Raw genomic sequence first — 55329 nt, 5'->3', positions numbered from 1 at the left:
ACCCCCCTGCCCGCCGATTCGGCCTCGCCCAGGTGAGCCGGGTCGCCGGTGGTCTCCTCGGGGAGGGCGGCGGACGAGGCCAGGCCGTCCAGCCCGGCGACGATCAGGGAGCCGATCGCGAGGTAGGGGTTGGCGGCCAGGTCGACGGGTTTGATCTCCAGGTTGGCGGCCCGGTCGCGCAGGCCCGCGGTCCCGGTGACGACGCGGAGCGCGGTCTCCCGGGTCTCACGCCCCCAGGCGGTGAACACCCCCGCCCACTGGGAGGGCCTGAGCCTGAGGTAACTGGCGGGGCTCGGCGCGGTGACGGCCGTGAGGGCGGGCAGGTGGGCGAGGATGCCGGCCGTGAACGACTCGGCCTCTGCCGTCATGCCGTACCGTCCCGGGCCGCCGGAGTGCAGGTTGGTCCCGTCGCGCCAGGCGGACAGGTGGACATGCCCGCCGTTCCCGACGCCCCGGCCCACGACGGCCGGGGCGAAGGACACCCGCAGGCCGTGCCGCCCCGCCACCGCGCGGACGGTCTGGCGGACCAGCACGCTGCGGTCGGCCGCAGCCACCGGATCGAGGGCCCCCACCGAGATTTCGAACTGGCCGGGCGCGTACTCGGGATGGACCTGCTCGACCTCGATGCCCTGGGCCGCGCAGGCCGCCAGCAGCTCGGCGGTGTAGTCACCGAGCTCGACCTGCCGGGTCGCCCCGTACGCAGGTCCGGTCGTCGCGGGCACGAACCCGTCGCCCGGGGCGTCGCCTTGGCCGACCGTCCACTCGACCTCGATGGCCGCCTCGAAGGTGAGGCCGTGCCGCTCGGCCGCCTCGGTGACGATCCGGCGCAGGAGCGTACGGGTGCAGCCGGGATGCCGGTCGCCGTCCTGGGTGATCCGGTCCACCGGCGCCCAGGCCCAGCCGGGCTGCCCCGCCAGGACGACGAGCCGGTCCAGATCCGGGTACAGGCGCAGATCGCCGTCGGGGGAGCCCAGGACGTCGGTGGCGACGACGGAGTCGTCGGCCAGGAACGTGTCGAACACCGGTGACATGCCGACGCCCCAGGCCGCCGCGGAGGGGAGCCGGGCCGTGGGGACGGTCTTCACCCGCGCGATGCCCGCGGTGTCGACGTAGGCCAGCACCACACCGTGCACACCCCGGCCGGCGAGCTCGCCGCTCAGCGCGGTGGCCCGCTCGACGTCGCCGGGACGGCCGCCGGGCACCGGATCTGCCAGGGTGGTCATGCGTCCTCCCGCGGTTGTCCGGACTTCTGCGACGAGGCCGGCGCCGTCAGGGCTTCACGGCCACCGCGCCGTACTGCGGTACCAGAACGGCAGATCCGGGCTCGGCGCGCCACTGGCCGCACGACACCATGCCCGGTTCGAGGAGCTGAAGGCCCTCGAAGAACGCGGCGATGTCCGCGCCGCTGCGGGCCGTGATCGGTGGAGTGGCGTTCTCGTTCCAGAATTGCATGGCGGGGATCTGGCCCGCGCCGCCCAGGTCCTCGTCGAAGGTCGGGTGGGTGAGGACCAGGAAGCTGCCGGAGGGCACCGCGGCCATCACCCGGCGCACGATGTCCCGGGCCTTGTCGACGTCCAGGACGAAATTGAGGATGCCCAGCATCATCACGGCGACGGGCTCCGTGAAGTCGAGGGTCTGCGCGGCTCGTTCGACGATGGCGTCCGGGTCGTGCACGTCGGCGTCGATGTAGGCGGTCGCGCCGTCGTGGGTGCCGGTGAGCAGGGTGCGGGCGTGCACCAGCACGATCGGGTCGTTGTCGACGTAGACGATGCGCGAGTCGGGCGCGAGCCGCTGGGCGATCTCGTGGGTGTTGTCCGCCGTCGGCAGTCCCGTGCCGATGTCGAGGAACTGCCGCACTCCCCGCTCGCCGGCGAGGAACGACACCGCCCGGCCGAGGAAGTCGCGGTCCGCCCGGGCGATGTCCCGGATGATCGGGAACATGCCGGCGACGTGTTCGCCGACCTGCTGGTCGACCTCGTAGTTGTCCTTGCCGCCGATCCAGTAGTTCCACACGCGCGCGTTGTGCGCCACCCCGGTGTTCAGTCTCGCCGACCCTCCCGAAGGGGTGTGGACATCACTCACGACTCGTCCTCTCCTCGCACGCACGACCCAAGCCGGTCATCGCCGTCATTGTGCCGCTCCGATGATCAGCTGTCCCGGGAATCGGCGGAGCGGGAACGGCGGTCGCGCCGGAAAGGAGCTTCCCGGCGTGCCGAACGGCGTAGCGGGGGCCGACTGGGGGCGCGGGGCGTGGGGCATGGGGCGTGGGGCTCTTCAGCCGGAGGTCACACCGGGTATGTGCTTCGCGACCTGGTTGACCGGTCCGATGAGAAGCCAGAGCGCGGCCGCACCAGCAAGCAGACCTGTCCAGGGGGCGTGCACACGTGAACCAGGCGGATTCCCGGACCGGCTCGGCGGTGCTTTCGGGGCGGGCCGTGCCGAGGTCGCCCGCGGCGGTCCGCTCGCCCCCGGATGCGCCGATCGGGCGCACCGCCCGTGCCCTGCACCCGCCGGGCTCGTTCGCAATGCATGAAGAAGATCATTTCGGCCGCCGCGCTCACCGCCGCCGCCCTCACCCTGGTCACCCCGGCCGCCCACGCCGCGCCCGTCTCCACCCAGCAGAAGCCGGTGGGCTCGGCCACTCGCGCCGACGGTCCCATCGCACCCGGCCTCAGCGAGCTCGTGGCGGTGGCGGCAGGCATCCTGAGGAACTACGGAATCACGCGCTGATACCCGCGAGCCGTCCGCTGAAGATCGCCTGGCTCCGTCGACGCCCCGTTGCCCGCACGCGGCACCGGGGCGCAGCAACCTCTCCGGGAGAGACAGCCCTCACGTGGGGCTCGCGGCGGGCGACTTCCCGGCCAGGACGTCCTCCAGCCGCTGGGTGCCCTGCTGCACCGCCTGCTTCACGGAGTCGTCCTCGCCCCCGTCGAGCCCGCCCGCCGTCACGGTGATCGCGTCGTCGGCGACCCGTACGGCGGCGACGTCCAGGGTCAGGGTGGCGTCGTCGCCGCCGGCCGAACCCCGCACCGTCACGCGCAGCCCCTGCCGGGCCTCGCCCACCTTGGGCACCGAGGTCTCGATGACCTGGACGGTGCGCTTGTCCTTGCCGTCGGTCACGGTGAACTGGTCGCACTTCTCCGGCAGGGTCGCCATCCAGTTCAGGGACTCCTGCGGATCGGTCCGGTCGTAGGAGGCGACCTGGTACAGCAGGCGGGAGTCGCCCTGCACGAAGCCGCGCAGCTCGGACGCGCCCGACGGCCTGCCCAGCAGATCGTCGTCGAACAGGGAGTCCATGAGCCGCTGGCAGTCGGACGCCTGGGCCTTGCCCGACACGAAGTCCGACACGTCGACCGTGCCGATGAGGAGGCTGTCGTGCCAGTTCTCCGCTTCCGTGTCCTTGACCTGCGTCCAGTCGTCCTCGAGGTCAGCCTCGGTGATCAGCGCGGTGCGCGCGGCGTCCGTGGAGAGGGTGGCGGTGGGGGAGGGGGTCTGCCGCATCCCGGCGACCTGGGACGCGGTGACGCCGGAGACCCGCGAGCCGTCGGCGCCGCCGTCGTCCGAGCAGGCGGCGGTGGAGAGCAGCGTGGCCGCCGCCAGCGAGGAGGAGAGGACGCGGACGAGCCTGGACGGACGACGGGCCATCGGGAGTGCCTCCTGAGAACGTGACGCGTGCCCTCAGCGCACCACCGCCACCGGCGGCCCACCACCGGCGTCGGACCGTTCGGGTGAGCGCCTCCGGAGGACCGGGGCGCGCCGGGGCTCTGGTGTCAGGGCCCGCGCGCGCTGTTCAATGAAGCTGCACACCTGCACGTCCTCCAGCAGAGGAGCCGCCCGTGCCCCCCGCCGTCGTGCCGCCCGTCGGCGCGCGCATCCGGCAGGCGCGCCTGGAGCGCGGGACGAGCCTGCGCGCGCTGGCCCGGGAGATCGGGGTGTCGGCGAGTCTCGTCTCGCAGATCGAGACCGGCAAGAGCCAGCCGTCCGTCAGCACGCTGTACGCGATCACCACGGCGTTGGGGATCTCGGTGGAGTCGCTCTTCGACGCCCGGGAGAGTGCGCAGACGATGATCCGCCGGAGTCTCCGGGAGGGGGCCGGGGAGGGCGTCGGGTCCGTGCCGCCCACCGCGTCTCGCGTCGCCGCGTCCTCTGCCACGTCTGCCACCGCGTCTCCCGCCACTGCGGCTCCCGTCACCGCGCCGCCGGCCGTGCCGCTCGCCCTCGCCGCGTTCGCCGCCGGGCCCGGGCGGCGGATCGGGCCGCTGGTCGCCGCGGGAGGGCGCGAGAGGCTGGAGCTGGACTCGGGGGTGGTGTGGGAGCGGCTCGGGAGGGTGCCGGGCGCGGAGACGGACTTCCTGCTGGTGACGTACCGGCCCGGTGGCTCCTCCTCCGGCTCGGGAGCGCTGATGCGGCACCCCGGCACCGAGTACGGCTATCTGACCTCCGGCGAGCTGATCCTCACCCTCGCCTTCGCGGAGTACACCCTGCGGCCGGGCGATTCCGTCTGCTTCGAGTCGACGACCCCCCACCGTTACCGCAACGATGGTGAGGTACCGGCGGTGGGCGTCTGGTTCGTGTCCGGCGATGTTCAGTGACGCTTGACACCCATCGCGCACGGGCGTTCACTCCGAAGTGGGGGTGGTCGCCATGGCGATCCGCACATACGGCCCCAACGCCGTCGACTGGGAAGAGCGCATCGACCTGGACCGGCTGCGCCGACAGCGGCTGGCCCGGCTGCACGAATCCCTGAACCACTCGGAGCTCGGCGCGGTGCTCAGCTTCGACTTCGCCAACATCCGCTACATGACGGCGACGCACATCGGCACCTGGGCGATGGACAAGCTGATCCGCTTCGCCCTGCTGGTCCGCGACGGCGAACCGGTCGTCTGGGACTTCGGCTCCGCGGCCCGCCACCACCAGCTGTACAACCCGTGGCTCGACCACAGCGACGGCGGGGGCGGGCCGCCCACCGGTGCCCGGGCCGGCATCTCCACCCTGCGCGGCGCCTTCCACCCGGACGCCGGGATCGCCGAGGACGTGGCGGCCAAGATCGCCGCGGAGCTGCGCGGGCACGGGCTCGCGGGTGAACCCCTCGGCGTCGACGTCGCCGAGATGCCGGTCCTCGCCGCGCTGCGCGCCGAGGGCATCGACGTCGTCGACGGGCAGCAGGTGTTCCTGGAGGCCCGCCGCATCAAGACCGGCGACGAGATCGCCCTGCTCACCCAGGCCTGCGCCATGGTCGACGCGGCCTACGAGGAGCTGTACGGGTACCTGCGCCCGGGGGTGCGCGAGAACGAGTGTGTCGGCGTGGTCAGCAAGGTGCTGTACGACCTCGGCAGCGAGTACGTCGAAGGGGTCAACGCGATCTCGGGCGAGCGCTGTTCACCGCATCCGCACGTCTACAGCGACCGCCTGGTCCGCCCCGGCGACCCCGCCTTCTTCGACATCCTGCACAGCCACCTCGGCTACCGCACCTGCTACTACCGCACGTTCGCCGTGGGCAGCGCATCGCGGGCGCAGCGGGACGCGTACGTACGCTGCCGGGCGTACATGGACGAGGCGATCGCCCTGGTCCGGCCGGGCGCCACCACCGCCGACATCGTGCGGGTCTGGCCGCGCGCCGAGGAGTTCGGCTTCGCCGACGAGACCGCCGCCTTCGCCCTGCAGTACGGCCACGGCGTCGGCCTGTCGATCTGGGAGAAGCCGATCTTCAGCCGTCTGGTCTCCCTCGACCACCCCGAAGTCCTGCAAGAGGGCATGGTGTTCGCCCTGGAGACGTACTGGCCGGCCGCCGACGGCTGGTCCGCCGCCCGGATCGAGGAGGAGCTGGTCGTCACCGCCGAGGGTTGCGAGGTCATCACCAAGTTCCCCGCGGAGGAACTGCTGGTGGCCGGCCGCAAGTACTGGACGGCGGGCGGGGAACTGAACACCCGGCGCGAGGCGCAGTCCCACCTCAACACGGGGCACCGCGTGCGGGCGGACACCGGGGAGCGCTCACCGGCGGTCACCCGGGAGGGTTCACGGGCGGACACCGGGCACGGCTCGCCCCAGGACACCGGGGAGCGCGCACACGCGGACACCGGGCACGGCTCGCGCGCCGACGCCGGGCACCGCGCACACGCGGACACCGGGCATCCCCCACCCGCGGACACCGGGGAGCGCTCACACGCGCACACCGCTCAGCGTCGGCGGACGAGCCACGGAGACCGCTGATGGACGCCACCGCGCTCCTCGACCGGTACGAGCGGATGAACGTCGTCCGCCGGACGGAGAAGGCCGCCCACGACCTGTTCCTGCAGGGGCTGGTGAAGGGCACCACACACCTCGCCGCCGGGCAGGAGGCGATCGCCGTGGGCGCGAGCGCCGCCCTGCGCCCGGACGACTACGTGTTCGCCACCTACCGGGGCCACCACCACGCCCTCGCCCGGGGCGCCACCCCCGAGGAGTGCCTCGCCGAGCTGATGAGCCGGGCGACCGGGCTCTGCCGCGCCAAGGGCGGCTCCATGCACCTGACCAAGGCGGCCACCGGCATGCTCGGCTCGTACGCCATCGTCGGCGCCCATCTTCCGATGGCCGTGGGCGCCGCCTGGTCCGCCCGGCTGCGCGGCACCGACCAGCTCGCGGTCGCCTTCTTCGGCGACGGCGCGACCAACATCGGCGCCTTCCACGAGTCGCTCAACCTCGCCGCCGTGTGGAAGCTGCCGGTGCTGTTCGTGTGCGAGAACAACCTCTACATGGAGTACACGCCGATCGCCGACGTCACGGCCGTGCCCCGCCCCGCGGCCGACCGGGCCCCCGCCCACGGCATCCCGGGCGAGGTCATCGACGGCAACGACGTCGTGGCGGTCGAGGAGGCGGTGGGGCGGCTCGCACGGCGCGCCCGGGCTGGGGACGGGCCCGCCGTGCTGGAGGCCGAGACCTACCGCCACTTCGGGCACAGCCGCGCCGATCCGGCGGCCTACCGTCCGGCCGAAGAGGTCGAACGCTGGCTGAAGCACGACCCGCTGGACCTCGCACGGGGGCGCCTGGCCGAGCTCGGGGTGAGTGCGGAGACGGTCGCCGGGGCCGACGGGCGGGCCCGGGCCGTGGTGGAGCGGGCCGTGGAGGCCGCCAAGGCCGCCCCGCCGCCCGATCCGCGTGAGGCGCTGACGGACGTGTGGGCGGACGGAGGTGCCGCATGGCGGACGTGATCACCTACCGGGACGCGGTCGCCGAGGGCATCGCCCGCGAGATGCGGCGGGACGCGTCGGTGGTGTGCCTCGGGGAGGACATCGGCGCCGCGGGAGGCGTGTTCAAGACGACCACGGGGCTGCTGGAGGAGTTCGGACCTGAGCGCGTCTGGGACACGCCCATCTCCGAACAGGCGATCGTCGGGGCGGCGATGGGCGCCGCCATGACCGGGATGCGGCCCGTCGCGGAGATCATGTTCTCCGACTTCCTGGCCTGCTGCTGGGACTACCTCGCCAACGAGATCCCCAAGGTGCGCTACATGACCGGCGGCCAGGTGACCGTGCCCCTCGTCGTGCGCACCGCCAACGGCGGCGGACTCGGCTTCGGCGCGCAGCACTCCCAGGCGACCGAGAACTGGGCCCTGACCGTCCCCGGGCTCAAGGTCGCGGCACCGGTGACACCCGCCGACGTCGTCGGCATGCTGGCGGCGGCGATCCGCAGCGACGACCCGGTGGTCTTCTTCGAACACAAGGGGCTGCTGGCGACCAAGGGCCCACCGCCGCCGCCCGGGCACGTCGTCGAGCTGGGCCGGGCCGCGGTCGTCCGCGAGGGCGGCGACATCACGCTCGTCGCGCTCGCCTCCATGGTCCCCCTGGCCCTGAAGGCCGCCGACGTCCTGGCAGGGGAGGACATCGAGGCCGAAGTGGTGGACCTGCGCTGCCTCGTCCCGCTCGACGCCGCGACCCTCCTCACGTCGCTGCGCAAGACCTCACGGCTCGTCACCGTCGAGGAGAACCCCTACCAGGGCGGCTGGGGCGCCACCGTCGTCTCGGTCGTCGCCGACGAGGGATTCGGCCTGCTGGACGCGCCGGTGCGGCGGGTGGCGGGGGAGTGCGTCCCGCTGCCGTTCGCGGACGCACTGGAGGAGCAGGTCATCCCCACCGTCGACAAGATCGTCACGGAGGTGCGCCGGCTCGCCGCGTACTGAGCCGCCCACCCGCACCGAACACCCCATGGGAGGAAGCGCGATGACCACCAGGACACTGCTGCGCTCCGGTCACGTGATCTCGATGGACCCGGGCATCGGGGACCTGCCCCAGGGGGACGTCCTCGTCGAGGACGGCAGGATCGCGGCCGTCCAACCCGAGATCAGCGCCGACGCCGAAGTCCTCGACATGAGCGGCCACATCGTGATCCCCGGCTTCGTCGACACCCACCGCCACACCTGGGAGGCCCCCATCCGGGGCGTCGCCCCCGACGCCACCCTCGACGACTACTTCGTCGACATCCTCGACACCTTCGCCCCCCTGTACACCCCGCAGGACGTGTACGCCGGCAATCTCGCGGGCGCGCTGGAGTGCCTCAACGCCGGGATCACCACCCTCGTCGACTGGTCGCACATCAACAACACCCCCGAGCACCCGGACGCGGCGGTCCAGGGCCTGAGGGAATCCGGTATCCGGGCGCAGTACGCGTACGGCAGTGCCAACACCTCCCTCGCGGATTACTGGTTCGAGAGCAGGATCCCGATCCCCGCGGACGACGTACGGCGGATCCGGTCGACGCACTTCGCCTCCGACGGCGGCCTGCTGACCATGGGCCTGGCCACCCGCGGCCCCGGCTTCTGCCTCGACGAGGTCGTCACCGCCGAGTGGGCCATGGCGCGCGAGCTGGGCCTGCCGATCACCGTGCACGTGGCCATGGGGCGCCTCGCCGGCCGCTTCGGCATGGTGAAGCAGCTCCACCGCCTGGGGCTGCTCGGTCCGGACACCACCTACGTCCACAGCTGCCACCTCAGCGGGGAGGAGTGGCAGATGGTCGCCGACAGCGGTGGCATGATCTCGGTCGCGCCGCAGGTGGAGCTGCAGATGGGGCACGGCTGGCCACCCGTGATGCAGGCCGTCGAGTACGGCCTGCGGCCCGCGCTCAGCATCGACGTCGTCACCACCGTGCCCGGCGACATGTTCACCCAGATCCGCGCGGCCTTCGCGGCCGAACGCGCCCGCGTCAACGCCGACTGCTGGCAGGCCAACATGCCCGTGCCCGACACCATTCTGTCAGCACGTCAGATGCTGGAGATCGCCACCGTGAACGGCGCCCACGTCGCCGGTCTGGAGGACCGCACCGGTTCCCTGACGCCCGGCAAGTGCGCCGACGTGGTCGCGATCGACGCCACCGCTCCCAACGTCGCCCCGGTGCACGACGCGGTGGCCGCGGTGACCCTGTGCGCCGACGTCTCCAACGTGGACACCGTCCTCGTCGACGGCGTGATCCACAAGCGCGACGGCCGGCTCCTCGGCGACACCGCCCGCGCCCTGCGGCTCGTCGACGAGTCCCGCGACCGGCTCCTCGCGGCGAAGGAGGCCAAGGGGGCGAAGGCTCCGGCATGACCAGTCACCTGGTGCGCCACGCCGCCGACCTGCCCGAGCCGCCGTTCGACGGCCACGGGTACCGGCGCCGGGCGCTGGTCGGCGAGGACGACGGCAGCGTCCACACCGGCTTCGGGCTGTGCGAACTGCTCCCGGGCGGCCGGGTGCCCGCCCATGTGCACGCGTACGAGGAGAGCTTCCACCTCCTCGACGGGGCCGTGGTCCTCGACCTGCCCGAGGGTTCGTACCGGCTGGAGAAAGGCGACTACGGCCTGCTGCCGACCGGCGTCCCGCACGCCTGGCGCGGAGCCGGCGACAGCGGCGGCCACTGGGCGGACATGCTGGCCCCGGTGCCGCGCGCCCGCTACGGGCACGACACCCAGGCCGTGCCGGACCTGCCCGCGCGCGAGCCGGTCCGGGTGGACGTACGCGACCCGCGCACCCGCGGCTTCGGCCGGTTCGAGCCGGACCAGATGGATCCCGGCAGGCAGTCCCAGGAGCTGCTGGCCGTCACGGCCAGCATGCGGACCGCGCTGCTGGTCTACAGCGGGATCACGGTGAAGATGATGATCGACGGCGAGCTGGGCGCGGTCGCCTCGACCATGTTCATGGTGCAGTACGCGTCCGACGGGGTCATCGGCACCCACGACCACCCCTTCGAGGAGACGTATCTGATCCTGGAGGGCGTCGCGGAGGCCACCCTCGACGGGGAGCGGTACCGGCTGGGGCCCGGCGACGTGGCCTGGGCGGGCGCCGGATGCGTGCACGGGTTCGTCAACGCCGGGCACGACCCGCTGCGCTGGCTGGAGACACAGGCGCCGCAACCGCCGTCACGGCACTCGTACCGATTCACGCGGGACTGGGACTACCTGCGCGCGGCACTGGAGGAGAAGTCATGAGCAGTGTGCTCGTCGTCGGCGGCACGTCCGGGATCGGGCTGGAGTTCGCCCGGTCGCGCGCCGGAAACGGAGACGACGTGGTTCTCACCGGCCGCGACACCCAGCGGGCCGAAGCGATCGCCAAGGAGGCCGGCGCCCGGGGGCTCGCCCTCGACCTGGCACGGCCGCTGGAGATCGCGGCGGCCCTGGCCGGTATGGGGCGCGTCGACCATCTGGTGATCGCGGGCGTCTCCCGGGACGACAACAAGGTGACCGACTACGACATCGACGCCGCCCTGCGCCTGGTCACCCTCAAACTCGTCGGGTACACGGAGGTCGTGCACTCGCTGCGCGGCCGTCTGCACGACGACAGCGCCATCGTGCTCTTCGGCGGCCAGGCCAAGGAACGCCCCTACCCGGGCGCGACCACGGTGGCGACGGTCAACGCGGGCGTGCGGGGCCTGATGAACTCCCTGGCCGTCGAGCTCGCCCCCGTCAGGGTCAACGCCGTGCATCCCGGTGTCGTGGGCGACAGCCCGTACTGGCAGGCCAAACCCGAGAAGGTGCTCGCCGCCCTGCGCACGGAGACTCCCACGGGGCGGCTCGCCGCGATGGCGGACGTGGTGGACGCGGTGGACTTCCTGCTGCGCAACCGGTCGGTCAACGCCGTCGAACTGACGGTGGACGGGGGCTGGTTGCTGGGGTGAGCCGGTCGCGAGGGTCCCGTCAGCCGGCGCGGCGCAGGGCGTCCTGCGCCACCTCCTTGTCCACCGCCGCCCGTACCAGCGCGGCGGCGAGGACGGCCGGGTCGGTGTCGCCGGCCAGTGCGGTGAGGCGCTCCGGATCCCCGGGCAGGTTCAGCCGCTCGGCACCCTGGAGGGCCTTGGCGTCCAGGTAGGGGGCCGCCTCCGGCCAGACGCCCTGTGCCTCGCGCAGAAAGATGTCGGCGCCGGCGGGCCCGATTCCGGGGAACTCCTGGAGGAGCCGGCGCAGTTCGGGGACTTTGCCGTCCGCCTCCCGGCGCAGCCGCCGCAGGTCGCCGCCCCACCGCTCGGTCAGCAGCTCGGCGGCGTGACCGAGCTGGGTGGACGTCCGTTCGTCGTAGCGCCGGTAACCGCCCCGGCCCAGCGCGTCGACCCGTTCCTGCTAGGAGGCCCGCGCCATACGCCGCGGATCGCGCAGCCCCGCCTCGTGCAGCGCACGGGCGGTGGCCAGCGCGATCGAACCGCGGATGCGGGCACTGAGCAGATGGGACAGCACCAGCAGCCGGTACAGCGGCTGGGGCGTGTCCTTCAGCCCGATGCCCGCCTCCTCGGCGTACGTCCGGCCGTGCGCGCCGACGAGTTCCCGCACGACGCGCTCCGGGCGGTCCACGGACTACCCCTTCAGCGGGTCGTGCCCGACGGTCATCAGCCGGTGCCGGCGACGGGTGTCCTCGGCCGTCACCTCGGGCACGGGCTCGTTCTCGAGGTCCACCTCGTCGGTGACCTTGTCCACGACCTTCCGCATCACGCGCAGGTCGTCCTCGGTCAGGTCGGTGCGCCGCTTCTGGAGGATGGCCAGGACGTGCTGCCCGGTGGCCGGGCCCGCCCGGTCCGGCAGCGGCTCGGTGTCCTCGTCGGCGTCGCGGACCCGCAGCCACGCCGCGAGTTCCTGCGAGGTCATGTTCACCACGCGGTGGAAGTCCTCCCACAGCGCGTCGAGTTCGAGGGCGTCGGTCATCGCCTGCCCCTTTCCGTACGTGGGTGCTCCGTGCCGGTCCGCCCGCGCGTCAGCGGGGGAAGTTCTCGGCGTCGAACATCCACCGCTGCTTCTCCAGCTCCGCGGTGACGCCGATCAGCAGGTCCTGCGTGACCGGGTCCGCCTTCTCGGTCGCGTCGATGCGCTCACGCAGCCGGGCGACCGCGTCCTGCAGTGCGTCCACCATCACCTGCACGGCGTCCGAGTCGCGCACCCAGCCCTCCTGCGGGGCGGGCAGCGTGAAGGTCTTGGCGACGGTCTCCGGCCGGCCGTCCGGCGGGACGCCCAGCGCCGCCGACCGCTCGGCGACCGTGTCGGCGAAGTCCCTGGCCGATGTGACCACCTCGTCGAGCTGGAGGTGGATGGACCGGAACCGCGGTCCGACGACGTTCCAGTGCGCCTGCTTCCCGACCAGCGAGAGCCCGAGCAGATCCACCAAGGTGTCCTGGAGTGCCTCGCAGGCGACCTTTCGGGCGTCGTCGGGCAGGGTGCTCCTCACAGTCGTCATAGGGCGCTTCTCCTTCTCGCGTCGTTCCTGGTCGTCCGGAGCAGTGCGTCGCGCTCCTCCTCACCGGTGCCGCCCCACACGCCCGCGGCCTGGCCGCTGCTCAGCGCGAAGTGCAGGCACTGGTCGCTCACGGGGCAGCGCGCGCAGACCCGCTTGGCGGCGCTCACGTCGCGCAGGGCGGGGCCGGCGGTGCCGACGGGAAAGAACAGCTCGGGGTCCTCGCCCACGCAGGCGGCGCTCCGCAACCACTCCATGAACGCGCGGGTGCCCCCGGCACAACGGTGCAAACGCGACGCGTGAGCATCGTCCGGCCTGCGGTACGGCTGCGGGGAGCAGCGGAAGGCGCATCATCTTCACAGGCGGCGGACCGACGGGCTATAGTCCGAAACTAGCAGTGCTAATTAATGCGTGTTGATGCGCGGCGTGAGGAGCCTTTCGTGCGTCCCGTCCACTTCGCGGCCGCCCGCCGCACCCCCATCGGCAAGCTCAGGGGATCCCTCTCCTCCGTCCGTCCCGACGACCTCGCCGCGACCGTGGTCCGCGCCCTGGTCACCGGCGTGCCCGCGCTGGACCCGGCACGGATCGACGACGTCTACTGGGGCGCCGCCAACCAGGCGGGCGAGGACAACCGCAACGTCGCCCGCATGGCCGCGCTGCTCGCCGGTCTCCCCGACTCCGTGCCCGGCGCCACCGTCAACCGGCTCTGCGCGTCGGGCCTGGAGGCCGTGACCACGGCCGCCAGGACCATCGCCGCCGGCGAGGCCGACGTCGTGATCGCGGGCGGCTCCGAGTCGATGAGCCGCGCCCCCTTCGTCCTGCCCCGCCCCGACGAGGCCCTGCCGCACCGCATGGAAACCGCCGACACCCGCCTCGGCTGGCGCCTGGTCAACCCCGCCATGCGCGAGCTGCACGGCCTGCTGGCCATGGGCGAGACGGCCGAGGAGGTCGCCACGCGGTACGGCATCGCGCGCGAGCGCCAGGACGACTTCGCCCTGCGCAGCCACCAGCGTGCCGCCCTGGCCCGCAAGAACGGCCACTTCGACGACGAACTCCTCCCCGTGGAGCGCCCCGACGGGGTGGTCGTCGACACCGACGAGTGCGTCCGCGAGGACACCTCGGCCGAGAAGCTGTCCCGGCTCAAGCCGGTCTTCCGTGACGGCGGCACGGTCACCGCGGGCAACGCCTCGCCGATGAACGACGGCGCCGCCGGCCTCCTCCTCGTCAGCGAGGACGCCCTGAACGACCTGGGGCTTCAGTCCCTCGGCCGCTACGTCGCCGGAGCCTCCGCCGGTGTCCACCCCGACGTCATGGGCATCGGCCCCGTCCCCGCCACCCGCAAGGTGCTCGCCCGCGCCGGCTGGAGCGTCGGCGACCTCGAGGAGGCCGAGTTCAACGAGGCCTTCGCCGCTCAGGCCCTGGCCTGCGTCGACCAGCTCGGCATCGACCCGGAGCTGGTCAACCCGAGCGGCGGAGCGATCGCGCTGGGCCACCCGCTGGGCTGCTCCGGAGCACGCATCCTGACGACGCTGCTGCACCGGATGCGGCGCACGGGAGCGGGGCGGGGCCTGGCCACGATGTGTGTCGGGGTGGGCCAGGGCAGCGCGGTTCTCGTCGAGCGGCCCTGACACTCCCGGCGGCGCCCACCAGGCGAGACAGCGCTTACGAGCACCTGTTCGTTGCACATAGCATCAGTGTTCGCATGAACACCATGACGCTCTGGCACATCACCGGCTGGGAGTTCGCCGCCCTCGCCTTCGCGGCCCTGCTCGTCGGTTTCTCGAAGACCGCCGTGAGCGGGGCCAACACGGTCAGCCTCGCCGTCTTCGCGGCCGTGCTGCCCGCCCGCGCCTCCACCGGCGTGCTGCTGCCCCTCCTGATCGCCGGCGATCTCCTGGCCGTCGCCACCTACCGGCGGCACGCCCACTGGCCCACGCTGTGGCGGCTGTTCCCCGCGGTGGCCGCCGGCGTGGTCGTCGGCACGGTGTTCCTCCTGTGGGCCGACGACGCGATCGTACGGACCTCGATCGGCGCGATCCTGCTGCTGATGGCGGCGGTGACGGTATGGCGCCGACGCACCGCCGACAGGGAGGAACGACCGGAGTCGGTCACCACCCGGACGGGCCGGCTCAAGGCCCGCTCCTACGGTGTCCTGGGCGGCTTCACCACCATGGTGGCCAACGCGGGCGGGCCGGTGATGTCGATGTACCTGCTCTCCGCGGGCTTCCGCAAACTCGGCTTCCTCGGCACCTCGGCCTTCTTCTTCCTGATCGTCAACGTCTCCAAGCTGCCCTTCAGCGCCGGCCTCGGCCTGATCGACGGCCGCTCGCTCCTGCTCGACCTGGCGCTCGTGGCGTTCGTCGTGCCCGGGGCGCTGTTCGGCAAGTGGGCCGTGCACCGCATCAACCAGCGGCTGTTCGAGCAGCTCGTCATCGCGGCGACGATCGTGGGCGGTCTGCAGCTGTTGCTGCGCTGACTCCCGCGAGCTACCGCCGCGCCGACTCCCGCAGCAGCGCCGGAACATCCGCGAAGGAGTCGATCACGTGGTCGGGCGTGCCGTCGGCGGCCCGCAGGGTCTCCTCCTGGAACTTCCCGGTCCGCACGAGCACACCGGTGACCCCGGCCCGCTGCGCCGCCAGCACGTCGGACTCGACGTCGTCGCCGACCATCACCGCCTCGTCCGCCCCGACGCCCAGCCGGGCGAGCGCCGCATCGAAGAACGCCCGCGCCGGCTTGCCGGTGATCTCGGCCTCCACCCGCGCCGCCCGCTCCAGCCCGGCCAGGAACGCCCCGGAGTCCAGCCGCAGCCCCTCGGCGGTACGCCAGTACAGGTTGCGGTGCATCGCGACCAGCCGCGCCCCGCGCTGCAGATGCCCGAAGGCCCGGTCGAGCGCCGCGTAGCCGAACTCGGGGCCGGCACCGCCGACCAGCACGACATCCGGCACGCTGCCGGTGTCGCCGGCCTCGACGACGGTGACACCGTCCAGGTCCTCCGCGATGTCGCCGCTGTTCAGCAGCGCACACCGGGCACCGGGACAGTGCTCGGACAGGTACGCGGCGGTCGCGGCGGGCGCCGTGAGGATGTCCCCGGCGGACACCGGGAACCCCGCCTCCGCCAGCGTCCCCGCGATCGAGGCCCGGGTCCGGGAGGTGGTGTTGGTGACCAGCAGGACGCCGAGCCCGGCCTCCCGGATCTCCCGCAGCGCCTCGACGGCCCCGGGCAACGGCCGCCACGAGACGGTGAGCACCCCGTCGATGTCCACGAGCACCGCACGCACGGACTTCATGCCAGGACGATAACGACCGGGGGCCCTGCTCGCCGGTCGGCACCCACGTCGCCCCGCGAGGAACCGGACCTCGTACGCTCGACGTCGTGTCCCCCCACGTCCTGATCCTCGGCGGAACGACCGAGGCCCGTGCCCTGGCCGCGGCGCTGTCCAGCCGCCCCGGCGTCCGTGTCACGACCTCCCTCGCGGGGCGCGTCGCCCAGCCGGGCGCACTCGACGGGGAGGTGCGCGTGGGGGGCTTCGGCGGGGCCCGGGGACTGGCCGGATGGCTGCGGGAGGAGGGCGTGGACGCGCTCGTCGACGCCACGCACCCCTTCGCCGAGTCGATCACCGCCAACGCCGCCCGCGCCGCCACCGAGACCGGCGTCACCGCCGTGGTGCTCCGCCGCCCCGGATGGCGACCCGGCCCCGGGGACCACTGGCACCCGGTCCCCACCCTGGACGCCGCCGCGGACCTGCTCCCGCGCCTCGGCCGCCGGGTGTTCCTCACCACCGGGCGCCTCGGGCTGGCCTCCTTCGCGCATCTGACGCGCCTCCACTTCGTCGCGCGGTCGGTGGACCCCCCCGAGCCGCCGCTGCCCCCCGACACCCACGTCCTGCTCGCACGCGGCCCCTTCACGGTTCCCGGCGAGACGGCCCTGCTGCGCGAGCACCGCATCGACGTCCTGGTGACCAAGGACAGCGGGGGAGCGGCCACGGCGGCCAAACTGACGGCCGCCCGGGACCTCGGGCTGCCGGTCGTGGTCGTACGGCGGCCGCCGCTGCCGGACGGCGTGACGGCCGTACCCGATGTGGAGGGCGTACTGGCCCGGTTGGGGCTCGGGCAGGACCCGCGTGGGCTGCGTGCGCAGGCCGGATCGTCTCCACGAGTGACCGGTGACGGGCCCGCCTGTCCCGTCAGTCGCGGGGATGCCGGCGCAGCAGGTACGTGTCCATAATCCAGCCCTTGCGCTCACGGGCCTCGGCCCGCAACCGCTCGATGCGGGGCGCCGCCTCGGCGATCGGGCCGGAGACGAGGATCTCGTCCGGCGTGCCGATGTAGGCGCCCCAGTAGATGTCGACGTCCTCCTGCGCGTACCGCCGGAAGGTCTGGTGGGCGTCGAGCATGACCACCACGTCGTCCACGCCCTCCGGGAAGCCCTCCGCCAGTCGGCGGCCGGTGGTGATCTGCACCGGCCGGGCGACGCGGTTGAGGCCCGTGCGGTGCCGGGCGACGAGTGCCGAGACGCTGCTGATGCCGGGCACGACGTCGTACTCGAACGCCACGGCGCCCCGCTCCAGCACCTCCTCCAGGATTCCCAGCGTGCTGTCGTACAGCGACGGGTCCCCCCACACCAGGAACGCGCCGGTCTGCTCCTCGCCGAGCTCCCGGGTGATCAGCCGCTCGTAGATGTCGGCGCGGGCGCTGCGCCAGTCCCCGACGGCGGGGGAGTAGGCGGCGCCGCCGGCGCTCCGGTCCCGCTCCGGATCACGCGCCTCGACGACGCGGTACGTTCCCTCGGGCACGTGCGCGTCGAGCATGTCCCGGCGGAGCCCGGTGAGATCCGCCTTCACCTCGCCCTTCTCCAGGATGAAGAACACGTCCGTGCTCCGCAGCGCCCTGACCGCCTGGAGGGTGAGCTGGTCGGGGTCGCCCGCGCCGATACCGATGACATGAATCTTTCGCACGCCCCGAGTCTGCCGCACGGGTTCGACGGCCCGATCACGGGCCCGGGTTCAGCTCTCCCCGTGGTCGGGCCGGCTCCCGGCCGCCCCAGCGCGCAGCCGTGGCGCCCGCGCCCCCGCGTCCACCGCCCGGCCGTCCCGCTCGACCTCCCCGGCCAGCTCCCGTGCCCACGCGGCCACGCCGGCGACGTCGATCCCGTGCGGCAGGGCCTGTCCGGCCTCGGACGCCCAGGCCTCGGCCGCTCCCGCCCCGCGGCGCAGGAGCCGGGCCCCGCCGGTCAGGTTCCCCCGGGCGGCGTGCGTGAGCCCGACGGCGAGCTGGGCGAGCCCGCGCCACAGCTCGCGCTCCTGGCCGGGCCCGGACTTCCACGCGTCCTCGAAGACCTCGTGCGCGTGGAACGGCTTTCCCTCGTCCAGCAGCCGCTGCGCCTCCTCGACGGTCTCCTCGGGGGTGCGGACGACGCCCTCGGGCTGCCGGGCCACACCGTCCGCGCCGTACGGCAGCGGCCGCCCGAGTCCGTCCCGGGGCCGGGCGTTGCGCGCCCGCCCCTCACCGTCGCGGTCCCTCGTGTCGCCCGGCCGGCCCGAGCCGGTCTCTCCTGTGCTGCCCATGGACCGATTGTCCCGCCCGGCCCGTTTTCGGCGCGGCCCGGGGTGTGGGGTAAGGTGCTGTTCGCGCGATCACGCGGCTCACCGCGGGTGGCGCGCACCGGGACGTGGCGCAGCTTGGTAGCGCACTTGACTGGGGGTCAAGGGGTCGCAGGTTCAAATCCTGTCGTCCCGACGGTGCGAAGGGTCCCGCAGGCCGATGCCTGCGGGACCTTTTCGTTGTGCGCACAAGTGGTGCGTGGCCCCTTGCCTTCAAGAGCACTCCAAGCTGAAGACTCCCCTGTGTGCCCGAGACCCGGAGCACCGGAGGGAGCGACACCCGTGAAATACCGCACGATCGGCACGGACCCCACGACCCGCCGCGAGGTGAGTGTCCTCGCGCTCGGCGCGATGCTGTTCGGCTCGGTGACGGACGAGGCGACGTCCTTCGCCGTACTCGACCGCTACGTCGAAGCCGGCGGGAATTTCATCGACACGTCCGACAACTACGCCTTCTGGACGGACGGCGGTCAGGGCGGCCAGAGCGAGGAACTCCTCGGCCGCTGGCGGCGCAGCCGCGGCATAGCCGGCGAGATCGTCATAGCGACCAAGCTCGGCGCCCGCCCCCTGGCCCCCGGCACCGGCTACGTCGACAACCCCGAAGGCCTCTCCGCGAAGGTGATCCGCGAGTCCGCCGAACGCAGCCGCGAGCAGCTCGGCGTCGCCAAGGTCGACCTGCTGTACGCGCACATCGAGGACCACACCGTCGACCCGCGGGAGACCGTCGAGGCCTTCGGCGCCCTGGTCGCCGAAGGCACCGTCGGACTGCTCGGCGTGAGCAACCACGCCGTGTGGCGTGTGGAGCGCGCCCGGTCCCTCGCCGCCGCGGCCGGACTCCCCGGCTACGAGGTCCTCCAGTACGCCCACACCCACCTGCGCCCCCGCGCCGACGTCCCGGGCGGCCTGTTCCCGGACGGCAGCCTCGGCTACGCCGGCCCCGACCTGCTCGGCTACCTCAGGGCCGAGCCCGGCCTGACCCTGGTCGCGTACTCGCCGCTGCTCGGGGGCGCGTACACCCGCCCCGACCGCATGCCCGCCGAGTTCGACCACCCCGGCACCCCGGCCCGGCTCGCGGTGCTGCGGGACGTGGCCCGCGAGACGGGTGCGACCGTCAACCAGGTCGTGCTGGCCTGGCAGATCGGCGGCGACCTGCCCGTCGTGCCGCTCGCCGGGGTCTCCTCGGTCGCCCAGCTCGAGGAGAACCTGGCCGCCGTGGACCTGGAGCTGACCCCCGAGCAGCGCGCCCGGCTGGACGCCGTGCACTGACACCGTGGGACCGTGGAGGGGAACGGCATCCGGACCTCCGGAAGGAGCACCGGCCATGACCACCCACCCGGCCCACCCCGCCGCCCGCTCGATCAGGACCACCCCGGAAGGCCTCATGTGGGAGCCCAGTGAGCGCTGGGTGCGCGGCCGCAAGGGCGACATCACCGTCGTCGACAGCCGGCACCCGGTGCTCGTCTGGGAGCCCCGCCTGCCCGTGCCGCAGTACGCCTTCCCCGAGGAGGACGTCCGCACCGATCTGCTCCGCCCGGCCGCGAACCCGCCCGTCGGCGCCCACACCGGCTCCCGGGTCTTCTACGACCTCGACGCCGACGGCGAGGTGCGCGAGAACGCGGCCTGGACGTTCCCCGTCGACGACCTGGCCGGCCACATCGCCTTCGAATGGTTCCTGCGCAAGGACACCGGCCTCGACCACTGGTACGAGGAGGACGAGGAGATCTTCGTCCACCCCCGTGACCCGCACAAACGCGTCGACGCGCTGCCGAGCAGCCGGCACGTGCGGGTCGAGATCGACGGGCAGGTCGTCGCGGACAGCCACGCCCCGGTCCTGCTCTTCGAGACGTCCCTGCCCACCCGGTACTACCTCCCCCGCGAGGACGTCCGCCTCGACCTGTTCGACGGCACCGACCACCACACCGCATGCCCCTACAAGGGCACCGCCTCCTACTGGTCCTGGCGCGGGGAGGCCGACGTGCCGCCGAACCTCGTGTGGACCTATCCCGAGCCGCTGCCCGCCGTGGCGGCGATCCGGGGGCGCGTCGCCTTCTTCAACGAGGTCGTCGACATCACGCTGGACGGCGAGCGACTGGAGCGGCCCGACACGCCGTTCAGCCGGATGCTGCGGCAGCGGAGCCGCCCGTGAAGCCGTCGGGCGGGCGGGCCGCCGTTCACGGCCGCACCAGCAACTGGAAGTCGAACGAATAGTGCGAGGCCCGGTAGACGTGCGCTCCGTACTCGACCGGGCGCCCGGTGTCGTCGTACGCCGTGCGCTGCATGGTGAGCAGCGCCGCCCCCTCCTCCTCGTCCAGGCGGGACGCCTCGTCCGCCGTGGCCGCGCGGGCGCCGACGGTCTGGCGGGCGCTGTGCAGGGTGATGCCCGCCGAACGCATCACGCGGTACAGGCCGGTCGACTCCAGGCGGGCGCTGTCGAGGGTCAGCAGCGACGCGGGAAGGTGGTTGCGCAGCAGCGCCACCGGCCGTCCGTGGGTGCGGCGCAGCCGGTCCAGGACCGTCACCTCGGCCCCCTCCGGCACACCGAGGGCGGCGGCCACGTCGCAGGCGGCCGGGACGACCTCGTTGCGCACGACCTCCGTGGTCGGCCCCTGCCCGGCCGCCTCCAGGTCGTCGTAGAGGCTGCTCAGTTCCAGTGGGCGCCTGACCTGGCTGTGCACCACCTGCGTGCCGACGCCGCGCCGCCGCACCAGCAGCCCCTTGTCGACGAGGGACTGGATGGCCTGGCGGACGGTGGGACGGGACAGACCCAGGCGGACCGACAGGTCCACCTCGTTGCCCAGGAGGTTCCCCGGGGCGAGGACCCCGCGCTCGATCGCCGCCTCCAGCTGCTGCGCGAGCTGGTGATAGAGCGGTACGGGGCTGCTCCGGTCCAGGGCGAAGTCCAGCGCGCCGAGCGCCGGGGCGGCCGTGGTGCGGGCCCGGTCACCGGACTTCGCCATGGATGAACCGCCTTACGGGTGTCAGGAGTTGCTCGGGAAGCCGAGGTTGATGCCGCCGTCGGAGGGGTCCGGCCAGCGGGTGGTGATGACCTTGCCCTGCGTGTAGAAGGCGATGCCGTCGTTGCCGTAGATGTGCAGGTCGCCGAAGAGGGAGTCCTTCCAGCCGCCGAAGGAGTGGTAGCCGACGGGGACCGGGATCGGCACGTTGACGCCGACCATGCCCGCCTTGACCTCCAGCTGGAAGCGGCGGGCCGCTCCGCCGTCCCGGGTGAAGATCGCGGTGCCGTTGCCCCAGCGCGAGGAGTTGATCAGCCGGATGGCCTCCTCGTACGTCTGCGCACGGACGACCGCCAGCACCGGGCCGAAGATCTCGTCCTTGTACGCGTCCGCCGTCAGCGGCACCCGGTCCAGCAGGGAGACGCCGAGGAAGAAGCCGTTCTCGTGGCCGTCGACCGAGAAGCCCGTGCCGTCCACGACGACCTCGGCACCCTGCTCCGCGGCCGACGCCACGTACGACGCCACCTTGTCGCGGTGCTCGCGGGTGATCAGCGGGCCCATCTCCGAGGCCGGGTCGTCGCCGGGGCCGATCTTCAGGCCCTTCGCCCGCTCGGCGATCTTGCCGACCAGCTCGTCGCCGATGTCACCGACGGCCACGACCACCGACACGGCCATGCAGCGCTCGCCCGCCGAGCCGTACGCCGCGTTGATCGCCTGGTCCGCGGCGAGTTCCAGATCGGCGTCGGGCAGCACCAGCATGTGGTTCTTGGCGCCGCCCAGGGCCTGCACCCGCTTGCCGTGTTCCACGGCCTTCAGCTGGATGTACTTGGCGATCGGGGTCGAGCCGACGAAGGACACCGCCTCGATGTCCGGGTGCTCCAGAATGCGGTCCACTGCCGTCTTGTCGCCCTGCACGATGTTCAGGACGCCCTCCGGCAGACCGGCCTCGGTGGCCAGCTCGGCCAGCCGCAGGGAGGCCGAGGGGTCCTTCTCGGACGGCTTCAGCACGAACGTGTTGCCGCAGGCGATCGCCAGCGGGAACATCCACATCGGCACCATCGCCGGGAAGTTGAACGGCGTGATGCCCGCAACCACGCCCAGCGGCTGGCGGATCGAGGCGACGTCGACCCGGCTGGAGACCTGGGTGGACAGCTCGCCCTTGAGCTGGACGGAGATCCCGCACGCCAGCTCCACGATCTCCATGCCGCGCGCGACCTCGCCGAGCGCGTCGGAGTGCACCTTGCCGTGCTCGGCGGTGATCAGGGCGGCGATCTCGTCGCGGTGGGCGTCCAGCAGCTCGCGGTACTTGAACAGGATCGCCGTGCGCTTGGCCAGGGAGGACTCGCCCCAGCTCGCGAAGGCGGCCTTGGCGGAGGCGACCGCTGCGTCGACCTCCTCGACCGACGCGAAGGCGACCTGCTTCTCCTGGGCGCCGGTCGCCGGGTTGTAGACGGGGCCGAACCGGCCGGAGGTGCCTTCGACGGGCTTGCCGTCGATCCAGTGGGTGAGGGTCTTCATGGTGCGCAAGGGCCTTTCGTGGAGCCTTGGTTCAGGGAGAGTTCAGAGGTGACGGCGACGGTCGGCGACCTGCCGGTCGTAGCGCTCGCGGGCCTCGACGGCGGCCTCGCGGGTGGCGGTCTCGGCCACCGGCACGTCCCACCAGGCCTCGGCCGGGGGAGCGGTGGGCGCCGGGTCGGTCTCGACGTAGACGCACGTCGGCCGGGCGGAGGCGCGGGCCGCGGCGAGCGCCTCGCGCAGCTCACGGACGGTCTTGGCGCGCAGCACGTCCATGCCGAGGCTGGCCGCGTTGGCGGCGAGGTCCACGGGCAGCGGGGCGCCGGTGAAGGTGCCGTCGGCGGCCCGGAAGCGGTAGGCGGTGCCGAACCGTTCGCCGCCCGTCTCCTGCGAGAGACCGCCGATGGAGGCGTAGCCGTGGTTCTGGATCAGGACGATGTTGAGGGGCAGGCCCTCCTGGACGGCGGTGACGATCTCCGTCGGCATCATCAGGTAGGTGCCGTCACCGACCAGGGCCCACACGGGCGCGCCGGGGGCGGCCTGCTGGACGCCGATGCCGGCCGGGATCTCGTAGCCCATGCAGGAGTAGCCGTACTCCAGGTGGTACTGGCGCGGGCTGCGCGAGCGCCACAGCTTGTGCAGGTCGCCGGGGAGCGAGCCGGCCGCGTTGATCACCACGTCGTCGTCGCCGACCGCCGCGTCCAGCGCGCCGAGCACCTGCGTCTGGGTCGGGACCGCGCTGTCGTCGTCAGCGCGGTAGGCGGCCTCGACGACCTCGTCCCAGCGCTCCTTGCCCAAGCGGTACTCGGCCTCGTAGGCCTCGGACACGTGGTGCCCGGCCAGCCCCTCGGCCAGCCGTTCCAGTCCGGAGCGCGCGTCGCACACCAGGGTCCGCGCGGCCAGCTTGTGCGCGTCGAAGCCGGTGATGTTGAGGTTGAGGAACCGCACGTCGGGGTTGCGGAAGAGGGTGCCCGAGGCGGTGGTGAAGTCGGTGTAGCGGGTGCCGACGCCGATCACGAGGTCGGCGGTGCGGGCGAGTGCGTCGCTGACCGCGGTGCCGGTGTGGCCGATGCCGCCGAGGTCGGCCGGGTGGTCGTGGCGCAGCGAGCCCTTGCCGGCCTGGGTGGAGGCGACGGGGATGCCGGTGGCTTCCACGAACGCCTTCAGGGCGTCCTCGGCCTCGCTGTGGTGGACGCCGCCGCCCGCCACGATCAGCGGCCGTTCGGCCGACCGGATCGCCTCGACGGCAGCCGTGAGCTCCACCGGGTCCGGCACGGGACGCCGTACGTGCCAGACGCGCTCGGCGAAGAACTCCTCCGGCCAGTCGTACGCCTCCGCCTGCACGTCCTGGGGCAGGGCGAGGGTGACGGCGCCGGTCTCGGCGGGGTCGGCCAGCACCCGCATCGCCTGGAGCGCCGAGGGGATCAGCGCCTCGGGGCGGGTGATCCGGTCGAAGTACCTCGACACCGGGCGCAGCGTGTCGTTGACCGACACGTCGGCCTCGACCGGGTGCTCCAGCTGCTGCAGCAGCGGGTCGGGGGCGTGCGAGGCGAAGTAGTCACCGGGCAGGAGCAGCACCGGCAGCCGGTTGATCGTCGCCAGGGCGGCGCCGGTGACCAGGTTGGTGGCGCCCGGGCCGATCGAGGTCGTCACCGCCTGCGCGGAGAGGCGGTTGAGCTGCCGGGCGTAGCCGACGGCCGCGTGCACCATGGACTGCTCGTTGCGGCCCTGGTGGTAGGGCATCACATCGGCGTACTCGACCAGCGCCTGGCCGACCCCGGCGACGTTGCCGTGGCCGAAGATGCCCCAGGTCCCGGCGATCAGCCGGCGGCGCACGCCGTCCCGCTCGGTGTACTGGGCGGACAGGAACCGCACCAGGGCCTGGGCGGTGGTCAGTCGGCGGGTGCGGGCGCTCATACGGAGGTCTCCGGGGCGGTGTAGAGGGGGAGGCGGGGGTCGACCGGCCGGCCCGGCCAGGTGTCACGGACCCAGGCGTGGTCGGGGTGGTCGCAGATCAGCCAGGCGCGCTCGGCCTCCGGGCCCGCCATGACGTTGAGGTAGTACATGTGGTGGCCGGGCGTGGCCATCGACGGACCGTGCCAGCCGTCCGGGATGAGGACGACGTCGCCGTCGCGCACCTCCGCCAGCACGTCGGTGTCCCGGCCCGGGCCGGACGGGGAGACACGCTGGTAGCCGAGGCCCGGGATGCCGCCGTGCCCGGCGAACTCGAAGTAGTAGATCTCCTCCAGCACGGACTCCTCGCCGGGCCGGTGCTCGTCGTGCTTGTGCGGCGGGAACGACGACCAGTTGCCGCCCGGGGTGATCACCTCGACCGCGATGAGCTTGTCGCACTCGAAGACCCCGGCCGCGCCGAAGTTGTTGACCTGCCGGGAGCAGTTACCGGTGCCCCGCAGCTCGACGGGCACCTCGGACGCCGGGCCGTAGCGGGCGGGCAGACGGCGGGTGCAGCGCGCGCCGGTCAGCGCGAACCGCCCGCCCGCGGCGGACGTCACGGTCGCGCGGGCGTCGCGCGGCACGTACGCGAAGTCGCTGACGCCACTGAACACATCGGCGCGGCCCTGGAGTTCGAAGGTGTCCTGGCCGAAGTCGTCCGCCGCGGCGACCGTGCAGCCGCCGCTCAGCGGGACGACGATCCACTCGCTGTCGCCGGTGTCGAAGGAGTGCGCGCCGCCCGGCGGCAGCTCCAGCACGCGCAGGCTGGAGTGACTCCAGCCGGCCTTCTCGGGCGTGACGTCGACGGCGTAGGGGCCGCCGAGGGCCTTGCCGGCGGGAAGGTGGTACGTCATTGCATCCTCCGGATCACAGCAGACCGACGGCCGTGTCGACCGCTTCTTCCACGCTGCCCCCGGCCGGGTAGAGCAGCGACCGTCCGACCACCATGCCCTGGACGGTGGGAAGCCGCAGGGCCTTGCGCCAGCGTTCGTAGGCGCCTTCCTGGTCCTCGCCCACCTCGCCGCCGAGCAGGACGACGGGCAGCGTGGAGGTCTCCAGGACCTCGGCCATGTCGTCCGGGTCGTCGGTGACGGGCAGCTTCAGCCAGGTGTAGGCGGAGGTGCCGCCCAGACCCGAGGCGATGGCGATCGACCGGGTGACGGCTTCGGCGGACAGGTCGTTGCGGACCCGGCCGTCTGCCCGCCGCGATATGAACGGCTCCACGAACAACGGCAGCCGCCGGTCCGCCATGGCGTCGATCGCCCGCGCGGTGGACTCCAGCGTGGTCAGCGAACCCGGGTCGTCGTAGTCGATGCGGACCAGGAGCTTGCCCGCGTCGAAGCGGAGCCGGGCGATGTCCTCGGCGCGGTGGCCGGTGAAGCGGTCGTCCATCTCGAAGGACGCTCCGGCCAGGCCGCCGCGGTTCATGGAGCCCATGACAACCTTGTCGTCGAGGACACCGAGGAGCAGGAGGTCCTCCAGGATGTCGGCGGTGGCGAGCACCCCGTCGACGCCGGGCCGCGACAGGGCGGTGCACAGCCGCCCGAGCAGGTCCGCGCGGTTGGCCATGGCCAGGCGCCGGTCCCCGACCCCGAGGGCACCGCGGGCCGGGTGGTCGGCGGCCACGATCATCAGGCGGCCGCTGTCGCCGATCAGCGGGCGCCGCACCCGGCGGGCCGCGGCTTCGGCGACGGCCTCGGGGTTGCGGGCTCTGACCGTGGTCAGGTCGGGGATGCCGATGTTCAAGGAAGGCTCCGTTTCAGTGGCTCGTGCTCGGCGACGGCACCCCGGCGAGGAGGCCGGCGACCTCTGCCTCGGTGGGCATCGCGGAGGAGCAGGCGAGGCGGGAGGCGACGAGGGCGCCGGCGGCGTTGGCGTGGCGCATGGTCCGCTCCAGGTCCCAGCCGGCGAGCAGACCGTGGCAGAGCGAGCCGCCGAAGGCGTCGCCCGCGCCGAGGCCGTTGACCACCTCGACCGGCACCGGCGGCACCTCGGCCCGGGTGCCGTCACGGTGCACGGCCAGGACGCCCTTGGGGCCCTGCTTGACGACGGCCAGCTCCACCCCCGCCTCCAGCAGCGCCTCCGCGCAGGCCTGGGGCTCGCGCACACCGGTGGCGATCTCGCACTCGTCCAGGTTGCCGACCGCGACCGTGGCGTGCCGCAGGGCCTCGCGGTAGTACGGGCGGGCCTCCTCCGGATCGCGCCAGAACATGGGCCGCCAGTCGAGGTCGAAGACAGTGGTCCCGGCCTTGTCGCGGGCCTTGAGGGCGGCGAGCGTGGCGGAGCGGCTCGGCTCCTCGCTCAGGCCGGTGCCGGTGATCCAGAAGATCCGGGCGTCGCGGACGGCGAAGAAGTCCAGTTCGTCGGTGTGGATCTCCAGGTCCGGCGCCTTGGGGCGGCGGTAGAAGTACAGCGGGAAGTCGTCGGGCGGGAAGATCTCGCAGAACGTGACCGGCGTCGGGTACGCCGCGACCGGGGTGACCCAGCGGTCGTCGACGCCGAAGCCCTTGAGTGCCTCGTGCAGATACGTGCCGAAGGGGTCGTCTCCGGTGCGCGTGATCACCGCCGTACGGCGTCCGAGGCGGGCGGCGGCGACCGCCACATTGGCCGCGGAACCTCCCAGGAACTTCCCGAACGTCTCCACTTTCTCCAAGGGGACGCCGGTCTGCAGGGGATAGAGGTCGACCCCGATGCGGCCCATCGTGATCACATCGAAATACTGGGCTGGCTCGGCCATGCGCGACCTCCTCGGGAAGCTGGGGATGCGGGTCCTGGGGCGCCCTGGCACGGTGGGGCGTGGCTCCACGGGACCTGCCGCCCCCCAGGTGTAGGTCCCGGAGGGCGGCCCTGTCAATAGTTTGTACTTACATTCGGACCTGCTCGTGAAATGATGTCTTAACAAAGTATTGACAGCGAGCGCGGCAGGGACTTGTATCCCGTGGCATCACGACAGTCCGCTTGCGGCATCATGATCCGGACTCCGTAAGGCTCCGGGACCACGGACCCCTTCGTGATCCCTTCCTTTCCCCCGCAGTAGCACAGTGAGGTGCCAGGAAAGATGGACCGCTCTTCCCACCCCCGCTCTCGCAGGTTCGCGCCCGTCGTCGCCGTGGCCGCGGCAGCGGCCCTGACCCTCGCCGGCTGCTCCAGCAGTTCCGGAGGCAAGAAGGCCGAGGAAGGTGCCGCCGGCGCCTCGGCCGGCAAGGCGACCACGCCCCGCATGACCGTCGCCCTCGTCACGCACCAGGCGCCCGGCGACACCTTCTGGGACACCGTCCGCAAGGGCGCGCAGGCCGCGGCGGACAAGGACAACATCAAGCTCATCTACTCCGCCGACCCGAACGCGGGCAACCAGGCCAACCTGGTCCAGACGGCGATCGACCAGAAGGTCGACGGCATCGCGGTCACCCTCGCCAAGCCGGACGCCATGAAGGCCGTCATAGGCAAGGCCGAGAAGTCCGGCATACCCGTCGTCGGCCTCAACTCCGGTCTGAGTGACTGGAAGCAGTTCAACATGCTGGAGTTCTTCGGCCAGGACGAGTCCGTCGCGGGCGAGGCCTTCGGCAAGAAGCTCAACGAGGTCGGTGCCAAGCACGCCCTCTGTGTCGTCCAGGAGCAGGGCAACGTCGGTCTGACCCAGCGCTGCGACGGCGTGGAGAAGACGTTCGACGGCAAGCTCGACGTCCAGAACGTCAACGGCACGGACAAGCCGTCGGTGAAGTCGACGCTCACCGCCAAGCTGAAGCAGGACTCCTCCATCGACTACGTCGTCACGCTCGGAGCCCCGTTCGCGCTGACCGCGGTGCAGTCGGTCAGTGACGCCGGCAGCAAGGCGAAGGTCGCGACCTTCGACCTCAACAAGGAACTCATCAAGGCCGTGAAGGACGGCGACATCCAGTTCGCGGTCGACCAGCAGCCCTACCTCCAGGGCTACCTGGCCGTCGACGGCCTGTGGCTCTACAAGAACAACGGCAACTACAGCGGTGGCGGTGAGCAGCCCGTGCTGACCGGCCCGGCCTTCGTCGACAAGTCCAACGTCGACAAGATCGGGGAGTTCGCCGCGAAGGGCACCCGGTGATGAGCATGACCCAGAAGGCTGCGCCGGCGGTGACCACGCCGCCGGCCTCCGGCCCGGGGAACGAGAAGGACGGGCGGACCCAGCAGCGCCCCCTGGCGCTGAGACTGCTCGCCCGGCCCGAGGTGGGCGTCTTCCTCGGCGCTCTGGCCATTCTGGTCTTCTTCCTGATCATGGCGCCGACCTTGCGCCAGGGCAGTTCGATGTCGACGGTCCTCTACCAGTCGTCGACCATCGGGATCATGGTCCTGCCGGTGGCGCTGCTGATGATCGGCGGCGAGTTCGACCTGTCCTCCGGCGTCGCGCCGGTCGCCTCGGCGCTGACGGCGAGCATGACCGCCTTCGAGCTGACCCTGAACGTCTGGGTCGGCGTGATCGTGGCCCTGGTGGTGTCGCTCGCGATCGGCTTCTTCAACGGGTGGCTGCTGGTGAAGACCGGGCTGCCGAGCTTCCTGGTCACCCTGGGCACGTTCATGGGCCTGCAGGGTGTGAACCTGGCGGTGACCAAGCTGGTCACCGGCAACGTCGCCACGGACGACATCAGCGACATGGACGGCTTCGACCAGGCCAAGGCGGTGTTCGCCTCGTCCTTCGACGTCGGCGGAGTCAACGTCAAGATCACTGTCGTGTGGTGGCTGGTCTTCGCGGCGCTGGCCACGTGGGTCCTGCTGCGCACCAAGTACGGCAACTGGATCTTCGCCGTCGGCGGCAACAAGGACAGCGCCCGCGCGGTCGGCGTCCCGGTGAACTTCACCAAGATCTCGCTGTTCGTGCTGGTCGGTTTCGGCGCCTGGTTCGTCGGCATGCACAACCTGTTCCAGTACAACACCGTGCAGTCCGGTGAGGGCGTCGGCAACGAGCTGATCTACATCGCCGCGGCGGTGGTCGGCGGCTGTCTGCTGACCGGCGGTTACGGCACGATCATCGGCCCGGTCTTCGGCGCGTTCATGTTCGGCCTGGTCCAGTTGGGCATCGTCTACGCCACCTGGAACCCCGACTGGTTCAAGACCTTCCTCGGCGTGATGCTCGTAGGCGCCACCCTCGTCAATCTGTGGGTCCGCAAGCAAGCGACCCGGAGGTGATCGGAATGACAAGCAACTCCACCGGCACCCACGGGGCCGCTGTGAAGGACACCCCGCCCGCGGACGAGCGTCCCGTGATCGAGCTGAAGGCAGCGGGCAAGTCCTACGGCAACATCCGTGCCCTGCACGGCGTGAGCATGGAGGTCCACCCCGGCAAGGTGACCTGTGTCCTCGGTGACAACGGCGCCGGCAAATCCACCCTCATCAAGATCATTTCGGGTCTGCACCAGCACACCGAGGGCGAGTTCCTCGTCGACGGCGAACCGGTGCGCTTCTCCACCCCGCGCGAGGCCCTCGACAAGGGCATCGCCACCGTCTATCAGGACCTCGCCGTCGTCCCGCTGATGCCGGTGTGGCGCAACTTCTTCCTCGGCTCCGAGATGACCAAGGGCCCCTGGCCGCTGCGCCGTCTCGACATCGAGCAGATGAAGAAGACCGCGGACGAAGAGCTGCGCAACATGGGCATCGTCCTGGATGACATGGAGCAGCCGATCGGAACGCTCTCCGGCGGCCAGCGCCAGTGCGTCGCCATCGCCCGCGCCGTCTACTTCGGAGCCCGCGTGCTCATCCTGGACGAGCCGACCGCCGCCCTGGGCGTCAAGCAGTCCGGCGTGGTGCTGAAGTACATCGCCGCCGCCCGGGAGAAGGGCCTCGGCGTCATCTTCATCACGCACAACCCGCACCACGCCTACATGGTCGGTGACCACTTCAGCGTGCTGCGCCTGGGCACCATGGAACTGTCCGCCTCCCGCAGTGAGGTCAGCCTCGAAGAGCTGACCAACCACATGGCCGGCGGCACCGAGTTGGCGTCCCTCAAGCACGAGTTGGCTCAGGTCCGCGGCGTCGACGTCGAAGAGCTCCCTGAAGAGGGGGACATCACCGCCCCCGCAGCCACGTCCTCGGAAGGAAAGTCCTGACATGGCCCACGCGCTCGACCGCATCCGGGTCGGCTCCGCCCCCGACTCCTGGGGCGTCTGGTTCCCCGACGATCCTCAGCAGGTGCCCTGGGAACGCTTCCTCGACGAGGTCGCCGAGGCCGGCTACTCCTGGATCGAACTCGGCCCGTACGGCTACCTGCCCACCGACCCGGCCCGGCTCACCGACGAGGTGAGCAAGCGCAACCTCAAGGTGTCGGCCGGCACCATCTTCTGCGGCCTGCACCGCGGCCCCTCCGAGTGGGACTCCACCTGGGAGCAGGTCAGCAACGTCGCCGCGCTCACCCAGGCCATGGACGCGAAGCACCTCGTCGTCATCCCGTCCTTCTGGCGCGACGACAAGACCGCCGAGATCCTGGAGGCGCCGGAGCTCACCACCGAGCAGTGGGGCAACCTCACCACGGGCATGGAGCGCCTCGGCCGCGAGGTGAAGGACAAGTACGGCCTGGACATCGTCGTCCACCCGCACGCCGACACCCACATCGACACCGAGGAGCACGTCGAGCGGTTCCTCGACTCGACCGACTCCGACCACGTCAACCTGTGCCTGGACACCGGGCACTACGCCTACTGCGGTGGCGACAGCGTCAAGCTGATCGAGACCTACGGCGAGCGCATCGGCTACCTGCACCTCAAACAGGTCGACCCGGAGATCCTCGCCGACGTGGTGAAGAACGAGATGCCGTTCGGCCCCGCGGTGGCCCGCGGTGTGATGTGCGAACCGCCCGCCGGTGTCCCCGAGCTGGGTCCGGTCCTCACCGCCGCCCAGAAACTCGGCGTGGACCTGTTCGCCATCGTCGAGCAGGACATGTACCCCTGCGAGCCGGACAAGCCGCTGCCGATCGCGGTGCGCACCCGCAAGTTCCTGAGGTCCTGCGGCGCCTGACGACCCGAGAGGACGGCCATGACGGAGCGCGCCCCGCTGGGAATCGCGGTCATCGGTACCGGAAGGATGGGCGCCGACCATGTGCGCCGCATCCGCGACGTCACCAGCGGAGCGCGGGTGGCCGCCGTCGTGGACGTCGACGCGGAGCGCGCGAAGGCCGTCGCCGCCCGTGTCGACGGCTGCACCGCCCACACCGACCCGGCCGCCGCGATGGCCGCGTCCGACGTCGACGCCGTCCTGATCGCCTCCCCGGGCCCGGCCCACGAAGCCACCCTCCTCGCCGCCTTCGAGCATGATCTGCCCGTCCTGTGCGAGAAGCCGCTCACCCCCGACGCGACCTCCGCACTGCGCGTCCTCGACGCCGAACTGCGCCTCGGCCACCGCCGGGTCCAGGTCGGCTTCATGCGCCGCTACGACCCCGAGTACGCGAAGCTGAAGGCCCTGCTGACGACCGGTCAGCTGGGCCGCCCGCTCATGGTGCACAACCGGCACCGCAACGTGGCCAGCCCGCCCTTCTTCACCAGCTCCATGCTCATCAGCGACTCCGTCGCCCACGAGGCCGACGCGACCCGCTGGCTGCTGGGCCACGAGATCACCGCCGTCACGGTGCTGCGCCCCACCCCCTCGGCCAACGCCCCGGACGCCCTGCAGGACCCCCAGTTCGTCGTCTTCGAGACCGACGGCGGCGCCCTCAGCGACGTCGAGATCTTCGTCAACTGCGGCTTCGGCTACCAGGTCCAGGCGGAGGTGGTCTGCGAACGCGGCACCGCCCGCATCGGCGACGGCCACGCCCTGGTCACCACCATGGCCGGCCGCTGGGGCGGCACCATCGCCCAGGACTTCACCGAACGCTTCGAGACGGCCTACGACCAGCAGATCCAGGCCTGGGTCGACGCCACCCGCCACGGCGAGGTCACCGGCCCGAGCACCTGGGACGGCTACGCCGCGGCGGCGGTGTGCGAAGCGGGGGTGCGGGCGCTGGAGGACGGCGGCCGTGTGGAGGTCGCGTTGGTGGAGAAGCCCGCCCTGTACCGGTGAGATGCATACGACTTGCCGCCCCGACTCCTCGTCGGGGCGGCAAGTTCGCAATCATCGTGGAGTGCGCCGCGCCAGGCGCGGCTTTACTCCGTCACCACTTCTTGCAGGCGGTCCCGAGGATCTGCTGGTTGTCGACCCGCTTGATCGAACCGCAGCTTTTGATTCCGACGCCCTTGGCGTATGTGGCGTCTATCTTGAACTTGTGAGTGCAGCTGCCACCCGTGCTGCTGCCGCCGCAAATCATGGTGTGCGTCTTGGTCGGTGAGGTGGTGGCGAAATAGGTGAACTGATACTGGGCAGGTCCCTGGGGTTCCGGGAGCCCGTGGATGGTGACCGAGCTGACGTGCGTACCGCTGCCGAAAATCACCATTTCCACGTTGCCGCCGGTGACCGTCTCGTCGGCAGACGCCGGTGCGGATGCCATGGCCGTCATCGCCACTGCCGCGACCCCGGCGCCGATCAGTCTCCTGACCCTCATGTTGTTGCCTCCTCGTTCCCCCGGACGCCACTTCCTGTGGCGCACTGGTCAGTTGGAGGCTACATGGATTGAGCTATCGGGCGGCTGTTCCTCGGAAATTGGCGTGTGCCTTTTTGGAGGAGGTCCGCCATTTCGGATCGGCTCAGAGGGTTTTATTAAATTCCTGGAGTGTCCGGGATATCCGTCACGCCCAGGATTCGGAGTGCGTATTCGGTTCTGCCCTTTCAGCTGACACCGGCGCGTGCCGTACGAGGACGCGGCTCGAACCCCGCCTCCCGGTAGCACGCGTCGATGAGCTCCATCGTCGTCATCGCGTCGTCCGCGTCCAGCGGCAGCGGCGTGCCCTCCCGTACCCGGGCCGCGAACGCCTCCAGCTGGTACGTGTACGACGAGCGCGTGCCGAGGTGTTCCGTGCGCTCGCCCTCGGGTGTGCGGATCACGACCCGGTCGTCCATCTGCGGCAGGACGAAGTTCGGGGCGGTCGCCTCGCCCCGGGAGCCGACGATCCGGATGCTCATGTCCAGGCCGCCGTACGCCATGTGGCAGCGGGCCGAGCCCGTCGCACCGCCGGGGTACTCCAGGTCGGCGTCGAGCCACTCGTCGACGCCGGGCGCGCCCGCGCGCTCACCTGCCCGGGCCGCGGTCAGGCGCGGGGCGCCGCCCGCCCAGGGGGCGAGCATCCGCAGCGCGTGCAGGCTGTAGCAGCCGAGGTCCATCAGGGCGCCGCCGGCCAGCGGCAGCGACCAGCGCGGGTCGGTGTCCGGCGGCGCTGCGATGGCGACCATGGCCTCGACGTGCCGCAACTCGCCGAGTTCACCCGAGGCCAGCAGCTCGTGGAGGCGCCGGGTGACGGGGTGGAAGAGGTAGTGGAAGGCCTCCATGAAGACCGTCCCGGCTCTCCCGGCGGCCTGCCGCACTTCCGCCGCCTCCGCGGCGTTGCTCGCCGAGGGCTTCTCCGACAGCACGTGTTTGCCGGCCGCGAGGGCGGCCAGATTCCACGGCCCGTGCAGGCCGTTGGCGAGCGGGTTGTAGACGACGTCGATCCCGGGGTCGGCGATCAGCTCGGCGTAGGAGGACGCGACCCGCTCCACGCCGTGCCCGGCGGCGAACGCCTCGGCCCGGGCACGGTCGCGCGCGGCCACCGCGACGAGGCGGTGGCCGGTCGCCCGGGCCGGGTCGATGAGGGAGCGTTCGGTGATGCGCGCGGCTCCCAGCACACCTATGCGCAGGGGTTCCCGGCCCTTCCCGGTCATGCCCGGCGTACCTCCTCGATGGTCACGGGGCGGTGCTCGTGCAGCGACAGCGTGCACGCGTCGGCGATCCAGCCCGCCTCCAGGGCGTCCTCGATCGTGCAGGGGGAGGGACGTGTGCCCGCCACGACCTCGGTGAACGCGGTCAGTTCGGCGCGGTAGGCCTCGGTGAAGCGGTCCATGAAGAAGTCGTGCGGCGTGCCCGCGGGGAAGGTCACGCCCGGCTCGACCGAGCGCAGCGGCAGCTTGTCCTCCAGGCCGACCGCGATGGAGTCCTCGAAGCCGTGGATCTCCATACGGACGTCGTAACCCCGGCCGTTGTGCCGGGAGTTGGAGACCACCGCGATCGTGCCGTCGTCGAGGGTGAGGATCGCGCCGGTGGTGTCGGCGTCACCGGCCTCCTTGATGTACTCGGCCCCCCGGTTGCCGCCGACGGCGTACACCTCCCGCACCTCACGGCCCGTCACCCAGCGGATGATGTCGAAGTCGTGCACCGAGCAGTCGCGGAAGATGCCCCCGGAGGCGGCGACGTACCCGGCCGGCGGGGGCGCCGGGTCCAGCGTCGTCGAGCGGACCGTGTGCAGCGTGCCCAGTTCACCGCTCTGCACGGCGGCGCGGGCGTTGACGAACCCGGTGTCGAAACGGCGGTTGTAGCCGATCTGGATCGGCACGTCCCGGCCGGCCACCGCCTTGAGCACCTCGACCCCCTCGGCCATGGTCCTGGCGACGGGCTTCTCGCAGAAGACGGGGACACCGGCCTCGACACCGGCCAGGATCAGCGCCGGGTGGGCGTCCGTGGCGGCGGCGACGACGATGCCGTCCACACCGGCGGCCAGCAGCGCCTCCGGCGAGTCCACGACCTCGGCCCCGAACCGCTCGGCGGCGGCCTTGGCGGCGTCCGCGAACGGGTCGGTCAGGACGAGGGAGTCGACGGCGTCGAGTCCGGAGAGGGTCTCGGCGTGGAAGGCGCCGATGCGGCCGAGGCCGAGGATTCCGATACGCATGAATTGCTCCTTGATGTGGTGCACGCCCTCAGGGGCGCGGGGAACTGCGCGACCAGCCACGATGGCGCCGCACGCGACAGACGGACAAAGCGCGGCAGATTTCTAGTCGAGGCCGCCCAGAACGTTCTGATCCCAGTCGATGATCGACCCGGTGACCACCCCGGACCGGTCCGACAGCAGGAAGACCACGAAGTCGGCGATCTCGTCGGGCTGGCCGAGCTTGCCCATGGGAAGCTGTGCGGCGGCCCTGTCGCGCCAGTCGTCCCCGGCCCCGTGGAAGGTCTTCTGCGTGGCGTCCTCGCCTTCGGTCGCCGTCCAGCCGATGTTGAGCCCGTTGATCCGGACCCGGTCCCAGCGGTGGGCGTGCGCGGCGTTGCGGGTCAGCCCGATGAGCCCCGCCTTGGCGGCGACGTAGGGCGCGAGGAACGGCTGCCCGCCGTGCGCCGACGACGTGATGATGTTGACGATCGTGCCGGGTGCCTCACGCCCCACCATGTCCGCCACCGCCGCCTGCATCGCGAAGAACGGGCCCTTGAGGTTGATCCCGATGTGCTGGTCGAACAACTCGGGCGTGGTGTCCAGCAACGTCCCCCGGGACGTCAGGCCGGCGGAGTTGACCAGGCAGTCGACGCGGCCGTATGTCTGAACGACCCGGGCCACGGAGGCCTTCGCCTGCTCGGCGTCCGACAGGTCCGCCCGGACGTACAGCGCCTTGCCGCCCGCTTCGGTCAGCTCCGCCACCAGGGCCTCGCCCGGCCCGGGGCGCCGGCCGGTGACGGCCACGACCGCGCCCTCGCGGACCGCGGCCCGGGCGATGGCCGCGCCGACCCCCTGGCTGCCACCGTTGACCAGGGCGACCTTGTCGTCGAGAAGTCCCATCGAGTTCCTCAGCTCTCTCGCCGTTCGGCACCGGCCCGCAGCTCCGCCCGGAGCGCCTGCGGCGTCCACGCCTCGCGCAGGGCCCGCCGCACCAGGTCCGCCTGCGAGGGCGGGGCCAGGCCGTCGACCGGCGGGTCGCTGTCGAGGTTGGTGGGGAAGGGGTAGCCCTCGGCGCTCGCCGCGATCACCTGCTCCAGCCACGCCTGGTCGGCGCCTTGGGACGTGCGCGCGAGGAGCACCGGGTACACCGCGTTGGCCACCGCCTCCCGGTCCACCGTCTCCATCGCACGGCCGAACGCGGACGACACCTGCAGCAGGTTGGCCATCCGCCGGATGCCGGCCGAGCGGTTGGTGCCGGCCGCGTGGAAGAGGGCCGGGTTGAAGAACACGGCGTCGCCCTTGGCGAGCGGCAGCTGCACCCGGTGCGCGTCGAAGTACGCCCGGAACTCCGGCAGACGCCAGGCGAGATAGCCCGGCTCGTACTTCTGCGAGTGCGGCAGGTACATCGTCGGCCCCGACTCCACCGGCATGTCGCAGTGTGCGACCGCGCCCTGCAGCGTCAGCACGGGGGAGAGGCGGTGCACGTGCGCCGGATAGGCGGCGGCGGCCTCGTTCGACAGGAAGCCGAGGTGGTAGTCGCGGTGCGCGGTCTGCGCGGCACCGCCCGGGTTGACCACGTTGAGCTGGGAGGTGACCTGGTAGCCGGGGCCCAGCCAGGCGGTGGCGACCAGCGCCAGGATGTCGTTCGCGTAGTAGTCGGCGAACGCCTCCGGGTCGTAGAGGGCCGTCTTCTCCAGCGCGTTCCACACCCGGTCGTTGGCCCCCGGCGCGGCGAAGTGGTCACCGGCAGCCGAGCCCGAGGCGCGCTGCTCGGCGATCAGTGCCTCGAAGACGCCGGTGACCCGGTCCACGATCCCGGGGTCGGGAAAAGCGCCGCGGAAGACCACGATGCCGGGCCCCTCGGCGAGCGCCCGCACCAGCTCGGCCTGGACCACCCGGTCGCCTTCCAGCAGTCCGCAGTCGTAGACGGGCACGTCGCACTCCACCGCGGAGGCGTGCGGATAGTCGGCGGGATCGGTGGCCTGCTCGACCAGCGCGCGGAACGCGTCGAGATCGCACTCCTGCTCGGACAGCCAGGCGCGGTGGTGCACGGAAGTGAAGGACATCGTCGTCCCTTCGGGGTCACGGAGCGACGCAGCCCTGTCATTCTTGTCAGTACAAACCCCTCGAACAACCAGCAGCGAGCCATCAAAAACCCCTCAAGGAGCCGGCGTATGGGACACCCGTTCCCGATCCGGGAGATCGCCCGTCAGGCGGGCCTGAGCGAGGCGACCGTCGACCGGGTGCTGAACGGCAGGGGCGGGGTGCGGGAGAGCACCGCGCGGGAGGTCCGCCAGGCCATCGCCGATCTCGACCGGCAGCGCACCCAGGTGCGGCTCGTCGGCCGGACGTTCATGGTCGACATCGTGATGCAGGCACCCGAGCGGTTCACCACCGCCATCCGCGCGGCCCTGGAGGCCGAGCTGCCGTCCCTGCGTCCGGCGGTGCTGCGCTCCCGCTTCTACTTCCGCGAGACCGGCCCGGCCGCGGAACTGGTGCGGACCCTCGACCGGATCGCCCGGCGCGGCTCGCAGGGCGTGATCCTCAAGGCCCCGGACGTCCCCGAGATCACCGCCGCGGTCGGCCGGCTCGAAGCCGCCGGCGTCCCGGTCGTGACGCTGGTGACCGACCTGCCCGCCAGCGCCCGGCTCGCCTACGTCGGCATAGACGACCGGGCGGCCGGCGCGACAGCCGCGTACCTGATGGGCCAGTGGCTGGGGGAGCGCCCGGGCAACATCCTCACCAGCCTCAGCAGCGGGTTCTTCCGCAACGAGGAGGAACGCGAGATGGGCTTCCGCAGCGCCATGCGCGCCCGCCACCCGGAGCGCACCCTGGTCGAGATCGCCGAGGGGCAGGGTCTGGACACCACCCAGTACGACCTCGTCCGGGCCGCGCTGGAACGCGACCCGGACATCCGCGCGGTGTACTCGATCGGCGGCGGCAACATCGCCACGCTGCGGGCCTTCGACGACCTGGGTCGCGACTGCGCGGTGTTCATCGCCCACGACCTCGACCACGACAACACGCGCCTGCTGCGCGAGCACCGCCTGTCCGCCGTGCTCCACCACGACCTGCGCCAGGACGTTCGCGAGGCCTGCCGTACCGTCATGCGGGCCCATGACGCGCTGCCCCCGGCAGGAGTGACCCTGCCCTCGGCGATCCAGGTGGTGACGCCGTACAACATGCCACCGCAGGCGGCCGTGTGATCCGTGGGCGGCGCCGGGCGTGGGTGCGGGAGGACACCCGGCCCCGCCCCTACCGTCGGGCCCATGTGGATCTCACGCCCGGACGGCGGCCCCGAGCGGCTGGTGACCCTGGTCGACGGCGTGTTCGCCATCGCCGTCACCCTGCTCGTCCTGGACCTCTCCGTGCCCCGGGAGCTCGACCCCGCCGCATACCGCAGGGCCTTGCGCGACCTGCTCCCGGACATCGGGGCGTACGCGCTGAGCGTCGCGGTGCTGGGGACCTTCTGGCGGGCCCACCGGCGGATCTTCCAGGACGTCCGGGAGATCGACGGCCAGGTGATCGGCATCTCGATGGTCGGCCTCGGCGTCACGGCCCTCGTGCCCTTCCCGACCCGGCTGCTCGCCGAGTACGGGTCTGAGCCGGTGTCGGTGGCGGTGTACTCGGGCGCCGTCGCCGCGCTGGGCGCCTGTCATCTGGCGGTGGCCGCCGTCCTCGCGAAGCGCCCCTGGCTGCGCCACGCCACGCCGTCCGAGGCGGCGACCACGCTCTACCTCCTGGACAGCGCCACGTCGGTGGCGGTCTTCCTCGCCAGCGTCCCCCTGGCCCTCGTGGCGGGCCCGAGGATCATGTGGCTGTGGCTCGTCCTCGTCCCGGTGAAGGTCGCCCTGGGGCGACGGATGCAGCGACCGGGCGTCAGTCCCGCCCCCTGACCTCCGCCCAGCTCCCGCTGTGCGCCGAGCGCGCCATGGCGTCCAGCGCGGCCGCACTGTGCACGGCATCCGTGAGCGTCGCCCCGTACGGGGTGCCCTCGGCGACCGACCGCAGGAACCGGTACGCCTCGACGACCTTCAGGTCGTCGTACCCCATGGCGTTCGCCGCGCCCGGCTGGAACGCGGCGAACTCCCCGTCGCCCGGGCCGGCGTAGACCGTGGTGACGGACTGGTCCTGGTACGTCGTACCGCGGCTGACCCCCAGCTCGTTCATGCGGCGGAAGTCCCAGAACACCGCGCCCTTCGTCCCGTGCACCTCGAAGCCGTAGTTGTTCTGCTCGCCGACGGAGACCCGGCAGGCCTCCAGGACACCGCGCGCCCCGGAGGCGAAGCGCAGCAGGCAGCTCACGTAGTCCTCGTTCTCCACCGGGCCGACCTCACCGCCGACGGCGCGGCTGTGGCCGGCAGTGGCACCGGACGGGCGGGCCCGCTCCGGGAGGAAGATCGCCGTGTCGGCCGTCAGGGACGTGATGTCGCCGAGCAGATGCCGGGCCAGGTCCACGCCGTGCGAGGCCAGATCGCCCAGCACACCGCTGCCGCCCCGCTCCCGCTCGTAGCGCCACGTCAGTGCGCCTTCGGGATGCGCCGCGTAGTCGCTGAAGAGCCGGATGCGCACATGCGTGACGGCGCCGATCTCCCCGGTGGCGATCAGCTCGCGGGCCGTTTCGACGGCGGGTGCGTTGCGGTAGTTGAAGCCCACCGCGCCCTGCACACCGGCCTTCGCGACCGCGTCCGCGACCGTGCCGGCGTCCTCGGCGGTCAGACCCACCGGCTTCTCGATCCAGATGTGCTTGCCCGCCTCGGCCATGGCGACGCCGATCTCGCGGTGCAGGAAGTTGGGCGCGGTGATGCTGACCGCCCGCACCCGGGGGTCGGCGGCCACCTCGCGCCAGTCCCGGGTCGTCGAGGCGAACCCGAACTGCGCGGCGGCCTCCTCCGCCCGGCCCGGCACCTCCTCCGCGACCGTGATCAGCTCCGGGACGAGGGACAGCCCCGGATAGTGGTGCCGCACGCGCGCGTACGCCTGGGTGTGAACCCGCCCCATCCAGCCGAATCCGATGACGGCGACGCCGAGCGTGTCCACCATGAGAGCCCCTCTTTGGACCGTTCCAGAATCTGTCCAGGTCACCCTGAGCGGGGTTCACCGACGCTGTCAAGCCTTTGACAAGTCGCGCCGCCCCATGGAACGGTCCACCCCATGAGACCGCCGACGATCCGGGACGTGGCCGAGCGGGCGGGTGTCTCCAAGTCGCTGGTCTCCCTCGCCCTGCGCGGCTCCGACCAGGTCCGCCCCGAGAAGCGGGACGCCGTGCTCCGGGCCGCCCGGGAGCTCGGCTACCGGCCCAACGCCGCCGCCCGCAGCCTCAGCGAACAGCGCACCCTCCCCCAAGCTCTCGGCTCCGCTCGAGCAGGGGGGACCCCCATCGTCGGTGTCCTCCTCAACGACCTGCGCAACCCCTGGTTCGTGGACCTCCTCGACGTTCTCAACTCCCTGCTGCACGCCAACGGCCTGCGCATGCTGCTGGCCGACGCCCGTCTCAACCGCCGCTCCGGCCAGGACCCGGCCGACCCGCTGCTGGACCTGCGCGTCGACGGCCTGGTCGTGGTGGGCACACTGCCCGACCCGGCGGCCCTCGGCGAGGTGGCCGGGCGGATCCCGGTCGTCCTGGCCGGCTCCCGCGAACCGGCGCCGCCGGGTGTCGACGTCGTGTCGGGTGACGACGAACGGGGCGCCCGGCTGGCCGCCGAGCACCTGATCGGACTCGGGCACCGCCGCATCGCGCACATCGCGGGATACGGCGCGGTCGGCGAGCTGCGGCGCCGGAGTTTCGAGGCGACGATGCGCCGGCACGGCCTTGCCGATCAGGTGGTGATCGAGCCGAGCGACATGACCGAGGAGGGCGGCTACCGCACGACCGTCCGGCTGCTCGGCCGCCCCGAGCGGCCCACGGCCGTCTTCGCCGTCAACGACATCGCCGCCATCGGCGCGCTCTCGGCGGCCGGGGAACTGGGCCTGCGCGTCCCGCACGACCTGTCCGTCGTCGGCTACGACAACACCGGCATCGCCCGCCTGCGGCACGTGTGGCTCACGACGGTCGACAGCACGAGCCATGACATCGGCCGCCGCGCGGCCCGGTGCCTCCTGGAGCGCTTCGAGGGCGCGGGTGGCGCGGGTCGGGTACAACTCACCACGCCCACCCTGGAGATCCGCGGAACGACGGCGCCGGTGCCTTGAGGGCGCATCCGGCTCAGAGGTTGATCGCGTACGCCTTGCGCAGGGTCTCGTGCACCGTCCACGTCGTGCGGTCGCCCTCGCGCAGCACGGCCATGTCGCCCGGCCCGACCGTGAGCGTCGGACCGCCCTCGACCTCGATCGTCGCCGACCCGCTGATCACGACGAACAGTTCGTCGGCCTCGGTGTCGGTGACCACGCCCGGCGTGATCTGCCAGATGCCCCGCACCTGACGGCCGTCCTCCGACTCCCAGACCACCTTCCCGGTCACCTCGGGCGTCCCGGAGACGATCTGCTCGGGCGCGAGGGGCTCGGGTTCGAGCTCGGCGTCGGGGATGCGGAGTAGGAAGCTGTGCGTCATGCGGCGACCCTAGTCCTGGCCGACGGGGGAACGGCCTCGACGAAGTGTGGGGTGCCGGCGGGGCCGGGCGGACACTTCGTCGATCCGGCTCGCGCCGGGGCCTGCCCCGACGCCGGCCGTCACCACACCGCCCCCGTCCCCGTTGTCCGTCTCAACCCCTATGCCCTGGTCGGGAGTTCCCGCCGACTCGCGTATTGTTTGCGGCATATGCCCTGCGGCTCGCGATGGCCGGGGCGTGTGGGCGTGCGGGCGAAGGGGGAGCAGGACGTGGATCAGACGCGGGGGCGATCCGCCCGGCGAGCCGAACTGACCGGAGGTGTGGTCACGGCCCTCCTGGCGGTGGCGGCCTTCGCGGGCCTGGCCACCACGGCAGGACTGCCCTGGTGGGCCGTTCTCGCCGTGGCCGTCTCGACGGTGGGTCTGTCGGGATGGACCCGGCGCCCGGAGCGGCCGGCGGCGCGGGACGGGGAACGCATCGGTGAGCGGGACGGAGAACGAGTGGCGGAGCGGGTCGGGTAGCGGGCGCCCATGCGGTAGGGTTGACCTGCGTGATCACGCGGATTCACCCGCGCGAGGCGCAACGGGACGTGGCGCAGCTTGGTAGCGCACTTGACTGGGGGTCAAGGGGTCGCAGGTTCAAATCCTGTCGTCCCGACTTGTAAGAGTCGCAGGTCAGAGGTCGTATCGGAGTGATCCGAGCGGCCTCTTGATTGTTTGTGGGGGCAGGCGGGGAACCAGCGCCTGATGTGGGCCACCCATGTGCATCCGCTTCGTGTGTGTTTGCCGTAGCCACGGCTGGAAAGGCGCTCTCTGATCACCGGACGCGACAACCCGGTGGACAGTGACCCGCAAGCCGGAAAGAGGAGGTTCGATGTCCTCGAAGCGACGTCGTAAGAAGAAGGCCCGCCGCAAGAACGGCGCGAACCACGGCAGCCGTCCGCAGTCCTGAGGAAGTCCTGCGGCCGTGCCGACGCAACGGGTGGGTGGCGTGCGCCACCCACCCGACTGCGTTCGCAGGCAGGTAAGTCAGGTCCCGTCAGATCAGCTGCGCCTGCGGCACCCCGTTCCTGCGGACCCACTGCGCACGGTGTTCGGCGGCCAGTGCCATGCCGCGGCGGCGGGACTCGGCCGGGACCGGGAGCCGGCACAGGGCGTCGAGCGTGCTCAGCATCGTCTGCGCGAAGTGCTGCCCGAGGGCGGTGAGGCGGCCCGAGGCCAGCAGGACCTCCGTGGCCTCCCGGGCGCCCGTCCGCCAGCGGGCGAACTGAGCCTCCGCCAGGGCCAGTTCCCCGGCGTTTCGCTCCACGTCCCGGCACCGGTTCCAGAACTCCGCCACGCCCAGGTGTGCGTAGGCCCCGTGGAAGAGGCCGAGCAGGGGGCGCGGATCGGGGCGCCAGGGAGCGTAGTAGAGCTCCTCGCCGTCCGGCTCGAAGAGGTCGAACAGGTGAAGCACCGCGGCGAACTTGCCGTGCTGCATCTCGTGGGCCATGGACAGCGCCAGGCCCCGCGCGGAGCGCGGCCGGGACAGGGCCATGGCGCCGAACGCCTCCGCGCTGCTGCCGCTGAAGCTGCCCGGTCGGTCGACCGGGACCAACGTGCGCGGGCCGGCGGCGAGTTCGGCGTACGTTCCCGGATGGTGGTCCCGCAGCAGACGGCAGGCTTCCCGTGCCGTGGCCTCCCACCGGTGCAGGTCGCCCGGGGTCAGCCCCAGCGGCGTCTCCGGGACGCCGGGGAAGCGCAGCGGGTCGGCGTCGTCCAGGAGCAGCGGCGCACCGGTGCCGGACACCACGAGCGGGTGGGCCGCCCGCCACCGGCCCGACGGCCCCGAGGGAGCCGACGGCACCTCGACCGGGCCGGGCGGGGAAGCGCGCCCCGCCACCCCGATCCGGGCCCCGCCCCCGGCGTCGACCACCACCTCGGCCAGGTCACCGGGCCGGGCACCCGGGAAGCGCGCCCCGCCGAGCGAGGGCAGGAAGACCTGGTCCGTCGTCATCGGCCACCGCACCCGGCCGGGCACGCCCGCGCGGACCGCGGCGGCCGCGGCCAGGGCGCTGAACCAGTGGACCGGTGGCGCGCACGCCGCACCGCTCCCGCCCTCGACGACCCGGTCCAGCCGGGCCAGCAGGGACGTCAGGGCGGTGCCCGCCGAGGGATGGGACAGGACCGCGCCCACGGCCCCGGGATCGGCCCGATGGGCGGTCGCGAGCAGGTCCCACGCCCGAGCGGCCGCGTCGGCCACGTCTCCGCCGGCCGCACCGGCGGCCCGCCTCACCGCCAGTGCGCAGGCCAGTCGGCGGCTGTGCTCGGCACGGGCCAGCAGGCGCAGGGCGTCGGCCCCGCCGCCGCCCGTAGCGAGCGCGGTGAAGAGCCTGCCGGGCACACGCAGCGGCACGGGCCCCCTCATGCCGCTTCCGCCGCGGCGGTGCGCAGCCGGTCCAGGTCCGCGGCCAGCCGCCCCCGCACCCGCGTGATCAGAGCGGCCAGGTCCGCGCAGTAGACACTGGGATTCGCGAAGCCGGTGGCCGCACGGTAGCGGTGGGCGTAGTGACCGCCCCCGCACACCAGCCGCAGCCGACAGCCGCGGCACTGCGCGGACAGGCCGTCGACGCCCCACTGCCGGGCCGCCACGCCCGGATGCCGCAGCAGCGCGTCGAAGGAGTCGCGCCGTACGTGCAGTCCCGTCCGGACGGCGCCGTGATACGCGGTGCGCAGTGTGTCGTCCTGGGCGAGTGAACCGTCCGTCTCGACCACCGCGTACCGCACGGGGGCCAAGCCCAGCGCCTCCGTCTGAGGGGACCCGCCGAGCAGCAGCGCCATCATGTCCTCGAGCAACCGCACCCGGGTCTCCCGCCGCCCGGCCCCGTACCACCGCTCGAACACCCGCCACAGCCAGTCCGCGTACGGGGTCCCCGGGCCCAGCCCGGGCGGGGGAGTGTGCCAATTGCCCTGCGGCAGCAGGAAGTCCACGGCGGGCGGGCGATAGGTCAGCAGGTGCTCGTAAGCGCGCACCGGGTCGTTGCGCAGGTCGATGGCGCACAACAGGCCCGCGAATAACTGGCGATGGGGCCCCTCGGTCAGCCGGCGCACGGCGTCGGCGACCCGGGTGTGGCTGCCGCGCCCGTCCGCGCCACGGCGGTGTCTGTCGTGCGCCGCGCGGTCACCGTCCAGGCTGACCGAGACGCGGATGCCGTGCTCGGCGCACAGGTCTAGCCAGCGCTCGGTCAGCCGTACCCCGTTGGTCTGGAGCGTGAGGTGCAGCCGCACTCCGGGACCTGCCGCGGCCCGCAGGACGGAGGCGGCGCGTCCCAGAGCGGCCTCACCCGCCAGCAGCGGCTCACCCCCGTGCAGCACCACACCGGCCTCGCGCCCCCCGTGCGCCGTGAGGTGCTCGGCGATGCGCCCGGCCGTGCGGTCCACCGTCTCCGGCGCCATGGCGCGCGGCTGTTCCCGCCAACTCCGGTCCTGTGAGCGGTACATGTAGCAGTACCGGCAGGCCAGGTCGCACCGGCTGTGCACCTTCAGGACGAAGGAGTGGAACGGCGCGGGCACCCAGCCGGCCGCCTCCCTGGCCGCGACGTCGGCCGCGACCGGCCACGGCGGCTCCGCATGGCGCAGCCGATTCATACGCACCCCCCGGTTCGCATGCCGCCCGGCCCGTGCCCGTCCGGCCGGTCCACGCCAGTGGGCCCAGTATTCGGGGCCGGTGACACACCGTCAACATCGAGAATCCGTCGTCCGGGCCGCCACCGCCCGAAAGTCGCCGTTTTCCCGCGGCACCCCGTGGGGACGTCAACACTGGACACCGAGTCCCGGGACACGCAGGCGCCGGGCGTGGAGAGCCGCCACGACGGCGGTCCGTCGGGCACCGCGGAGGATGGGCCATGGCAGAGCTCGAGGAAGCGGGTGCCGAGCGGGACGAGGCCGCACTGGAGTCCGTCGTGCTGGACCTCACCGGCGTGCCGCTCGACGACCTCGCCGCGCTGCCACCCTCCGCGCTGGGCGAGACCCTGCGCCGGCTGCGCACCGGCGGGGACCCGGACGAACCCTTCGTCACCGGCCACAACGAGAGCCAATGACCGGCCCACGCGCCGACGCGGCCCTTACGCGAAACCGTCTGATCAGGGGCAACCCGTCCTATACTGACCGTCCCTGACTGTCGTGCCCCCACCGTCCAGCACCTGCCGTCCGAAGCGGAGTGGCCATGCCCGACCTCCACGCAGCCGACCGCTCGGGACGGTTCGCCCTCTTCTGCTCCACCGCGGAGAACCTCGGCGTCAGCACGACGGTGCACAACGTCGCGGACCTGCTGGCCGCCGGCAACCGCAGCGTCCTGATCGTGGACGGCCGGGCGACCGGCACGCCGGAGGGTGCCCCGGTGCCCGAGCCCGAACCCGGGCGAGTCCACTCCGCCGCCCGTCCGGACGCCGCCTCCCTCCTCGCCCTCACCTCGGACTCCCGGGCCCTCGCCTACGACCACGTCCTCGTCGAAGCCCCGCTGCCCGACGCGATCGGCACGCAGGCCGAGGGCAGACTCGGCTCCCTGGCCGACTCCCTCGTGCTCTGCTTCGCCATGACGGCCTGGTCCATCGACGGCGCCGCAGCGCTGGCCGAGCAGATGAGCGGCGGCCGGTCCGACCGGCCCGTGCGGGTGCTGGCCCTCGGCCTGAAGAGCAACGTCGAGTCGCACGACCGGCTGCGCGGCGCGCGCGAACGGGTGCGCCGCAAGTTCGGTCCCCTGACGCGGGCCTCCCGCACCTCCGAGGTCGCCTTCCTGGAAGTCCCGTACCACCCGCTCTACCTCGACGCCCGGCAACTCGCCGTGGAGAGCGAGCCGGAGGGCTCCGTGACGGGGCTGCGCCCCTACTACGAACGGCTCGCCGACTGGCTCCGCCACCGGCGTCCGCTGCCGCTGAGCCGGGTCACCCTCGTCCACTCCCAGCGGCACGCGCCCTGGGCGGCCTGGCTGGAGGACCAGTTCCGGCGCGGCGGCATCCGCACCGAACTGCGCCCCCTGGACGCCTACTCCGGTGACCGGCCGGCCCCCGGCACCGCGCTGCTCTTCCTCTCCCCGGCGGACATGGACCACGCCGCCCTCGCCCAGCTCGCCGCGCTGTCCCACCCCGACGTCCGGATCGTCCTGGCCGACGAGCCCTTCCCCGACCCGGGTGCCGCCCACCACGAGCGCATCGACCTGCGCGGCACCGACGAGGACGAGGCCGTACGGCGGTTGTACGCCGGGCTCGGCCTCGGCGCACCGCCCCCGACGGACGGCACGCCCGGCGCCCGCTTCCCCCGGCTGCCCGCCGTCACCAACGTGGCCCCCCGCTACAGCGGCTTCGTCGGCCGCGACGACGTCCTCGGCGGCCTCCTGGAAGACCTGCACGCGGCGGGCCGGGACCGCACCCCGCTGGTCGTGCACGCCGCGAGCGGCTGGGGCAAGAGCGAGATCGTCCGGGAACTGTGCCACCGCTTCGGCTCCGCCTACGACGTCGTGTGGTGGGTGCGCTCCTGGGAGATCCCGCGCGCCCGCCGCGGCCTGACCCGGCTGGCCGGCCGGCTCGACCTGGTCACCACCGGCGACGGCGCCTCCCCGGCGCTGTTCGAGCACCTCTCCCGCACCGACACACAGAGCTGGCTGCTCGTCTACGACGGGGCCGATTCCCCCGACGGACTGCAGGAGTTGCTGCCCACCCCGCACTCCCGCGGCCACGTGCTGATCACCAGCCGCAGCGCGCCGGCCACGCCCGGCATGGCGGCCTTCTCCCTGCCGCCCATGTCACCGGCCGAATGCCGGGCCGTCCTCGGCGAACGGCTCACCGAGATCGACGAGGAACAGGCCCAGCGGGTCGGCCAGGTCCTCGGCTTCGTCCCGCTCGCCCTGCGCATCGCCGCCCTCTGCCTCGCCGAACGCGCCGCAGCCCACCGGCGCGACGACAGCATGGGCGACCAGGCCGCGGCCCGGGCCGCCGTCGCGTACCTCCTCGCCGAGTACCGCACCGCCCAGCAGGCCCTCCTCGAACAGGAGGGCACCGCCCCACCGGTATCGGTCATGGTGCGGGTGGCGCGGCAGACCGTGCTGCACACCCCGGGCGCCGCAGCCTGGCGCGCCGAGAGCCCTGCGAGCGACGCCCTGGGCTGGCTGCTGAACGCCGCCTCCCTGCTCACCGGCCGGGGCATGGGTCTGGAGCTGCTGCGATCGCGGCGCATCCTCTCCGAACTCGCCCGCGACGACAGCGCGGACGGTGCGCCGGCACGGCGGGTCCCCGCCGACACGCGGATGCCCGACGAACACATGGTGAGCGTCGCCCTGTGGGCCCTGTCCAGGGTCGGCCTCCTGGAGGTCGACTTCGACCGGCCCGACCAGCCCCTCGGCCAGCACCACGCCGTACGGGACGCCCTGCGCGCCGGCGTGGATCCGGCCGAGCGCACCCACATCGAGCAGGTGCTGCGCGGCACCCTCGCCGAGTACACCCCGGACGAGAACCGCGGCCTGAGCGCCGACTGGGCCCGCGAGGTGTACTCGCTGCGCCTGTGGGAGGACCACCGCCCCCGTGTCCGGCGCTCCCTGCTGCGCCACCTCAACGCCCTCAGCCAGCGCGGCGAGACCGCCGACCTGGCCCGCCTGCTCGACATCTCCGAGCGCGCGCAGGCCTCCTGGGCACCGGCGGACGACGACGACCCGTCACCGGAGTACCTGCGCCTGCTCAACTTCACCGCCCGGGCCCACCGCCTCACCGGTGCCTACGAACCGGCCCGCCGGCTGTCCGAGCAGGCCCTGCGCGGCCACCGCCGGCTGCTCGGCCCCCTGCACCCGCGAACCCTGCTGTCCGCCGACTCCTACGGCGCCAACCTGCGCTCCCTCGGCAGGTTCTCCGACGCGCTCTTCCAGGCCCGTCCGGTCCTGGAGGGCCTGACCCTGCTGCTCGGGCCGCAGCACGCCGCGACCGTGCAGGCCGAGCACAACCTCGCCTTCACGGAGGCCCTGAGCGGACGCGCCCCCGACGCCCTGGCCCGGCTCCTCGCCCGGTTCCGCTACCGCCAGGGAGTCGGCGGCGAGGACGACCCGGCCGTCTGGCGGTCCGCCGACCTGCTCGCCTGGGTCTACCGGACCCTGGGCCGCGACGCGGAGTCCCAGGACCTGCTGCGGCAGTGGCTGCACCGGCACGGCGACATCGCCACCGGCACCCGGCTGAACATCGAACTCGGCCTGGCCGTCAGCGAACGGCGCATCACCTACAACTCCGCCCGCCCCCACGAGAGGGTCTACGGCTACGAGAAGGCCCTCGAACGGGACCGGCGCGTGCTGGCCGAGTCCACCGGCCGGTTCGGCGCAGGCCACCTGGACACCCTGCGCTGCCGCTTCAGCCTCGCCGCCGACCTGCACGCACTCGGCAAGCACGACGAGGCCGAACACGAGGCCCGCCTGTGCGGCCGGGCCCTGGAGAGCACCCTCGGCGCCTGGCACCCCTACGCCGCACTGGCCGGGGTCCGGCACGCGGTGTACCTGCGGGCCTGCGGTGCCGTCGAGGACGCGGAGGCCATCGGCCGGGCCGCGCTGAACCTCCTGTCCGACCGGCTCGGCGACAGTCACGCCTGGGTGTCCGCCGCGGAGAACTCCCTCGCGGCCACCCTCGCGTCGGCGGGGCGGCCGGGCGAGGCGACCCGGCTCGTCGAGAGCGCCCTGCGCCGTTTGCGGGACCTCGACATGGGGCATCGCCCCGACGGGCGGCGCGTGGGGGCGCACCACGCCTGGCTCACCTCCCGGGCCGCCGGTCCCACCGCACCGGCCAGGGACTTCGACATCGATCTGGAACTGCCCGGCATCTAGGGCCCTCGCCCGGGCGGTTCCCCGACGGAAGGTGAGCGCAGGTGGCGACAGCCCCGCACGCGGAGACCGAGCTCTTCACGGAGTCCCACTGGTCCCCGGAGGGCCACGGCCGCATAACAGCGCTGTGCCGAGGGGCCTTCGCGGGTGTCCCCGCCCTCAGGTCGGTGTCGCACTACAGCAACGGGATCATCGACTTCGTGGTCCGCCGGGGCGACTGCCCGCCGCTGAGCAGCCTGGTCACCGTGGGCGGCGAGGACATCGCCAACGAGGCGCTGCCCGGCAGCCGGCTGCTGCTGTGCACCCAGGACCTGGGCGCGCTGATGCGGCCGTTGGGCACGGGTGAGCTGATGCGTGTCGTGGTGGCCAACGCGCACGGCGGACTGTGGGGCGGCCGCGTCAAGGCGGGGGAGTACCTGTCCGCGCACACCGACACGCCCGGTGGGACGCCCGCCGTGGACGAGGCCATGAACCGCCTCGTCTCCGCGATCCGCACCCAGGTGCACCACCTGCCCGACGAGCAGCCGGGCGGCCTCACGGACACCCTGGAACCCCTGCCGGAGGACAAGGGAAGGCTGCGGATCGACTTCGGGACGGCGGCGGCCGAGCACGACGGCCGGTCCGAGATGCGGCTGCGGGCCCTGTGGGGCACCCACGTCAGCACCCTGGACCTGCAGTACGCCGCCTACTACCGGGACTGGAAGCTCGTCTGCGTGGGCGACGTCTTCGAGAGCCCCGAGCTCGGCCCGCGCTTCCTGGAGACCAGCGTGCGCTCCCGCCGCACCTCCTACCGCGACCTCGCCCGGAGCCTGCGCGGCCATCTCGCCCGGCTGACCGACGCGTTGCGGCTGGTGGTGCCGCCGCCCGCCGACCGCCTTGTCCTGGATGTCCAGGAGGGCGCCGTGTACGTGATCTGGCTGTCGCCGCGGGACTACGTCCTCGGGGTGACGCTGGACCAGCGGCAGGTCACCCACGCCGAGAGCCGGCTACGGCTGCTCGCAAACGCCGTGGGCGGGGTCATGCGGACCGCACGGCACTGACCAGGGCGCCCCACACCTCGTCGGCGAGTGCCTCCACCGCCCGCGCGACGGTCGGCCGGTGCACCGGGCCCGCCCCGCCGAGGGCCTGCACGGGCAGCACCTCCACCGCCGTCTCGTACTCCCGGCACACCCCGCGCAGCCGGGCCCACTGCTCCTCACTCGGCACGCCGGCCGCGACGGCGCGGAACCAGGTGCCGGCCCCCGAACGGAACGTCTCCGTCAACTGCCGCACCAACGTGGCGCAGCCCAGTGCCGCCAGATCGGACGGCCCCACGCGAAGGGCCGGACCACCGGTCGCGGCACCGCCCTGCGGGCGTCCGGCCAGCCGCTCCACGGAGGCGTCCAGCAGCGCGAACACCTCCTCGAACCGCCCCTCGACGGGCTCGGGCAACGCCGAACGCGCCGGCCCGGGCGCGACCGCGACCAGATCACGCCGGGCCAGATCGCTCACCGTCCGCCGCAGCTGTCCCAGTTGGGAACCGTGCTCACCGAGGGCGCTGCGCAACTCGGTGGTCAGTTCGGCGAGATCGGCCTCCCGGCGCAGCTGGGTGAGACGGGCGCGCAGCCGGTCCAGGGCCTGGTTCACGGCCTGCGCGAAGTCTCCGGGACGGTACACCAGGGGCTGTGAGCCCACCGAGCGCGCCAGCCGGTCCCGCATGGTCCGTGACACATGGCCGTTGACCACGAGCAGCACCTCCGCCTGCGCCGGGTGCAGGGCGCCGCGCAGGGCCCGGACCCGCGCGGTGATGCGTTCCTCGTCGTCGGCGACGAGCACCGACGGGGTGACCACGATCGCGATGTAGGCGTTCGGCACCGGCTCCAGCCAGTACGCCACCGCCAGCGGCCCGTCGGCGTCGGCTCCCCGCGCCGGGACCGGGTCGTGCGACGCGATGCGCCACTGCCCCTCGGCCAGCGCGTCGTGGATCGTGGACACCACCTGGTCATCGGAGACGTTGTCGTGCAGCTCACGCACCGCCCGCAGCACGGTCGCGGCACTCACCTCCCGGACCGCGCCGCCGCCGTCCTCGCTCAACTGCCAGGCGTGGTGGCAGGTTTTGAGGATCTCCCGGGGCACCCCGCCCGTGAGCTCCTGGAGGATCCCGACCGACTCGGAGCCGAACGGCGCCGGCCACCGCTCGATCGTGTCGGCCCCCTCGGACGCGTCCGGCCGGGCACCCGAACCCACGTACTCGGCGACCAGCCGCGCGGTGAGCTCCGCGCCGAACCGCGTCGGCCACAGCTGCACCACCCGCTCGTGCAGACTCGGCCGGAACGCGTTGAGCCCGCGCGGCGAGGTGCAGAACACCAGCAGGCCACCCCGGCTCACATACACGTTGACCAGCCGCTCGAAAGCGTCCACGAAGGTACGCCGGGAATCCTCCGGCCAGTCCAGGACCTTCTCCAGCGAGTCGATCAGCAGCACGTACGGTTTGCCCACCCGGCCGTGCAGGAAGCCCTGGACGGCCAGCGCGTCGAAGACCGGGTCGATGCCCGAGACCGCGTCCCTGATGCCGCGTTCGCGCAACTGCTGCGCGGGCTCGTCGCCGCTGAGCCACGCCCACACCATCGACGTGAACCGGGGGTCCTGGAGCAGGGCGAGCGCGGTGGCGAACCGCCGGTGCTCCGTCACCTCGCCGAGGGTGACGCGCAGATCGGCGTGCATCACCTCGGGGTCGTAGCGCAGGGCGGAGACCACCTTGTCCGGGTCGAGGACCCGGTCGCGCAGTCCGGTGGCGATGTCGTCGAGGGCGATGTCGCCCAGCGGGATGTCGTCCGGCCGGCCCGGGCGTGACTCGGAGCTCTGCTCGCCGACCCGCACCGCCGTCACGTAGGCGTAGTAGTCACGGACGAGTTCCTCGAACGCGGCACGTCCCTCCGGGCTGTCGGCGGGGCCCCGCAGCCGGTCGCGGTACATCCGGCCGAAGTCCTGCGCCGGTTCGTCGACGATCCACAGGGCGGGGCCGTCCGGGCGGGCCAGCGCGTTGCAGACCTCCCGGGCCGCATGGGACTTGCCGAGACCGAACTCGCCCACCACGGCGATCGCCCGGCCGCGCCGCCCGCCCCGGGGCCGGTCGCGGAGGTAGTCGCGCACCAGGCCCTGGAGCTCCCCGAGAGTCCGGGTCGGGACATGGGCGTTGCCCGAGTCGGCGGCCTCGACCGGGGCCTCGCCGAGGTCCGCCGACGGGCCGAGCCGCACGACCGGCACCAGGGGGAAGGGGTTGCTGTACCAGGTGTCTGCACTGCTTGCGGCCACGATGGCACTCCTTGCGGGTCCTGTGAGGGCGCGGTCGGGGGTGGGCGTCAGCCGCCGGAGCGGGGCGGGATGGGAGCACGGAGCAGGGCGTCGCGGCCGGCTCGCCGCCGCTCCCAGTGGGGTCTGAGCGCGTCGGCGTCGATCGGCCAGGGGTGCGGCGCGCTGCGCAGCGCGTCCGCCGCAGAGTGGAACACCGTCCGCAGTTCGCGCACGTCGGACGGCCGCCACTCGGAGTGTGCCGCCATCAAGGAGCTCCTGTCCGGCTCGACCAGGCCGTTCGCGCCGTCCTCCGACGCCCGGGCGCTGCGGCTGAACCGCCAGATGTCCTCGGAGTTCAGTTCGCGCAGCGCGAGATGGGTGACCGCCGCCGAGTCGCTCAGCGTGGCGGCCACTTCCCTCGCCGTCTCCGCCGCACCGTGGCTCACTTCGACGAACAGTACGATCCGGGTGTGCGCATTGCTCAGGCAGGTGCTCAGGAACCTCGCCCGCAGATCGGCGTCGTTCCACCGTATGTGCGGGATCACCGCCAGGAGCAGTGCGTTGTGCTGCACCAGCAGTTCGCTCATGTCGCTGTAGGCCTGGAACGGATCTTCTTCCGCCACGATCGACTGCACACGGGATTCGGGAAAGTCGTGGAACCGCAGACTCTTCGCGATCTCCCGGCGTATGCGGGCGTTGATCAGACTGGTCGGAGCGAAGGCACCGTCCGGGTCGACGCTGATGCGGCGGCCGTCGTTCGCCAGGCCCGCGGTCGGCACGCAGACGGCGAGCGGGTCGCCCGCCCAGGCCGCCGCCGCTGCCACCTGCTGCTTCACCTCATGGATGCACCGGTGGATGAGACTGGTCTTGCCCATGCCGGGGGGTCCGCTGACGACCACCACGCGGCCGTGCCCCGAGCTGCCGTCGAGGAGTTCGCCGAGCGGGGGCCAGCTGGTGCCGAAGCGGTCCAGTTCCTCGCGTGAGTGATCCACGTCGACCCACTGGTGCAGGTGGTCCGGCTGCTTCCACGGCACGAGGGGATGGTCGGCGCTGAGCGCCGCCCGGCCCTTGCCGCCGTGGTCACCGTGGTACGCGCCGTTCGTTCCGTACGGTTTGCGCACTCCGTAGGGGTTGGCCCAGTCGGAGCTGGTCATGCGTGCGGTCCTCCGGCGCTGGTGGGACGGTCGCTGCCGCGTGCTCCGGGCAGCCACCACAGGGGCGCCGGGCGTCGCAGATCCGCCACCTCGCGGGTCTGCAGGTCCAGGGTCGTGCGCACGGCGTCCGCCTCGTTCTTTCTCTGGCGCGGCAGCAGGGGTTGCCCGTCCCTGCTGCCCGGCAGTCTGTTCGTCAGGGGGAGGGAATCGGCCAGCCGCCGGGCCGCCTCGCGGCGGGGGGCCGGGCCGGGCACCTGGGCGAGGAGACCGGAGAGCGCCTCCCGGGCCCGTAACGCCTCGGCGTGGTCCGTCTCGGGATCCTGTTCGTACGCCGTGAGATACAGCCATGCGATCCTCCGGAATTCCTGCACGGCCGCCGCCAGTTGCCGGTCGCGCGTGCGCCGCTCGGCCGAGATCCGTTCCGTCATCTGTCCGACCAGCGTCAGGGCCGCGCCGGCCGCCAGCAGGTACACCCCGTCGAGGAAACCACCCAGGCCGCCGGAGCCGCCCTGGTCCGCGGACGCCCCCGGGGGGTCACCCGCCGCGGCCAGAACCGCGTCGCAGACCCGCTCGAAGTCACCCCGGTGCTTGTCGGCCCAGTCGTCGAGCGACATCACGCCGCCCCCGGGGCCGGGCACCCGGACGGCGTCCAGACCGGCTGCCGGCCCCAAGGGGCGCCGCACCACCTCCAGTTGTAGCGCGGCGTCCCGGAGCTCGTCCCGGTGCTCGCCGGCCAGGCAGTACACCAGACGGACATCACTCCTGCCGGTGTCGGCGACGGCCTGCGCGGCGGCGGTGGACAGCAGCAGGGTGCCGAGCAGCACGGACGTCCAGCGAGAAGCGCGCTTCCGGCCCGGGGCGAAGGGCGGTTGCGAGCCGTCGCCCAGGGTGCGGCCGCGGAGCGGGCGCAGGACGCCGGGGCGGCTCAGAAGGCCGCGGACGCGTCCGCCGCGGCGGGGACACCCCCCGCCGCTCCCTTCCCGCTCGCCCATCCGGCCTCCCCGTTCCCCTGGCCGCGACCCGTTCGGGACGCCGCACATCCTTCGGCTATGCGGAGGACCGCAGTCCGTCGGCCGCGGCCGGTGCCCCGCCCGGTGTGCCGTCGCCGGGCGCCGGATG

The 55329-nt window shown here is 72.5% G+C and carries 52 protein-coding genes, 2 tRNA genes and 2 pseudogenes (2 of these 56 cut by a window edge); 27 read left to right on the top strand and 29 right to left on the bottom strand.

The window, feature by feature from the left end; translation table 11 throughout:
• A protein-coding gene (locus tag AB0F04_RS01670; RefSeq protein ID WP_362036588.1) for a glutamine synthetase family protein crosses the window boundary here: on the bottom strand, positions 1–1223 show its 5' portion. 181 nt of this gene lie to the left of the window's left edge; 1223 of the gene's 1404 nt are visible here — the first part of the coding sequence; its start codon is at positions 1221–1223; its stop codon lies beyond the left edge, outside the window.
• Between the two features lie 46 nt (positions 1224–1269).
• Entirely contained in the window at positions 1270–2082 is an 813-nt protein-coding gene (locus tag AB0F04_RS01665; protein WP_362036586.1) for an SAM-dependent methyltransferase, read from the bottom strand.
• A gap of 447 nt (positions 2083–2529) precedes the next feature.
• On the opposite strand from AB0F04_RS01665, the gene AB0F04_RS01660 reads away from it, so the two are divergent.
• Positions 2530–2730, top strand: a complete 201-nt coding sequence (locus AB0F04_RS01660; RefSeq protein WP_362036584.1) for a hypothetical protein — start codon at positions 2530–2532, stop codon at positions 2728–2730.
• 99 nt (positions 2731–2829) lie between these two features.
• Here AB0F04_RS01660 and AB0F04_RS01655 read toward each other — a convergent pair whose 3' ends face one another.
• Positions 2830–3645: a hypothetical protein gene (locus tag AB0F04_RS01655; RefSeq protein ID WP_362036582.1), complete on the bottom strand. Its 816-nt coding sequence runs from the start codon at positions 3643–3645 to the stop codon at positions 2830–2832.
• 191 nt (positions 3646–3836) lie between these two features.
• On the opposite strand from AB0F04_RS01655, the gene AB0F04_RS01650 reads away from it, so the two are divergent.
• The 7 genes and pseudogenes from AB0F04_RS01650 (at position 3837) to AB0F04_RS01620 (ending at position 11121) form a co-directional block, all read left to right on the top strand.
• The gene (locus AB0F04_RS01650; protein ID WP_362036580.1) at positions 3837–4592 is read left to right on the top strand and encodes an XRE family transcriptional regulator; all 756 of its coding nucleotides are present in this window, start codon (positions 3837–3839) and stop codon (positions 4590–4592) included.
• A gap of 52 nt (positions 4593–4644) precedes the next feature.
• Positions 4645–5958 (top strand): annotated as a pseudogene (locus AB0F04_RS01645) (M24 family metallopeptidase); the annotation flags it as partial.
• A 251-nt stretch (positions 5959–6209) separates the two neighbouring features.
• Positions 6210–7187: a thiamine pyrophosphate-dependent dehydrogenase E1 component subunit alpha gene (locus tag AB0F04_RS01640; protein ID WP_362036578.1), complete on the top strand. Its 978-nt coding sequence runs from the start codon at positions 6210–6212 to the stop codon at positions 7185–7187.
• A complete protein-coding gene (locus AB0F04_RS01635; protein WP_362036576.1) occupies positions 7175–8155 on the top strand; it encodes an alpha-ketoacid dehydrogenase subunit beta in 981 nt (326 codons plus the stop codon). Before AB0F04_RS01640 ends, AB0F04_RS01635 begins: the two co-directional genes overlap by 13 nt.
• A 40-nt stretch (positions 8156–8195) precedes the next feature.
• Complete coding sequence (locus tag AB0F04_RS01630; protein WP_362036574.1) at positions 8196–9557, top strand: amidohydrolase family protein; 1362 nt, start codon at positions 8196–8198, stop codon at positions 9555–9557.
• Positions 9554–10435 carry a cupin domain-containing protein gene (locus AB0F04_RS01625; RefSeq protein ID WP_362036572.1) on the top strand — a complete coding sequence of 294 codons (882 nt, stop codon included), beginning with the start codon at positions 9554–9556 and terminating at the stop codon, positions 10433–10435. The genes AB0F04_RS01630 and AB0F04_RS01625 overlap by 4 nt, the downstream gene beginning before the upstream one ends.
• A complete protein-coding gene (locus tag AB0F04_RS01620) occupies positions 10432–11121 on the top strand; it encodes an SDR family oxidoreductase (protein WP_362036570.1) in 690 nt (229 codons plus the stop codon). The genes AB0F04_RS01625 and AB0F04_RS01620 overlap by 4 nt, the downstream gene beginning before the upstream one ends.
• Positions 11122–11140: 19 nt before the next feature.
• Here AB0F04_RS01620 and AB0F04_RS01615 read toward each other — a convergent pair.
• The 4 genes and pseudogenes from AB0F04_RS01615 to AB0F04_RS01600 all read right to left on the bottom strand — a co-directional run bounded on the left by AB0F04_RS01615 (position 11141) and on the right by AB0F04_RS01600 (position 12916).
• A pseudogene (locus AB0F04_RS01615) lies at positions 11141–11788 on the bottom strand (endonuclease).
• Positions 11789–11791: 3 nt separating this feature from the next.
• Complete coding sequence (locus AB0F04_RS01610) at positions 11792–12136, bottom strand: DUF3140 domain-containing protein (RefSeq protein ID WP_362036568.1); 345 nt, start codon at positions 12134–12136, stop codon at positions 11792–11794.
• A gap of 49 nt (positions 12137–12185) precedes the next feature.
• Positions 12186–12662, bottom strand: coding sequence for a DNA starvation/stationary phase protection protein (locus AB0F04_RS01605; protein ID WP_362036566.1), 477 nt, complete (start codon positions 12660–12662; stop codon positions 12186–12188).
• Positions 12659–12916 (bottom strand): WhiB family transcriptional regulator, encoded by a 258-nt coding sequence (locus AB0F04_RS01600; RefSeq protein WP_362036564.1) that lies wholly within the window; start codon positions 12914–12916, stop codon positions 12659–12661. Before AB0F04_RS01600 ends, AB0F04_RS01605 begins: the two co-directional genes overlap by 4 nt.
• Positions 12917–13099: 183 nt before the next feature.
• On the opposite strand from AB0F04_RS01600, the gene AB0F04_RS01595 reads away from it, so the two are divergent.
• A complete protein-coding gene (locus tag AB0F04_RS01595; RefSeq protein ID WP_362036562.1) occupies positions 13100–14287 on the top strand; it encodes a thiolase family protein in 1188 nt (395 codons plus the stop codon).
• 74 nt (positions 14288–14361) lie between these two features.
• Positions 14362–15135: a sulfite exporter TauE/SafE family protein gene (locus AB0F04_RS01590; protein ID WP_362036560.1), complete on the top strand. Its 774-nt coding sequence runs from the start codon at positions 14362–14364 to the stop codon at positions 15133–15135.
• Positions 15136–15145: 10 nt separating this feature from the next.
• Here the strand turns inward: AB0F04_RS01590 and AB0F04_RS01585 are convergent, their stop codons facing one another.
• The gene (locus AB0F04_RS01585; RefSeq protein ID WP_362036558.1) at positions 15146–15946 is read right to left on the bottom strand and encodes an HAD-IIA family hydrolase; all 801 of its coding nucleotides are present in this window, start codon (positions 15944–15946) and stop codon (positions 15146–15148) included.
• 86 nt (positions 15947–16032) lie between these two features.
• Between AB0F04_RS01585 and AB0F04_RS01580 the strand changes: the two genes are divergently transcribed.
• Positions 16033–16884, top strand: a complete 852-nt coding sequence (locus AB0F04_RS01580; RefSeq protein ID WP_362036556.1) for a cobalt-precorrin-6A reductase — start codon at positions 16033–16035, stop codon at positions 16882–16884.
• Here AB0F04_RS01580 and cobF read toward each other — a convergent pair.
• Both cobF and AB0F04_RS01570 read right to left on the bottom strand, forming a co-directional pair.
• Positions 16844–17614: a precorrin-6A synthase (deacetylating) gene (gene cobF / locus AB0F04_RS01575; protein WP_362036554.1), complete on the bottom strand. Its 771-nt coding sequence runs from the start codon at positions 17612–17614 to the stop codon at positions 16844–16846. The genes AB0F04_RS01580 and cobF overlap by 41 nt on opposite strands.
• Before the next feature lie 48 nt (positions 17615–17662).
• Positions 17663–18223 (bottom strand): DUF309 domain-containing protein, encoded by a 561-nt coding sequence (locus AB0F04_RS01570; protein WP_362036552.1) that lies wholly within the window; start codon positions 18221–18223, stop codon positions 17663–17665.
• A gap of 98 nt (positions 18224–18321) precedes the next feature.
• Here AB0F04_RS01570 and AB0F04_RS01565 point away from each other — a divergent pair.
• From AB0F04_RS01565 to AB0F04_RS01555, 3 genes are all read left to right on the top strand, one after another.
• Positions 18322–18395: transfer RNA gene (locus AB0F04_RS01565), tRNA-Pro, on the top strand.
• Between the two features lie 146 nt (positions 18396–18541).
• Positions 18542–19525 carry an aldo/keto reductase gene (locus tag AB0F04_RS01560; RefSeq protein WP_362036550.1) on the top strand — a complete coding sequence of 328 codons (984 nt, stop codon included), beginning with the start codon at positions 18542–18544 and terminating at the stop codon, positions 19523–19525.
• Between the two features lie 55 nt (positions 19526–19580).
• Positions 19581–20405, top strand: a complete 825-nt coding sequence (locus tag AB0F04_RS01555; protein ID WP_362036548.1) for a DUF427 domain-containing protein — start codon at positions 19581–19583, stop codon at positions 20403–20405.
• A gap of 25 nt (positions 20406–20430) precedes the next feature.
• On the opposite strand, the gene AB0F04_RS01550 is transcribed toward AB0F04_RS01555, so the two are convergent.
• From AB0F04_RS01550 to iolC, 6 genes are read right to left on the bottom strand one after another with little or no spacing between them, the layout of a single operon-like run.
• Entirely contained in the window at positions 20431–21216 is a 786-nt protein-coding gene (locus AB0F04_RS01550) for a GntR family transcriptional regulator (protein ID WP_362036546.1), read from the bottom strand.
• Between the two features lie 21 nt (positions 21217–21237).
• A complete protein-coding gene (locus AB0F04_RS01545; protein ID WP_362037306.1) occupies positions 21238–22731 on the bottom strand; it encodes a CoA-acylating methylmalonate-semialdehyde dehydrogenase in 1494 nt (497 codons plus the stop codon).
• Between the two features lie 42 nt (positions 22732–22773).
• Complete coding sequence (iolD, locus tag AB0F04_RS01540) at positions 22774–24645, bottom strand: 3D-(3,5/4)-trihydroxycyclohexane-1,2-dione acylhydrolase (decyclizing) (protein ID WP_362036544.1); 1872 nt, start codon at positions 24643–24645, stop codon at positions 22774–22776.
• Positions 24642–25535, bottom strand: coding sequence for a 5-deoxy-glucuronate isomerase (gene iolB / locus AB0F04_RS01535; RefSeq protein WP_362036542.1), 894 nt, complete (start codon positions 25533–25535; stop codon positions 24642–24644). The genes iolD and iolB overlap by 4 nt, the downstream gene beginning before the upstream one ends.
• 13 nt (positions 25536–25548) lie before the next feature.
• Positions 25549–26427: a deoxyribose-phosphate aldolase gene (locus AB0F04_RS01530; protein ID WP_362036540.1), complete on the bottom strand. Its 879-nt coding sequence runs from the start codon at positions 26425–26427 to the stop codon at positions 25549–25551.
• Positions 26428–26440: 13 nt separating this feature from the next.
• The gene (iolC, locus tag AB0F04_RS01525; RefSeq protein WP_362036538.1) at positions 26441–27418 is read right to left on the bottom strand and encodes a 5-dehydro-2-deoxygluconokinase; all 978 of its coding nucleotides are present in this window, start codon (positions 27416–27418) and stop codon (positions 26441–26443) included.
• Between the two features lie 321 nt (positions 27419–27739).
• On the opposite strand from iolC, the gene AB0F04_RS01520 reads away from it, so the two are divergent.
• From AB0F04_RS01520 to AB0F04_RS01500, 5 genes are read left to right on the top strand one after another with little or no spacing between them, the layout of a single operon-like run.
• Positions 27740–28759 (top strand): sugar ABC transporter substrate-binding protein, encoded by a 1020-nt coding sequence (locus AB0F04_RS01520; protein WP_362036536.1) that lies wholly within the window; start codon positions 27740–27742, stop codon positions 28757–28759.
• Complete coding sequence (locus AB0F04_RS01515; protein ID WP_362036534.1) at positions 28759–29838, top strand: ABC transporter permease; 1080 nt, start codon at positions 28759–28761, stop codon at positions 29836–29838. The genes AB0F04_RS01520 and AB0F04_RS01515 overlap by 1 nt, the downstream gene beginning before the upstream one ends.
• A 5-nt stretch (positions 29839–29843) precedes the next feature.
• Positions 29844–30755, top strand: a complete 912-nt coding sequence (locus AB0F04_RS01510; RefSeq protein ID WP_362036532.1) for an ATP-binding cassette domain-containing protein — start codon at positions 29844–29846, stop codon at positions 30753–30755.
• Position 30756: 1 nt separating this feature from the next.
• A complete protein-coding gene (locus tag AB0F04_RS01505; protein ID WP_362036530.1) occupies positions 30757–31659 on the top strand; it encodes a sugar phosphate isomerase/epimerase in 903 nt (300 codons plus the stop codon).
• Positions 31660–31677: 18 nt separating this feature from the next.
• Entirely contained in the window at positions 31678–32697 is a 1020-nt protein-coding gene (locus AB0F04_RS01500; RefSeq protein ID WP_362036528.1) for a Gfo/Idh/MocA family oxidoreductase, read from the top strand.
• A 91-nt stretch (positions 32698–32788) separates the two neighbouring features.
• Here the strand turns inward: AB0F04_RS01500 and AB0F04_RS01495 are convergent, their stop codons facing one another.
• From AB0F04_RS01495 to AB0F04_RS01475, 5 genes are all read right to left on the bottom strand, one after another.
• The gene (locus AB0F04_RS01495; RefSeq protein WP_362036526.1) at positions 32789–33175 is read right to left on the bottom strand and encodes a hypothetical protein; all 387 of its coding nucleotides are present in this window, start codon (positions 33173–33175) and stop codon (positions 32789–32791) included.
• Positions 33176–33399: 224 nt separating this feature from the next.
• On the bottom strand, positions 33400–34428 hold the full coding sequence (locus AB0F04_RS01490) for a Gfo/Idh/MocA family oxidoreductase (RefSeq protein ID WP_362036524.1): 1029 nt from the start codon (positions 34426–34428) through the stop codon (positions 33400–33402).
• On the bottom strand, positions 34425–35429 hold the full coding sequence (locus AB0F04_RS01485; protein WP_362036522.1) for a Gfo/Idh/MocA family oxidoreductase: 1005 nt from the start codon (positions 35427–35429) through the stop codon (positions 34425–34427). Before AB0F04_RS01485 ends, AB0F04_RS01490 begins: the two co-directional genes overlap by 4 nt.
• Before the next feature lie 102 nt (positions 35430–35531).
• Entirely contained in the window at positions 35532–36308 is a 777-nt protein-coding gene (locus AB0F04_RS01480; protein ID WP_362036520.1) for an SDR family oxidoreductase, read from the bottom strand.
• Between the two features lie 8 nt (positions 36309–36316).
• Complete coding sequence (locus tag AB0F04_RS01475; protein WP_362036517.1) at positions 36317–37474, bottom strand: phytanoyl-CoA dioxygenase family protein; 1158 nt, start codon at positions 37472–37474, stop codon at positions 36317–36319.
• Between the two features lie 108 nt (positions 37475–37582).
• On the opposite strand from AB0F04_RS01475, the gene AB0F04_RS01470 reads away from it, so the two are divergent.
• On the top strand, positions 37583–38614 hold the full coding sequence (locus AB0F04_RS01470) for a LacI family DNA-binding transcriptional regulator (protein WP_362036516.1): 1032 nt from the start codon (positions 37583–37585) through the stop codon (positions 38612–38614).
• Between the two features lie 63 nt (positions 38615–38677).
• Positions 38678–39304, top strand: a complete 627-nt coding sequence (locus AB0F04_RS01465; RefSeq protein WP_362036514.1) for a TMEM175 family protein — start codon at positions 38678–38680, stop codon at positions 39302–39304.
• Here AB0F04_RS01465 and AB0F04_RS01460 read toward each other — a convergent pair.
• On the bottom strand, positions 39288–40451 hold the full coding sequence (locus AB0F04_RS01460) for a Gfo/Idh/MocA family oxidoreductase (RefSeq protein ID WP_362036513.1): 1164 nt from the start codon (positions 40449–40451) through the stop codon (positions 39288–39290). The genes AB0F04_RS01465 and AB0F04_RS01460 overlap by 17 nt on opposite strands.
• A gap of 111 nt (positions 40452–40562) precedes the next feature.
• Here AB0F04_RS01460 and AB0F04_RS01455 point away from each other — a divergent pair, with 111 nt between their 5' ends.
• On the top strand, positions 40563–41600 hold the full coding sequence (locus AB0F04_RS01455) for a LacI family DNA-binding transcriptional regulator (RefSeq protein ID WP_362036511.1): 1038 nt from the start codon (positions 40563–40565) through the stop codon (positions 41598–41600).
• Positions 41601–41613: 13 nt separating this feature from the next.
• On the opposite strand, the gene AB0F04_RS01450 is transcribed toward AB0F04_RS01455, so the two are convergent.
• The gene (locus AB0F04_RS01450; protein ID WP_362036509.1) at positions 41614–41958 is read right to left on the bottom strand and encodes a cupin domain-containing protein; all 345 of its coding nucleotides are present in this window, start codon (positions 41956–41958) and stop codon (positions 41614–41616) included.
• A 267-nt stretch (positions 41959–42225) separates the two neighbouring features.
• Between AB0F04_RS01450 and AB0F04_RS01445 the strand changes: the two genes are divergently transcribed.
• A complete protein-coding gene (locus tag AB0F04_RS01445) occupies positions 42226–42477 on the top strand; it encodes a hypothetical protein (RefSeq protein ID WP_362036507.1) in 252 nt (83 codons plus the stop codon).
• Between the two features lie 62 nt (positions 42478–42539).
• A tRNA-Pro gene (locus tag AB0F04_RS01440) sits at positions 42540–42613 on the top strand.
• A gap of 381 nt (positions 42614–42994) precedes the next feature.
• Here AB0F04_RS01440 and AB0F04_RS01435 read toward each other — a convergent pair.
• Together AB0F04_RS01435 and AB0F04_RS01430 are read right to left on the bottom strand one after the other, a co-directional pair.
• Positions 42995–44362 (bottom strand): HEXXH motif domain-containing protein, encoded by a 1368-nt coding sequence (locus AB0F04_RS01435; RefSeq protein WP_362036505.1) that lies wholly within the window; start codon positions 44360–44362, stop codon positions 42995–42997.
• A complete protein-coding gene (locus AB0F04_RS01430; RefSeq protein WP_362036503.1) occupies positions 44359–45582 on the bottom strand; it encodes an FxsB family cyclophane-forming radical SAM/SPASM peptide maturase in 1224 nt (407 codons plus the stop codon). The genes AB0F04_RS01435 and AB0F04_RS01430 overlap by 4 nt, the downstream gene beginning before the upstream one ends.
• Positions 45583–45839: 257 nt before the next feature.
• On the opposite strand from AB0F04_RS01430, the gene fxsA reads away from it, so the two are divergent.
• The 3 genes from fxsA to AB0F04_RS01415 all read left to right on the top strand — a co-directional run bounded on the left by fxsA (position 45840) and on the right by AB0F04_RS01415 (position 50823).
• Positions 45840–46034 (top strand): FxSxx-COOH cyclophane-containing RiPP peptide, encoded by a 195-nt coding sequence (gene fxsA / locus AB0F04_RS01425; protein ID WP_053671563.1) that lies wholly within the window; start codon positions 45840–45842, stop codon positions 46032–46034.
• Between the two features lie 125 nt (positions 46035–46159).
• Positions 46160–49786: an FxSxx-COOH system tetratricopeptide repeat protein gene (gene fxsT, locus AB0F04_RS01420; RefSeq protein ID WP_362036501.1), complete on the top strand. Its 3627-nt coding sequence runs from the start codon at positions 46160–46162 to the stop codon at positions 49784–49786.
• Between the two features lie 41 nt (positions 49787–49827).
• On the top strand, positions 49828–50823 hold the full coding sequence (locus AB0F04_RS01415; protein WP_362036498.1) for a hypothetical protein: 996 nt from the start codon (positions 49828–49830) through the stop codon (positions 50821–50823).
• Here AB0F04_RS01415 and AB0F04_RS01410 read toward each other — a convergent pair.
• The 4 genes from AB0F04_RS01410 to AB0F04_RS01395 form a co-directional block, all read right to left on the bottom strand.
• The gene (locus AB0F04_RS01410; protein ID WP_362036497.1) at positions 50801–53077 is read right to left on the bottom strand and encodes a hypothetical protein; all 2277 of its coding nucleotides are present in this window, start codon (positions 53075–53077) and stop codon (positions 50801–50803) included. The two genes, AB0F04_RS01415 and AB0F04_RS01410, sit on opposite strands and share 23 nt — an antisense overlap.
• A gap of 47 nt (positions 53078–53124) precedes the next feature.
• Positions 53125–54210, bottom strand: coding sequence for an ATP-binding protein (locus tag AB0F04_RS01405; RefSeq protein ID WP_362036495.1), 1086 nt, complete (start codon positions 54208–54210; stop codon positions 53125–53127).
• Positions 54207–55034 carry a hypothetical protein gene (locus tag AB0F04_RS01400; RefSeq protein WP_362036493.1) on the bottom strand — a complete coding sequence of 276 codons (828 nt, stop codon included), beginning with the start codon at positions 55032–55034 and terminating at the stop codon, positions 54207–54209. The genes AB0F04_RS01405 and AB0F04_RS01400 overlap by 4 nt, the downstream gene beginning before the upstream one ends.
• A 223-nt stretch (positions 55035–55257) precedes the next feature.
• On the bottom strand, positions 55258–55329 hold the end of the coding sequence (locus AB0F04_RS01395; protein WP_362036491.1) for a cation:proton antiporter. 1182 nt of this gene lie beyond the right edge of the window; the window shows 72 of its 1254 coding nt (coding positions 1183–1254); its start codon lies beyond the right edge, outside the window — the gene reads right to left on this strand; its stop codon occupies positions 55258–55260.

Source organism: Streptomyces sp. NPDC029041 (assembly GCF_040637515.1).
Lineage (GTDB): Bacteria > Actinomycetota > Actinomycetes > Streptomycetales > Streptomycetaceae > Streptomyces.
The sequence above is the reverse complement of the archived record's forward strand: the minus strand, read 5'-3'. Positions and strand labels throughout refer to the sequence as shown.

What these genes read in the sequence shown, in the direction of transcription:
- AB0F04_RS01455 (WP_362036511.1), top strand. Translation starts at nt 40,563, where the DNA reads ATGAGACCGCCGACGATCCGGGACGTGGCCGAGCGGGCGGGTGTCTCC.
- iolC (WP_362036538.1), bottom strand. Translation starts at nt 27,418, where the DNA reads ATGGCCGAGCCAGCCCAGTATTTCGATGTGATCACGATGGGCCGCATC.
- AB0F04_RS01640 (WP_362036578.1), top strand. Translation starts at nt 6,210, where the DNA reads ATGGACGCCACCGCGCTCCTCGACCGGTACGAGCGGATGAACGTCGTC.
- AB0F04_RS01630 (WP_362036574.1), top strand. Translation starts at nt 8,196, where the DNA reads ATGACCACCAGGACACTGCTGCGCTCCGGTCACGTGATCTCGATGGAC.
- AB0F04_RS01450 (WP_362036509.1), bottom strand. Translation starts at nt 41,958, where the DNA reads ATGACGCACAGCTTCCTACTCCGCATCCCCGACGCCGAGCTCGAACCC.
- AB0F04_RS01465 (WP_362036514.1), top strand. Translation starts at nt 38,678, where the DNA reads ATGTGGATCTCACGCCCGGACGGCGGCCCCGAGCGGCTGGTGACCCTG.
- AB0F04_RS01570 (WP_362036552.1), bottom strand. Translation starts at nt 18,223, where the DNA reads ATGGGCAGCACAGGAGAGACCGGCTCGGGCCGGCCGGGCGACACGAGG.
- AB0F04_RS01505 (WP_362036530.1), top strand. Translation starts at nt 30,757, where the DNA reads ATGGCCCACGCGCTCGACCGCATCCGGGTCGGCTCCGCCCCCGACTCC.
- AB0F04_RS01520 (WP_362036536.1), top strand. Translation starts at nt 27,740, where the DNA reads ATGGACCGCTCTTCCCACCCCCGCTCTCGCAGGTTCGCGCCCGTCGTC.
- AB0F04_RS01550 (WP_362036546.1), bottom strand. Translation starts at nt 21,216, where the DNA reads ATGGCGAAGTCCGGTGACCGGGCCCGCACCACGGCCGCCCCGGCGCTC.
- AB0F04_RS01610 (WP_362036568.1), bottom strand. Translation starts at nt 12,136, where the DNA reads ATGACCGACGCCCTCGAACTCGACGCGCTGTGGGAGGACTTCCACCGC.
- iolD (WP_362036544.1), bottom strand. Translation starts at nt 24,645, where the DNA reads ATGAGCGCCCGCACCCGCCGACTGACCACCGCCCAGGCCCTGGTGCGG.
- iolB (WP_362036542.1), bottom strand. Translation starts at nt 25,535, where the DNA reads ATGACGTACCACCTTCCCGCCGGCAAGGCCCTCGGCGGCCCCTACGCC.
- AB0F04_RS01620 (WP_362036570.1), top strand. Translation starts at nt 10,432, where the DNA reads ATGAGCAGTGTGCTCGTCGTCGGCGGCACGTCCGGGATCGGGCTGGAG.
- AB0F04_RS01515 (WP_362036534.1), top strand. Translation starts at nt 28,759, where the DNA reads ATGAGCATGACCCAGAAGGCTGCGCCGGCGGTGACCACGCCGCCGGCC.
- AB0F04_RS01605 (WP_362036566.1), bottom strand. Translation starts at nt 12,662, where the DNA reads ATGACGACTGTGAGGAGCACCCTGCCCGACGACGCCCGAAAGGTCGCC.
- AB0F04_RS01555 (WP_362036548.1), top strand. Translation starts at nt 19,581, where the DNA reads ATGACCACCCACCCGGCCCACCCCGCCGCCCGCTCGATCAGGACCACC.
- AB0F04_RS01500 (WP_362036528.1), top strand. Translation starts at nt 31,678, where the DNA reads ATGACGGAGCGCGCCCCGCTGGGAATCGCGGTCATCGGTACCGGAAGG.
- fxsT (WP_362036501.1), top strand. Translation starts at nt 46,160, where the DNA reads ATGCCCGACCTCCACGCAGCCGACCGCTCGGGACGGTTCGCCCTCTTC.
- AB0F04_RS01435 (WP_362036505.1), bottom strand. Translation starts at nt 44,362, where the DNA reads ATGAGGGGGCCCGTGCCGCTGCGTGTGCCCGGCAGGCTCTTCACCGCG.
- AB0F04_RS01655 (WP_362036582.1), bottom strand. Translation starts at nt 3,645, where the DNA reads ATGGCCCGTCGTCCGTCCAGGCTCGTCCGCGTCCTCTCCTCCTCGCTG.
- AB0F04_RS01635 (WP_362036576.1), top strand. Translation starts at nt 7,175, where the DNA reads ATGGCGGACGTGATCACCTACCGGGACGCGGTCGCCGAGGGCATCGCC.
- AB0F04_RS01490 (WP_362036524.1), bottom strand. Translation starts at nt 34,428, where the DNA reads ATGACCGGGAAGGGCCGGGAACCCCTGCGCATAGGTGTGCTGGGAGCC.
- AB0F04_RS01475 (WP_362036517.1), bottom strand. Translation starts at nt 37,474, where the DNA reads ATGTCCTTCACTTCCGTGCACCACCGCGCCTGGCTGTCCGAGCAGGAG.
- AB0F04_RS01585 (WP_362036558.1), bottom strand. Translation starts at nt 15,946, where the DNA reads ATGAAGTCCGTGCGTGCGGTGCTCGTGGACATCGACGGGGTGCTCACC.
- fxsA (WP_053671563.1), top strand. Translation starts at nt 45,840, where the DNA reads ATGGCAGAGCTCGAGGAAGCGGGTGCCGAGCGGGACGAGGCCGCACTG.
- AB0F04_RS01485 (WP_362036522.1), bottom strand. Translation starts at nt 35,429, where the DNA reads ATGCGTATCGGAATCCTCGGCCTCGGCCGCATCGGCGCCTTCCACGCC.
- AB0F04_RS01590 (WP_362036560.1), top strand. Translation starts at nt 14,362, where the DNA reads ATGAACACCATGACGCTCTGGCACATCACCGGCTGGGAGTTCGCCGCC.
- AB0F04_RS01600 (WP_362036564.1), bottom strand. Translation starts at nt 12,916, where the DNA reads ATGGAGTGGTTGCGGAGCGCCGCCTGCGTGGGCGAGGACCCCGAGCTG.
- AB0F04_RS01510 (WP_362036532.1), top strand. Translation starts at nt 29,844, where the DNA reads ATGACAAGCAACTCCACCGGCACCCACGGGGCCGCTGTGAAGGACACC.
- AB0F04_RS01495 (WP_362036526.1), bottom strand. Translation starts at nt 33,175, where the DNA reads ATGAGGGTCAGGAGACTGATCGGCGCCGGGGTCGCGGCAGTGGCGATG.
- AB0F04_RS01625 (WP_362036572.1), top strand. Translation starts at nt 9,554, where the DNA reads ATGACCAGTCACCTGGTGCGCCACGCCGCCGACCTGCCCGAGCCGCCG.
- AB0F04_RS01545 (WP_362037306.1), bottom strand. Translation starts at nt 22,731, where the DNA reads ATGAAGACCCTCACCCACTGGATCGACGGCAAGCCCGTCGAAGGCACC.
- AB0F04_RS01660 (WP_362036584.1), top strand. Translation starts at nt 2,530, where the DNA reads ATGAAGAAGATCATTTCGGCCGCCGCGCTCACCGCCGCCGCCCTCACC.
- AB0F04_RS01430 (WP_362036503.1), bottom strand. Translation starts at nt 45,582, where the DNA reads ATGAATCGGCTGCGCCATGCGGAGCCGCCGTGGCCGGTCGCGGCCGAC.
- AB0F04_RS01480 (WP_362036520.1), bottom strand. Translation starts at nt 36,308, where the DNA reads ATGGGACTTCTCGACGACAAGGTCGCCCTGGTCAACGGTGGCAGCCAG.
- AB0F04_RS01405 (WP_362036495.1), bottom strand. Translation starts at nt 54,210, where the DNA reads ATGACCAGCTCCGACTGGGCCAACCCCTACGGAGTGCGCAAACCGTAC.
- AB0F04_RS01460 (WP_362036513.1), bottom strand. Translation starts at nt 40,451, where the DNA reads ATGGTGGACACGCTCGGCGTCGCCGTCATCGGATTCGGCTGGATGGGG.
- AB0F04_RS01470 (WP_362036516.1), top strand. Translation starts at nt 37,583, where the DNA reads ATGGGACACCCGTTCCCGATCCGGGAGATCGCCCGTCAGGCGGGCCTG.